50 protein-coding genes (2 of these 50 only partly in view) are annotated in these 56,401 nt (G+C 72.4%); 24 read left to right on the top strand and 26 right to left on the bottom strand.

What is annotated here, in order from left to right; translation table 11 throughout:
* A protein-coding gene (locus ACN27A_RS17305; RefSeq protein WP_421454665.1) for a PspC domain-containing protein crosses the window boundary here: on the bottom strand, nucleotides 1-398 show its beginning. It extends 1,255 nt beyond the left edge of the window; the window shows 398 of its 1,653 coding nt (coding positions 1-398); the start codon lies at nucleotides 396-398; its stop codon lies off the left edge, out of view.
* Between the two features lie 171 nt (nucleotides 399-569).
* Between ACN27A_RS17305 and ACN27A_RS17300 the strand changes: the two genes are divergently transcribed.
* From ACN27A_RS17300 to ACN27A_RS17290, 3 genes are all read left to right on the top strand, one after another.
* Nucleotides 570-1,835 (top strand): ATP-binding protein, encoded by a 1,266-nt coding sequence (locus ACN27A_RS17300; RefSeq protein WP_151455192.1) that lies wholly within the window; start codon nucleotides 570-572, stop codon nucleotides 1,833-1,835.
* Nucleotides 1,835-2,521, top strand: a complete 687-nt coding sequence (locus ACN27A_RS17295; protein ID WP_311410756.1) for a response regulator transcription factor — start codon at nucleotides 1,835-1,837, stop codon at nucleotides 2,519-2,521. The genes ACN27A_RS17300 and ACN27A_RS17295 overlap by 1 nt, the downstream gene beginning before the upstream one ends.
* 190 nt (nucleotides 2,522-2,711) lie before the next feature.
* A complete protein-coding gene (locus ACN27A_RS17290) occupies nucleotides 2,712-3,872 on the top strand; it encodes a Cys-Gln thioester bond-forming surface protein (RefSeq protein WP_421454662.1) in 1,161 nt (386 codons plus the stop codon).
* Here ACN27A_RS17290 and ACN27A_RS17285 read toward each other — a convergent pair.
* Nucleotides 3,862-4,194, bottom strand: a complete 333-nt coding sequence (locus ACN27A_RS17285) for a PIG-L deacetylase family protein (RefSeq protein ID WP_421454659.1) — start codon at nucleotides 4,192-4,194, stop codon at nucleotides 3,862-3,864. The two genes, ACN27A_RS17290 and ACN27A_RS17285, sit on opposite strands and share 11 nt — an antisense overlap.
* A 431-nt stretch (nucleotides 4,195-4,625) precedes the next feature.
* On the opposite strand from ACN27A_RS17285, the gene ACN27A_RS17280 reads away from it, so the two are divergent.
* The 5 genes from ACN27A_RS17280 (at nucleotide 4,626) to ACN27A_RS17260 (ending at nucleotide 10,449) form a co-directional block, all read left to right on the top strand.
* On the top strand, nucleotides 4,626-6,269 hold the full coding sequence (locus tag ACN27A_RS17280) for a peptide ABC transporter substrate-binding protein (RefSeq protein ID WP_421454656.1): 1,644 nt from the start codon (nucleotides 4,626-4,628) through the stop codon (nucleotides 6,267-6,269).
* Between the two features lie 148 nt (nucleotides 6,270-6,417).
* Nucleotides 6,418-7,344 (top strand): ABC transporter permease, encoded by a 927-nt coding sequence (locus ACN27A_RS17275; protein WP_132230980.1) that lies wholly within the window; start codon nucleotides 6,418-6,420, stop codon nucleotides 7,342-7,344.
* Between the two features lie 72 nt (nucleotides 7,345-7,416).
* Complete coding sequence (locus tag ACN27A_RS17270; protein WP_311410753.1) at nucleotides 7,417-8,394, top strand: ABC transporter permease; 978 nt, start codon at nucleotides 7,417-7,419, stop codon at nucleotides 8,392-8,394.
* Nucleotides 8,395-8,420: 26 nt separating this feature from the next.
* Nucleotides 8,421-9,443, top strand: a complete 1,023-nt coding sequence (locus ACN27A_RS17265; protein ID WP_132231341.1) for an ABC transporter ATP-binding protein — start codon at nucleotides 8,421-8,423, stop codon at nucleotides 9,441-9,443.
* Entirely contained in the window at nucleotides 9,436-10,449 is a 1,014-nt protein-coding gene (locus ACN27A_RS17260; protein WP_132230982.1) for an ABC transporter ATP-binding protein, read from the top strand. Before ACN27A_RS17265 ends, ACN27A_RS17260 begins: the two co-directional genes overlap by 8 nt.
* Before the next feature lie 134 nt (nucleotides 10,450-10,583).
* Here ACN27A_RS17260 and ACN27A_RS17255 read toward each other — a convergent pair whose 3' ends face one another.
* Together ACN27A_RS17255 and ACN27A_RS17250 are read right to left on the bottom strand one after the other, a co-directional pair.
* Nucleotides 10,584-10,976, bottom strand: a complete 393-nt coding sequence (locus ACN27A_RS17255; RefSeq protein ID WP_421454651.1) for a chorismate mutase — start codon at nucleotides 10,974-10,976, stop codon at nucleotides 10,584-10,586.
* A 269-nt stretch (nucleotides 10,977-11,245) separates the two neighbouring features.
* Nucleotides 11,246-13,096 carry a bifunctional metallophosphatase/5'-nucleotidase gene (locus ACN27A_RS17250; RefSeq protein ID WP_421454648.1) on the bottom strand — a complete coding sequence of 617 codons (1,851 nt, stop codon included), beginning with the start codon at nucleotides 13,094-13,096 and terminating at the stop codon, nucleotides 11,246-11,248.
* 224 nt (nucleotides 13,097-13,320) lie between these two features.
* On the opposite strand from ACN27A_RS17250, the gene pcrA reads away from it, so the two are divergent.
* The gene (gene pcrA / locus ACN27A_RS17245) at nucleotides 13,321-15,762 is read left to right on the top strand and encodes a DNA helicase PcrA (protein WP_421454645.1); all 2,442 of its coding nucleotides are present in this window, start codon (nucleotides 13,321-13,323) and stop codon (nucleotides 15,760-15,762) included.
* A gap of 58 nt (nucleotides 15,763-15,820) precedes the next feature.
* On the opposite strand, the gene ACN27A_RS17240 is transcribed toward pcrA, so the two are convergent.
* Both ACN27A_RS17240 and ACN27A_RS17235 read right to left on the bottom strand, forming a co-directional pair.
* The gene (locus ACN27A_RS17240; protein ID WP_421454643.1) at nucleotides 15,821-16,579 is read right to left on the bottom strand and encodes a M23 family metallopeptidase; all 759 of its coding nucleotides are present in this window, start codon (nucleotides 16,577-16,579) and stop codon (nucleotides 15,821-15,823) included.
* A gap of 274 nt (nucleotides 16,580-16,853) precedes the next feature.
* The gene (locus ACN27A_RS17235) at nucleotides 16,854-17,570 is read right to left on the bottom strand and encodes a M23 family metallopeptidase (RefSeq protein ID WP_421454640.1); all 717 of its coding nucleotides are present in this window, start codon (nucleotides 17,568-17,570) and stop codon (nucleotides 16,854-16,856) included.
* Between the two features lie 430 nt (nucleotides 17,571-18,000).
* Here ACN27A_RS17235 and ACN27A_RS17230 point away from each other — a divergent pair, with 430 nt between their 5' ends.
* From ACN27A_RS17230 to sucD, 3 genes are all read left to right on the top strand, one after another.
* Nucleotides 18,001-18,405, top strand: coding sequence for a cobalamin B12-binding domain-containing protein (locus ACN27A_RS17230; RefSeq protein ID WP_421454637.1), 405 nt, complete (start codon nucleotides 18,001-18,003; stop codon nucleotides 18,403-18,405).
* 436 nt (nucleotides 18,406-18,841) lie between these two features.
* Nucleotides 18,842-20,020: an ADP-forming succinate--CoA ligase subunit beta gene (gene sucC / locus ACN27A_RS17225; protein ID WP_421454635.1), complete on the top strand. Its 1,179-nt coding sequence runs from the start codon at nucleotides 18,842-18,844 to the stop codon at nucleotides 20,018-20,020.
* Nucleotides 20,021-20,022: 2 nt separating this feature from the next.
* Nucleotides 20,023-20,910, top strand: a complete 888-nt coding sequence (sucD, locus tag ACN27A_RS17220; RefSeq protein WP_132230990.1) for a succinate--CoA ligase subunit alpha — start codon at nucleotides 20,023-20,025, stop codon at nucleotides 20,908-20,910.
* A 93-nt stretch (nucleotides 20,911-21,003) separates the two neighbouring features.
* On the opposite strand, the gene ACN27A_RS17215 is transcribed toward sucD, so the two are convergent.
* Nucleotides 21,004-21,270 (bottom strand): DUF4190 domain-containing protein, encoded by a 267-nt coding sequence (locus ACN27A_RS17215; protein WP_421454632.1) that lies wholly within the window; start codon nucleotides 21,268-21,270, stop codon nucleotides 21,004-21,006.
* A gap of 159 nt (nucleotides 21,271-21,429) precedes the next feature.
* Here ACN27A_RS17215 and ACN27A_RS17210 point away from each other — a divergent pair, with 159 nt between their 5' ends.
* Entirely contained in the window at nucleotides 21,430-22,704 is a 1,275-nt protein-coding gene (locus ACN27A_RS17210; RefSeq protein WP_421454630.1) for a DUF6350 family protein, read from the top strand.
* A 62-nt stretch (nucleotides 22,705-22,766) separates the two neighbouring features.
* On the opposite strand, the gene ACN27A_RS17205 is transcribed toward ACN27A_RS17210, so the two are convergent.
* Complete coding sequence (locus ACN27A_RS17205) at nucleotides 22,767-23,408, bottom strand: DUF4190 domain-containing protein (RefSeq protein ID WP_421454627.1); 642 nt, start codon at nucleotides 23,406-23,408, stop codon at nucleotides 22,767-22,769.
* Nucleotides 23,409-23,428: 20 nt separating this feature from the next.
* Nucleotides 23,429-23,728 (bottom strand): CD225/dispanin family protein, encoded by a 300-nt coding sequence (locus ACN27A_RS17200; RefSeq protein ID WP_132230994.1) that lies wholly within the window; start codon nucleotides 23,726-23,728, stop codon nucleotides 23,429-23,431.
* A gap of 181 nt (nucleotides 23,729-23,909) precedes the next feature.
* On the opposite strand from ACN27A_RS17200, the gene purN reads away from it, so the two are divergent.
* Nucleotides 23,910-24,530 (top strand): phosphoribosylglycinamide formyltransferase, encoded by a 621-nt coding sequence (gene purN / locus ACN27A_RS17195; RefSeq protein WP_421454624.1) that lies wholly within the window; start codon nucleotides 23,910-23,912, stop codon nucleotides 24,528-24,530.
* The gene (purH, locus tag ACN27A_RS17190; protein WP_421454622.1) at nucleotides 24,527-26,098 is read left to right on the top strand and encodes a bifunctional phosphoribosylaminoimidazolecarboxamide formyltransferase/IMP cyclohydrolase; all 1,572 of its coding nucleotides are present in this window, start codon (nucleotides 24,527-24,529) and stop codon (nucleotides 26,096-26,098) included. The genes purN and purH overlap by 4 nt, the downstream gene beginning before the upstream one ends.
* 136 nt (nucleotides 26,099-26,234) lie before the next feature.
* Here purH and ACN27A_RS17185 read toward each other — a convergent pair whose 3' ends face one another.
* From ACN27A_RS17185 to ACN27A_RS17165, 5 genes are all read right to left on the bottom strand, one after another.
* Nucleotides 26,235-27,263, bottom strand: a complete 1,029-nt coding sequence (locus tag ACN27A_RS17185) for an ABC transporter ATP-binding protein (protein ID WP_421454619.1) — start codon at nucleotides 27,261-27,263, stop codon at nucleotides 26,235-26,237.
* Complete coding sequence (locus ACN27A_RS17180) at nucleotides 27,247-28,284, bottom strand: ABC transporter ATP-binding protein (protein WP_421454616.1); 1,038 nt, start codon at nucleotides 28,282-28,284, stop codon at nucleotides 27,247-27,249. Before ACN27A_RS17180 ends, ACN27A_RS17185 begins: the two co-directional genes overlap by 17 nt.
* Nucleotides 28,285-28,328: 44 nt before the next feature.
* Nucleotides 28,329-29,285, bottom strand: a complete 957-nt coding sequence (locus ACN27A_RS17175) for an ABC transporter permease (RefSeq protein ID WP_421454614.1) — start codon at nucleotides 29,283-29,285, stop codon at nucleotides 28,329-28,331.
* A gap of 63 nt (nucleotides 29,286-29,348) precedes the next feature.
* Nucleotides 29,349-30,287 (bottom strand): ABC transporter permease, encoded by a 939-nt coding sequence (locus ACN27A_RS17170; RefSeq protein ID WP_151456057.1) that lies wholly within the window; start codon nucleotides 30,285-30,287, stop codon nucleotides 29,349-29,351.
* Between the two features lie 85 nt (nucleotides 30,288-30,372).
* On the bottom strand, nucleotides 30,373-31,977 hold the full coding sequence (locus tag ACN27A_RS17165; protein WP_421454611.1) for a peptide ABC transporter substrate-binding protein: 1,605 nt from the start codon (nucleotides 31,975-31,977) through the stop codon (nucleotides 30,373-30,375).
* Nucleotides 31,978-32,408: 431 nt separating this feature from the next.
* Here ACN27A_RS17165 and ACN27A_RS17160 point away from each other — a divergent pair, with 431 nt between their 5' ends.
* Together ACN27A_RS17160 and mdh are read left to right on the top strand one after the other, a co-directional pair.
* Nucleotides 32,409-33,269, top strand: a complete 861-nt coding sequence (locus ACN27A_RS17160; RefSeq protein WP_421454609.1) for a bifunctional methylenetetrahydrofolate dehydrogenase/methenyltetrahydrofolate cyclohydrolase — start codon at nucleotides 32,409-32,411, stop codon at nucleotides 33,267-33,269.
* A gap of 147 nt (nucleotides 33,270-33,416) precedes the next feature.
* Nucleotides 33,417-34,367, top strand: coding sequence for a malate dehydrogenase (mdh, locus tag ACN27A_RS17155; protein WP_088998471.1), 951 nt, complete (start codon nucleotides 33,417-33,419; stop codon nucleotides 34,365-34,367).
* 58 nt (nucleotides 34,368-34,425) lie between these two features.
* Here mdh and ACN27A_RS17150 read toward each other — a convergent pair whose 3' ends face one another.
* Complete coding sequence (locus ACN27A_RS17150; RefSeq protein WP_421454606.1) at nucleotides 34,426-35,232, bottom strand: MBL fold metallo-hydrolase; 807 nt, start codon at nucleotides 35,230-35,232, stop codon at nucleotides 34,426-34,428.
* A gap of 138 nt (nucleotides 35,233-35,370) precedes the next feature.
* Between ACN27A_RS17150 and ACN27A_RS17145 the strand changes: the two genes are divergently transcribed.
* The gene (locus ACN27A_RS17145) at nucleotides 35,371-36,588 is read left to right on the top strand and encodes an NADP-dependent isocitrate dehydrogenase (RefSeq protein WP_132231004.1); all 1,218 of its coding nucleotides are present in this window, start codon (nucleotides 35,371-35,373) and stop codon (nucleotides 36,586-36,588) included.
* A gap of 586 nt (nucleotides 36,589-37,174) precedes the next feature.
* Here the strand turns inward: ACN27A_RS17145 and galT are convergent.
* The 4 genes from galT to ACN27A_RS17125 form a co-directional block, all read right to left on the bottom strand.
* Nucleotides 37,175-38,251 (bottom strand): galactose-1-phosphate uridylyltransferase, encoded by a 1,077-nt coding sequence (gene galT, locus ACN27A_RS17140; protein ID WP_421454603.1) that lies wholly within the window; start codon nucleotides 38,249-38,251, stop codon nucleotides 37,175-37,177.
* The gene (locus tag ACN27A_RS17135) at nucleotides 38,248-39,072 is read right to left on the bottom strand and encodes a DeoR/GlpR family DNA-binding transcription regulator (RefSeq protein ID WP_421454601.1); all 825 of its coding nucleotides are present in this window, start codon (nucleotides 39,070-39,072) and stop codon (nucleotides 38,248-38,250) included. The genes galT and ACN27A_RS17135 overlap by 4 nt, the downstream gene beginning before the upstream one ends.
* A gap of 106 nt (nucleotides 39,073-39,178) precedes the next feature.
* The gene (gene cysC / locus ACN27A_RS17130) at nucleotides 39,179-40,708 is read right to left on the bottom strand and encodes an adenylyl-sulfate kinase (protein WP_421454598.1); all 1,530 of its coding nucleotides are present in this window, start codon (nucleotides 40,706-40,708) and stop codon (nucleotides 39,179-39,181) included.
* A 109-nt stretch (nucleotides 40,709-40,817) separates the two neighbouring features.
* A complete protein-coding gene (locus ACN27A_RS17125; RefSeq protein ID WP_311410733.1) occupies nucleotides 40,818-41,369 on the bottom strand; it encodes a DM13 domain-containing protein in 552 nt (183 codons plus the stop codon).
* Nucleotides 41,370-41,559: 190 nt separating this feature from the next.
* Between ACN27A_RS17125 and ACN27A_RS17120 the strand changes: the two genes are divergently transcribed.
* The 5 genes from ACN27A_RS17120 (at nucleotide 41,560) to ACN27A_RS17100 (ending at nucleotide 45,795) form a co-directional block, all read left to right on the top strand.
* Nucleotides 41,560-42,474: an ABC transporter ATP-binding protein gene (locus tag ACN27A_RS17120; RefSeq protein ID WP_421454595.1), complete on the top strand. Its 915-nt coding sequence runs from the start codon at nucleotides 41,560-41,562 to the stop codon at nucleotides 42,472-42,474.
* The gene (locus tag ACN27A_RS17115) at nucleotides 42,467-43,348 is read left to right on the top strand and encodes an ABC transporter permease (protein WP_421454593.1); all 882 of its coding nucleotides are present in this window, start codon (nucleotides 42,467-42,469) and stop codon (nucleotides 43,346-43,348) included. The genes ACN27A_RS17120 and ACN27A_RS17115 overlap by 8 nt, the downstream gene beginning before the upstream one ends.
* Entirely contained in the window at nucleotides 43,345-44,304 is a 960-nt protein-coding gene (locus ACN27A_RS17110) for an ABC transporter ATP-binding protein (RefSeq protein WP_121399775.1), read from the top strand. The genes ACN27A_RS17115 and ACN27A_RS17110 overlap by 4 nt, the downstream gene beginning before the upstream one ends.
* A gap of 4 nt (nucleotides 44,305-44,308) precedes the next feature.
* Nucleotides 44,309-45,019, top strand: coding sequence for an ABC transporter permease subunit (locus ACN27A_RS17105; protein WP_421454589.1), 711 nt, complete (start codon nucleotides 44,309-44,311; stop codon nucleotides 45,017-45,019).
* 125 nt (nucleotides 45,020-45,144) lie between these two features.
* A complete protein-coding gene (locus ACN27A_RS17100; RefSeq protein WP_421454586.1) occupies nucleotides 45,145-45,795 on the top strand; it encodes a hypothetical protein in 651 nt (216 codons plus the stop codon).
* A gap of 69 nt (nucleotides 45,796-45,864) precedes the next feature.
* Here the strand turns inward: ACN27A_RS17100 and ACN27A_RS17095 are convergent, their stop codons facing one another.
* The gene (locus ACN27A_RS17095) at nucleotides 45,865-46,377 is read right to left on the bottom strand and encodes a DUF6640 family protein (RefSeq protein WP_421454584.1); all 513 of its coding nucleotides are present in this window, start codon (nucleotides 46,375-46,377) and stop codon (nucleotides 45,865-45,867) included.
* A 49-nt stretch (nucleotides 46,378-46,426) separates the two neighbouring features.
* The gene (locus ACN27A_RS17090; RefSeq protein ID WP_421454581.1) at nucleotides 46,427-47,179 is read right to left on the bottom strand and encodes a siderophore-interacting protein; all 753 of its coding nucleotides are present in this window, start codon (nucleotides 47,177-47,179) and stop codon (nucleotides 46,427-46,429) included.
* 83 nt (nucleotides 47,180-47,262) lie between these two features.
* Here ACN27A_RS17090 and ACN27A_RS17085 point away from each other — a divergent pair, with 83 nt between their 5' ends.
* Nucleotides 47,263-47,991 (top strand): TetR/AcrR family transcriptional regulator, encoded by a 729-nt coding sequence (locus ACN27A_RS17085; protein ID WP_421458508.1) that lies wholly within the window; start codon nucleotides 47,263-47,265, stop codon nucleotides 47,989-47,991.
* Between the two features lie 22 nt (nucleotides 47,992-48,013).
* Here the strand turns inward: ACN27A_RS17085 and valS are convergent, their stop codons facing one another.
* From valS to ACN27A_RS17060, 5 genes are all read right to left on the bottom strand, one after another.
* Nucleotides 48,014-50,629, bottom strand: coding sequence for a valine--tRNA ligase (gene valS, locus ACN27A_RS17080; RefSeq protein ID WP_421454578.1), 2,616 nt, complete (start codon nucleotides 50,627-50,629; stop codon nucleotides 48,014-48,016).
* A 71-nt stretch (nucleotides 50,630-50,700) separates the two neighbouring features.
* A complete protein-coding gene (locus tag ACN27A_RS17075; RefSeq protein WP_421454575.1) occupies nucleotides 50,701-52,572 on the bottom strand; it encodes an ABC transporter ATP-binding protein in 1,872 nt (623 codons plus the stop codon).
* The gene (locus ACN27A_RS17070) at nucleotides 52,569-54,383 is read right to left on the bottom strand and encodes an ABC transporter ATP-binding protein (RefSeq protein WP_421454572.1); all 1,815 of its coding nucleotides are present in this window, start codon (nucleotides 54,381-54,383) and stop codon (nucleotides 52,569-52,571) included. The genes ACN27A_RS17075 and ACN27A_RS17070 overlap by 4 nt, the downstream gene beginning before the upstream one ends.
* Before the next feature lie 48 nt (nucleotides 54,384-54,431).
* On the bottom strand, nucleotides 54,432-54,932 hold the full coding sequence (locus ACN27A_RS17065; RefSeq protein ID WP_421454570.1) for a methylated-DNA--[protein]-cysteine S-methyltransferase: 501 nt from the start codon (nucleotides 54,930-54,932) through the stop codon (nucleotides 54,432-54,434).
* On the bottom strand, nucleotides 54,929-56,401 hold the 3' portion of the coding sequence (locus ACN27A_RS17060) for a DNA-3-methyladenine glycosylase 2 family protein (RefSeq protein WP_421454569.1). Its footprint extends 90 nt past the window's final position; only the last 1,473 of its 1,563 coding nucleotides appear in the window; its start codon lies beyond the right edge, outside the window — the gene reads right to left on this strand; the stop codon is at nucleotides 54,929-54,931. Before ACN27A_RS17060 ends, ACN27A_RS17065 begins: the two co-directional genes overlap by 4 nt.

The raw sequence follows: 56,401 nt of genomic DNA, 5'->3' as shown, positions 1-56,401 counted from the left end.
GAGGCGCTGTCCCCCTCGCCCGGGATGATCAGCCACGCGGTGACGTAGACGAGGATGCCGATGCCGCCGAAGAAGCCGAGCACCGCAAGCAGCACCCGCCAGAGGACCGGGTCGGTGTTGGTGGCCCGGCCGATGGCGGCGCAGACGCCGGCCAGGTAGCGGCCGTCGCGGGGACGCACCAGGCCGTACCGCGAGGTGAAGCCGGCGCCGCCGAACGACGGCTGCGGTCCGGGACCCGGCCCGGCGCCCGGCGGCGGTGGCCCGCCCGCGTCCCCGGCGGGGGGCGGCGCGGCCACGGGGGGCGGCGCCGCGGAGCCGGTGGGCGGTGTCGCGGTCGGCGGTGGCCCGCCCGGCTGAGCGGCCCCGGGATCGGCGGGCTGGGCAGCTTCCTCGGTCATGCCTCGATCCTGCTGCCCCGACCCGCCGGGCGGCCTCAGGACCCGACCCTGACCCCACCCTGAGATCCCGGCGGCCCGAATGTCGGGGGCGTCCCCGTGGTCGGGGCCCGGTGCCGCGTGTGACGATCGATCCGACGCCGGAAACGGACCGTCGCCCGCTCCGTGCCCGCCGTGACCAGGGAGTCTCCGATCAGCGCCGTGACCCAGCCGCCCCGCCTCTACCGCGCCCCCGAGCACCGGATGGCCGCGGGGGTGGCCGCCGGCATCGCCGACCACCTCGGCATCTCGGTGCTGCGGGTACGGGTCGCCTTCATGGTGCTGCTGGGGCTGAGCGGGCTCGGCCTGCTGCTCTACGCGGCCTTCTGGGCGGTCGTGCCGCTGCGCCCGGGCGACACCGCCGTGCCGGCCCGCCGGGACGTCGCCCAGCTGCTGCCGTTCGTGGCGATCGGCCTCGGCGTGCTGCTGGTGCAGGTGATGGTCTTCGACTCGGTCGGGGCGGCGGGCACCGCCGGCTGGCTGGTCGCGATCATCGCGGTCGGCGCCGGGGTGATCTGGCACCAGTCGGCCCCGGAGCGGCGGCGGCAGTGGGGCGACTCCATGCCGGTGCCCTGGCTGGGCGCGGTGGTGGAGGAGAGCGACCGGCGGGCCTTCGTGCTCCGGTTCATCGGCGGCGGGGTGCTGGTCGCGGTGGGCATCATCGGCGTCGCCGCGGTCTACTCCCCGGCGCAGAACTTCGACGCCGTGCTCAACGGCGTGATCTTCGCCCTGGTCGGGCTCGCCGGGGTCGGCGTGGTGGCCGCGCCGGTGCTGTGGCGGACGTACAACCAGCTCCGGTCGGAGCGCGAGGGGCGCATCCGGGAGCAGGAACGGGCCGAGCTGGCCGCCATGGTGCACGACCAGGTGCTGCACACCCTGGCCCTGATCCAGCGCAACGCGAGCGACGTGAAGACCGTCCAGCGGCTCGCCCGGGGGCAGGAACGCTCGCTGCGCAACTGGCTCTACAAGCCCACCGGTTCGCCCACCGAGCGGTTCGCCGCCGCACTGGAGCAGGCCGCCGCCGAGGTCGAGGACACGTTCGCGATCACGGTGGAGGCGGTGGTGGTCGGCGACCGGGAGACCGACGAGCGGGTCGGCGCGCTGGTGGCGGCCGCCCGCGAGGCGCTGGTGAACGCCGCCCGGCACGCCGGGGTGCAGACCGTCTCGCTCTACGCCGAGGTCGAGCCGGATCAGGTCAGCGTCTTCGTCCGGGACCGGGGGAAGGGCTTCGACCCGGATACGGTGGAGGATCACCGGCACGGGGTCCGGGGCTCGATCATCGGGCGGATGAAGCGGCACGGCGGCCGGGCGGAGATCCGCTCCGAGCCGGGGGAAGGGACCGAGGTCCGGTTGATCCTGCCGATCACCCGCGACCCGGCAACGGCGGAGAGGGACAAGTGATGACCGAGCAGTCGATGGAACCGGTCGAGGGGGCGGCTGCCCGCGCCGAGCGGCTGCGGGTCTTCCTCGTCGACGACCACGCCATGTTCCGCGCGGGGGTCCGCGCCGAGCTGGGCGCGCACGTCGAAGTGGTGGGCGAGGCGAGCACCGTCGCCGAGGCGGTCACCCGGATCGCCGCCACGCTGCCCGACGTGGTGCTGCTCGACGTGCACATGCCCGACGGTGGTGGCCGGGCGGTGCTGGAGGCGATGCGGCGTACCCACCCGCAGGTCAAGTTCCTGGCGCTGAGCGTCTCGGACGCGGCGGAGGACGTGATCGGGCTGATCCGGGCCGGTGCGCGGGGCTACGTCACGAAGACGATCTCGCCGGAGGAGCTGGCCGCCGCGGTCCGCCGGGTGGCCGACGGCGACGCCGTGTTCAGCCCCCGGTTGGCGGGGTTCGTGCTGGACGCGTTCGCGGCCCGTCCCGACGCCCCGGTGGCCGACCCGGAGCTGGACCAGCTCACCAACCGCGAGCGCGAGGTGCTGCGGCTGCTCGCCCGGGGGTACGCCTACAAGGAGATCGCCAAGGAGCTCTACATCTCCATCAAGACGGTGGAGACGCACGTGTCCAACGTGCTTCGCAAGCTCCAGATGTCCAACAGGTACGAGTTGTCCCGCTGGGCGGCCGACCGCCGGCTGGTGTGATCCAATTCTTTTCCCCGTCATATGGGACGGAACCGACGAATGCGGCCCACAGGGGCTGACAAGCGATCAACTCCCGTCACATAATGCCCCGTCGCGTTCTCGCGTGCGGGTGGTGCACATCCCGCGGGAACGGCGGCTTCACGCAACCCGCCGTGCGCGGGTCACCCCTGGGGAGAGGTGCACGAATCTGATGTTCGGACAACGAGGACGGCGCTGGGCGCGGATCGCCCTGGCGACCGTCGCCGGCGGCGCGCTGGCACTCGGCGCGTCGGCGCCGGCCGCCGCCGCCGACAAGATCGGCGTCGCCAAGTCGGTCAAGGGCAGCAACGTCACGCTCATGCTCAACGGGCAGCCGAAGAGCACCGGTGCCCTGGCACTCAAGATCGACGGGAAGCTCGTCCCCGCCTTCTGCATCGACTACCACACCAACGTGGCGATCGACGGCAAGTACAAGGAGGGCACCTGGGACGAGTCCCAGGTGAAGGACCTCGGGAAGGTGCAGTGGGTGCTGACCCACGGCTACCCGAACGCCGACGCCGCCAAGCTGCTGGCCGCCGCCGGCGCGACCGTCCCGGCGAAGGCCGACGCCGACAAGCTGCTCTACTTCGGCACCCAGACCGCCATCTGGAACTTCAGCGACGGCGTCAAGCTGGGTGACTGGGTCGACAACCCCAAGCTGCTCGGCAAGAAGCAGTACGACGTGGTCAAGAAGGTCCACGACTACCTGGTCGCCAACGCCACCGACCAGCCCGAGCCGAAGGCCGAGCTGAGCGTCGACCCGGCCAGCGCCAAGGCCACCGTCGGCGAGAAGGCCGGCCCCTTCACCGTCAAGGGCCCGGCGGGCGAGATCACCGTCGCGGTCGACGGCGGCTCGGCGGTCGACGCCGAGGGCAAGCCGGTCACCAAGACCACCAACGGCGGCCAGTTCTGGCTGGCCGCGGACGGCGCCGGCGAGGTGAAGGTGACCGTTTCCGCCCAGGACTCGGTCTCCTTCGGCCGGGTGTTCCTCTTCACCGGCCAGCGCGCCGCGCAGAAGCTGATCCTCGGTGGCAGCACCGGCGCCACCGTGAGCGCCAAGGCCGAGGCCGCGTTCGCCGCCGCCCCGGCCGAGTCGCCGTCGCCGAGCGCGCCGGCGGAGACGCCGTCGCCCAGCGCCCCGGCGGAGTCCCCGTCGCCGAGCGCCCCGGTCGACAGCCCGGCCCCGTCGACCTCGCCCGCGAGTAGCGGCGGTGACCTGCCGCTGACCGGTTCCCCGATCGCCGCCGCGATCGCTGCCGGCGTGGCGCTGCTGGCCGCCGGCGCGGTCGCCGTGCTGCTGTTCCGCCGTCGCAAGCTGCGCTTCACGGCCTGATCGACGCCCGCTCCAACGGCCCCGGCCCCGGTACCGCCCCGCGCGGTGCCGGGGCCGGGGTCGTTCGCCCCCGGGCCGGCCGGTGCACGCCCCCGGGCGTGGGACGGGAGCCCGTCGCGACAGCCGACCTGCAACGGCGCGCGGGTGTGGCCGCACTCTCCGGAGTCGCCCGGTCGACGAGCAGGTACGAGGCGTCGACACCCTCGGCCGGCCAGGTGGCGATGGTGCCCGCACAGCCGAAGTCGGCATCGTCCGGATGGGCAAAAACGGCCAACGCTCGGCCGACCCCGGACAGCGCCGGAGGGGACGCGGGGAAGCTCACAGCCGCAGACCCCACGCCGGTGGGCGGACCCCCTCCGAACCGTGTCTTTCCTGCTCAGAGCGGTACGACCCGCGTACATCATGATCTTTTTTCGGGTATCGGCAACGTGGCGACCAACTAACGGCTTGATAACGGCACCTTCACGGAACGGGCCGGTGGGTGTCACAGTGGCAGCACCTCACCCCTCATGTGAGGCACTCCGTACGGCCTGACGACCATGGGATCCGCCTGTTGACGGTGCTCCGTGGTGGTCTCGTGTGCGCGGTGCCGAGCGCGACGGGCGAGGTGGCCCGGCGGATCGGTACATCATTCTTGTCCCGAATTCACTGCGGTGAAACCGGCTCCCGCACTGCGGGCGCCGGACGTGTCACCCCCCATACGTGCGTGAAACCCACGACGGATCCAGGTTCAGAAAGAGGAGGCCCCTCGGAATGAGAGTCTCGAAGCGGGCAAGTAGCGCGGTCGCGCTGGGCGCGGCGTTCGCGCTCGTCGCGTCCGGCTGCTCGAGCAGCGACAGCGACGGTGGCGACGCCGGCGCCAGCAGCGACGGCGCGATCACCATCGACGGCACTCAGCCGGAGGTCGGCCTGGTCCCGTCGAACACCACCGAGACCGGTGGTGGGGCGATCATCGACTGGATCTGGACCGGTCTGGTCGAGTACCCGAACGACGGCAGCGCGCCGCGCAACGCGGTCGCCGAGTCGATCGAGACGTCGGACTCCAAGGTCTACACGATCAAGATCAAGAAGGACACGAAGTTCCACGACGGCACCGTCGTCAAGGCCAAGAACTTCGTGGACGCCTGGAACTGGGGCGCCTACTCGCCCAACGGCGCGCAGAACGGCAGCTTCTTCGCCGACATCCAGGGCTTCGACCAGGTCCACACCGAGGACCCGGACGGCGCCGAGGGCCCGAAGAAGGCCCCCGAGCCCGCCGCCAAGGAGATGTCCGGCCTGAAGGTCGTCGACGACTGGACCTTCGAGGTCACCCTGGCCGCGCCGACCGCGGTGTTCCCGACCAAGCTCGGCTACAGCACCTTCATGCCGCTGCCGGACGCGTTCTTCACCCAGGGCGCCGAGGCGTTCGGCAAGAAGCCGATCGGCAACGGCCCGATCAAGTTCGTGTCGTGGGAAGACGACGTCCAGATCAAGCTGACGCGCTTCGATGACTACTCCTTGAACGACAAGATGAAGATCAAGGACGTCAACATCAAGCTGTACCAGGACGACACGGCGGCCTACAACGACCTGCTCGCCGGCAACCTGGACTTCCAGCAGCAGGTTCCGGTCTCCGCGATCGCGGGCGACAAGTGGAAGAACGACCTGGGCGAGCGGGCGATCTCCTCCACCACCCCGTCGACCGGCATCATCGCCTTCCCGATCTACGACAAGCGCTTCCAGAACCCGAAGCTGCGTCGCGCGATCTCGCTGTCGATCAACCGCCAGGAGATCAGCGACAAGATCTTCTTCGGTTCGCGCAAGCCGGCCGACAGCTGGGCCAACCCGCTGACCCCGGGCGCCAAGGCCGGCAACTGCACCGCCTGCCAGTTCAACGTCGACGAGGCCAAGAAGCTCCTCGCCGAGGCCGGTGGCTTCACCGGTGAGCTGGTCATGTTCTACAACGCCGACGCCAGCCACAAGGAGTGGATGGAGGCCGTCGCGCAGCAGGTCAAGACGAACCTCGGCATCAACGCTCGCGCCGAGGGCGTGCCGACCTTCGCGGTGTTCCGCCAGAACATCAACGCCGGCAAGATGACCGGCATGTACCGCGCCGGCTGGCAGCAGGACTACCCGGACGTGGAGAACTGGGTCGGCCCGCTCTACGTGACCGGCGGTTCCTCGAACGACGGCAAGTACAGCAACCCGCAGGTCGACGCGCTGGCCAAGGAAGCCGCCTCCGCGCCGAGCCTGGAGGCGTCGCACGCCAAGTACGCCGAGGCTGTCGCCCTCATCGACCAGGACGTCCCCTCGATCCCGGTCTACTTCGGTGGTCAGCAGTCCGGCCACTCGGAGAAGATCAAGAAGATCGAGCTCTCCAACGTCGGTGAACTCGACCTCACCTCGGTCGAGCTCTGATCCGAACGGTCTGACCCCGGGTCGGGCTCACCTACCGGTGAGCCCGACCCGGGCCGTTCCGTGAGGTGGTGTCACCACACCGCCTCGCCACGTCTGTCATCCCCGTGTCGGCCGTCCGACGCGCGCCCCCTGTCTGGAGGACCACCCCATGGGCCGTTATCTGTTGAGACGGCTGCTCCAACTCATCCCGGTCTTCATCGGGACGACGTTCCTGATCTACTGGCTCGTGTGGTCGGTGCCCGGTGACCCCTTCGCGGGCAAGTGTGGCGAGCGTCCCTGCCCCGACAGCTTCGTCAACATGATGACCGAGAAGTTCAAGCTCGACGAGCCGCTCATCGTGCAGTACGGCAACTACATGAAGAACCTCTTCCAGGGCGACTTCGGGCAGACGTTCGGTGGCCGGGAGATCGGTGACATCATCGCCACCGCGTACCCGAACACCCTGAAGCTGGCCCTGGTGGCGCTGGCCATCGAGGCGGTCATCGGCCTCACCGCGGGCGTGCTGACGGGCCTGCGCCGCAACGGCTTCCTGGACAACCTGGTCCTGGTCTCCAGCCTCTTCCTGATCGCGCTGCCGATCTTCGTCATCGGCTTCGTGGCCCAGTGGCTGCTCGGCGTGCAGTGGGGCATCGTGAAGCCGACGGTCTCCAGCGAGATGCGGCTCTCCGAGCTGATCGTGCCCGGCTTCGTGCTCGGTAGCGCCTCGATGGCGTACATCGCCCGGTTGGCCCGCACGAGCATCGCGGAGAACCGGCGGGCCGACTACGTGCGTACGGCGATCGCCAAGGGTCTGCCGATGCGCCGGGTGGTCGGGATCCACCTGCTGCGCAACTCGCTCATCCCGGTGGTGACGCTGCTCGGGACCGACCTCGGCGCCCTGATGGGCGGCGCGATCGTCACCGAGGGCATCTTCCAGATCAACGGGATCGGCCGACAGGTCTACCGCGCGATCATCACCAAGGAGAGCGCTACCGTTGTCTCCATCGTGGTGGTCCTGGTGCTCGTCTACCTGCTGATGAACCTGCTGGTCGACCTGCTCTACGCCGCCCTGGACCCGAGGATCCGCTATGAGTGAGCGCAGCGAACGAATCATCATTGCAGCGTGCGCGGGCACCGGTGTCCGCGCCGAGCGGAGTGGGGTACGGGCATGAGTGACCCGAGTGCCGCCTCGATCGTCAGCACCCCGCCGGCGCACGCCCCCGACGAGATCGGCGCGCCGAGCAACGCGGGCCTGCCGGAGAACGCCCGCAAGGAGAAGCCGCGCGGTCTGCTCGGCGACGCCTGGCGTGACCTGCGCCGCAAGCCGCTGTTCTGGATCTCCGCAGGATTCATCGTCCTCTTCATGCTGATGACCGCCTTCCCGTCGCTGTTCACCTCCGGCGACCCGGAGAACGGCAACCTGCAGAACAGCCTCGTCGGCCCGTCGTCGGACGCCTGGTTCGGCTACGACTTCCAGGGCCGGGACGTCTTCGCCCGGGTGATCTACGGCGCCCGCGCGTCGATCGTGGTCTCCCTGCTCTCCGTGCTCGGCGTGCTGCTCTTCGGCGGCGCGATGGGCATCGTGGCGGGCTACCGGGGTGGCTGGGTGGACGCACTGCTCTCCCGCATCGCCGACGTCTTCTTCGGGCTGCCGTTCGTGCTGGGTGCCATCGTCATCCTGACGACCTTCAACGGGTCGGGCACGAGCAACAGCAAGGCCGAGATCATGGCGCTGGTGAGCATCTCGCTGATCGTGCTGGGTTGGCCGGTCGTGATGCGGCTCATGCGCTCCTCGGTGCTGGCCACCAAGGAGGCGGACTACATCGTCGCCGCCCGCGCGCTGGGCGCCGGCACCGGCCGGATCATCCTCAAGCACCTGCTGCCGAACTGCCTCGCGCCGCTGCTGGTCTACGGGACGATCCTGGTCGGCTCGTACATCGGCGCCGAGGCGACGCTGTCCTTCCTGGGCGTCGGCCTGAAGAGCCCGGTGGTCTCCTGGGGCATCATGATCAACGAGGCGCAGAACCTCCTCCGCGTCGCGCCCTACCTGCTCTTCTTCCCCGCCGCGTTCCTCGTCGCCGCCGTACTGAGCTTCGTGATGCTCGGTGAGGCGGTCCGCGAGGCCCTCGATCCGAAACTCCGCTAGGGGAGATTCAGTTGTCCGACATTCTGGTGTCCGAGCAGTCCGCGGCCGGCGCGTCCGGTCGCCCCTCGGGCAGGTTGCTCGAGGTGGAAGACCTCCGGGTGGAGTTCCGCACCCGGGACGGCGTCGCCAAGGTCATCAACGGGGTCACGTACCACGTCGACGCGGGGGAGACCCTCGCCGTGCTCGGCGAGTCCGGCTCCGGTAAGAGCGTCACCGCGCAGACCATCATGGGCATCCTCGACACGCCGCCCGGTTTCGTCACCGGCGGTCAGGTCCGCTTCCAAGGCAAGGACATGCTCGGCATGTCCTTCGAGGAGCGGCGCCGCATCCGCGGCGAGGGCATCGCGATGATCTTCCAGGACGCGCTCTCCGCGCTGAACCCGGTCTTCACCGTCGGGTTCCAGATCGCCGAGCAGTTCCGGGTGCGGCGCGGGATGAGCCGCTCCGACGCCAAGAAGCGCGCGATCGAGATGCTCGACCAGGTCAAGATCCCGAACGCCAAGGGCCGGTTCAGCAGCTACCCGCACCAGTTCTCGGGCGGCATGCGGCAGCGCGCGATGATCGCGATGTCGCTCGCCCTGGACCCGGAGGTGCTGATCGCGGACGAGCCGACCACCGCGCTCGACGTGACGGTGCAGGCGCAGATCATGGACCTGCTCGCCGAACTCCAGCGCGAGCGGCAGATGGGCATGATCCTGATCACCCACGACCTCGGCGTGGTCGCCGACGTCGCGGACCGGATCGCGGTGATGTACGCGGGCCGGATCGTCGAGGAAGCCAACGTCTACGACCTGTACGCCAAGCCGGCGCACCCGTACACGATCGGCCTGATCAACTCGATCCCGCGGCTCGACGAGAAGGGGCAGGAGCTCCGGACGATCAAGGGTCTCCCGCCGAACCTCATGAACATCCCGCCGGGCTGCCCGTTCAACCCGCGCTGCCCCATGGCGCAGCCGGTCTGCCGGGAGAAGGTCCCGCCGCTGCTGCAGGTCGGCGCCGGCCGGGCCAGCGCCTGCCACTTCGCCGAGGAGCTGGTGAACCGTGACTGAGAACATCCTCGAGGTCCGTGACCTGGTCAAGCACTATCCCGTGACCCGGGGCGTGGTGTTCAAGAAGACCATCGGTCACGTCAAGGCGGTCGACGGGGTCTCCTTCGAGCTCAAGGCCGGCGAGACCCTGGGTGTGGTCGGCGAGTCGGGCTGCGGCAAGTCGACGCTGGCCCGGGTCCTGATGAACCTGGAGAAGCCGACGGGTGGCAGCGTCCACTACAAGGGCCAGGACATCTCGAAGTTCTCCGGCCCGGCGCTGCGCCGGCTGCGCCGGCAGATCCAGCTGGTGATGCAGGACCCGTACACCTCGCTGAACCCGCGCATGACGGTCGGCGACCTGATCGGCGAGCCGTTCGAGATCCACCCGGAGGTGGCGCCGAAGGGCAGCCGCCGGGAGAAGGTCCGGGAACTGCTCGACCTGGTCGGCCTCAACCCGGAGCACATCCACCGGTACCCGCACCAGTTCTCCGGCGGTCAGCGGCAGCGCATCGGCATCGCCCGGGCGCTCGCCCTGCGGCCCGAGATCATCGTCTGCGACGAGCCGGTCAGCGCCCTGGACGTGTCGATCCAGGCCCAGGTGATGAACCTGCTGGAGAAGCTCCAGGGCGAGCTCGGCCTGTCGTACATCTTCATCGCGCACGACCTGTCGGTGGTCCGGCACCTGTCGGACCGGGTCGCGGTGATGTACCTTGGCAAGATCGCCGAGATCGGCACCGAGGACGAGATCTACGAGCGGCCGACCCACCCGTACACCCAGGCGCTGCTCTCGGCCGTGCCGGTGCCGGACCCGACCGTGCGGGACAACAAGGCGATCATCCGCCTGACCGGAGACGTGCCGTCGCCGGTCAGCCCGCCGTCGGGCTGCCGGTTCCGGACCCGGTGCTGGAAGGCGCAGGACGTCTGCGCCGAGCAGGTCCCGCTGCTGGAGATCCGCTCGGGCTCGGACCACCCGAGCGCCTGCCACTTCGCGGAGAAGCGCGAGATCGTGCAGACGCACGAGGCGTGACCCCCACGGAACCGCCTGCCGACGTCATCGCGACGACGGCAGGCGGTTCCGTCGTTTCCGCCCCGCCCCGGCCCCCGCCCGCGCAGAGGGCCGGTGCCGGGCATGGACCGCGCGGGCCGTTGCCGGCGTACGCCTCACAGGGGGCCGCGGCCGGCGCGGAGCAGCAGCAGCGCGAGCTGCGTGCCGTCGGCGCCCAGGGCGGCCCGGAAGCGCTCCAGGATCGCCCGTTCCCGGGACAGCACCAGCCGGGTGCCGCCGGAGGCCATCCGGGTCACCCCGACCTCCTGGGAGAGCCGGGCCCGTTCCTGCCAGAGCTCGATCAGCGCCTGGTCGATCTCGTCGATCCGCTCCCGGATCTCGACGATCCGGGCGGCGGCGGCCGGCTCCGGGGTGCCGGTTCCCGCCGCCGGCTTGGCGTCGTCGGCGCCTCCCGGCGCGTCGACCGAGGGCCCGGAGGCACCGGGGCCGGGCCGGCCCGCCTCGGGTCGCGTCAGGCTGCCGTTGGACTCCACCACGTCTGTCATCATCGGGTACCCCTCGCCGTCAGGTGCCCGGTGCCCGGATCCCGGGACGGAAGAAAGCCCCGGGCTCCAGGAGCCCGGGGCTTTCTCGTAGGTCTGATCGATCAGGCGCGACCTACGGCTGCCGGACTCCCGGTGCCGTAGTAAAAGTAGAAGCGCTGCCCGAACATGTCGTCGAGTATGCCGACCTCGGACCGCCCGGCGCAAGGATTCGGCGCGACCCGTGCCCGGACGGGCGGTCCCGGTGCCGTCGTGACGCCGGGACCGCCCGCGCCTCAGCCGAGGCGGGTGATCCGGTTCGCGGGTCCGGGGGCGACGGGCTCGCCGGCGCCCAGGTAGGCGATGAGCGCGTCGACGTCGAAGCCGGGGGCGGTGGCCCGGTCCGTGCCGGCCCGCAGCTCGGTGAAGCCGTCCCCGCCGTTCGCCAGGAAGTCGTTCGTGGTGACCCGGTAGCTGGCGGCCGGGTCGACCGGGGCGCCGTCGAACGTCAGGGCGCTGACCCGGGAGCCTGCCGGCGCGGTGCTGTCGTACGAGTACGTCAGCCCGGCGGAGACTTGGAGGATGCGCTGGGTGGTCTGCCCGTTGAAGCCGACGAACTGCTGCTCGAGCACGTTGCGCAGCTGCGCGCCGGTGAGCGTCTGGGTGACCACCAGGTTGTTGAACGGCTGGACGGTGAACGCCTCGCCGTAGGTGATCTCGCCAGGGTCCTCGTCGCCGGGGGAGGCCGCGTACGACAGGGACGCCCGGACGCCGCCCGGGTTCATCAGCGCGATCTGTGCCCCGCTGGAGCGGGTGTACGCGAGCTGCGCGTCTGCGATCACGTCACCGAGCGGGCTCTCCCCGTTCGGCCGGACGTCGCGGACGATGTCGGCCGAGATTCGGCCCACCACCCGGTTGGCGATGGGTGCGACGGCCGCCCGGTACTTGTCGGCCAGTGCCTTCGCGCCCGGGTCCACCAGGTCGGGGTTGCGCACGTACGTGCCCGGCGCGCTCTCCCGCCAGGTGCCGTCCGGGTTGCGTACGCCGTTCTCGACCACGACGTTGCGGGCGGAGATACCGGTGAACCGGCCGGTGCGCCGGTCCAGCGAGTAGTCCACGTCCGTGATCAGCTGGCCGTTGTTGCCGGCGCTGGTGACCACGCTGTGGGCACCCGAGGAGTTCGGCAGGGAGCAGGAGTAGAAGCGGTGGGTGTGGCCGGAGACGACCAGCCCGAACTCCGGCCGCAGGCCCTTGACGATGTCCACGATCGGGCCGGAGAAGTTGGCGCAGTCCGAGACGCCCGGGGTGGCCGGCGGCGGCGACTGGGCCCCGCCCTCGTGCACGAGCAGCACCATCGCCTTGACGCCGAAGAGCTTGAGCACGCCGGCCCACTTGTTGGCGGTCTGCACCTCGTCGGTGAACCGCACGGAGGTGATGCCGGCCGGGTTGACGATGCCCGGGGTGCCCTCCAGGGTCACGCCGACGAAGCCGACGGGCACCCCGCCGACGAACTTCACGTCGACCGGGGGCAGGATCGGCAGGCCGGTCTTCCGGCTGACCGTGTTGGCGGCGAGGTAGGTGAACTTCGCGCCAGCGAAGCCGTCCCCGTCCTGGCAACCGTCGACGGGGTGGCAGCCGCCCTTGTTGATCCGGATCAGCTCGTCGACGCCCTCGTCGAACTCGTGGTTGCCGACGGAGCTGACGTCCAGGCCGATCTCGTCCATCAGCTCGATGGTCGGCTCGTCGTGGAAGGCGGCGCTGACGAGCGGGGTGGCGCCGATCAGGTCGCCGGCCCCGACGGTGGTCGTGGCGCGCCCCTCGGCCTTGGCCTCGGCGCGCAGCTTCTTCAGCCAGGTGGCGAGGTACTCCACGCCGCCGGCGGGCGTGCCGTTGACCGCCGCGCCGCTGCCGCCGGGCGGGTCGATGGCGCCGTGGAAGTCGTTGTAGCTCAGGAAGTTGCCCTTGACCTCCCCGCCGCCCGGGGCGGCGTAGGAGACCGAGACGGGGGTCAGGCCGGCCTGCTGGTCGTCGGCGGGAGCCGGCGCGGGCCGGGAAGCGGTGGTCAGCGTGGCGACGACGGCCAACGCGAGGGTGGGCGCGGCGAGGTGGCGCAGCGCCGCCCGACCGCGCGAACGCGGCTGAGTCATGGTCGTTTCTCCCAGTCATGTACGGGGGAGGAGCCGGACTTGCACCGTCATCGTTCTGCACGGGGGACGGCGGCACCAGACACGACAGGGTGACATCTTTGTCTCGACCTGGATGTTAGGAAGGGGCCCCTTCCTAACTCATAGCGTTAGGAAGGGGCCCTTCCTGACATCTCGACGGTGCGCGGCGGGGAAGTGTCCGCCCGGCGGCATAGACTCGCCGTGCGATGCATCCTCTCTTCGACATCCCCGCGTCCCCGCCCGCGCCGGCGCCCGCCCCGACCTCGCCGCACCGGCCCAGGCCGGCGGCCGTCCATCTCGATCCGCAGGCCCTGGTCGAGGGCCTGAACGGGCCGCAGCGCGACGCCGTCACGCACGCCGGCTCGCCGCTGCTGATCGTGGCCGGTGCAGGCTCGGGCAAGACCCGGGTGCTCACCCACCGGATCGCCTACCTGCTGGCCGCCCGGGACGTGCACCCCGGCGAGATCATCGCGATCACCTTCACCAACAAGGCCGCCGGCGAGATGAAGGAGCGGGTGGCCCACCTGGTGGGTCCCCGGGCCCGCCTGATGTGGGTGTCGACGTTCCACTCCGCGTGCGTACGCATCCTGCGCGCCGAGCACGAGCACGCCGGGCTGAAGTCGACCTTCTCGATCTACGACGCGGACGACTCCCGCCGGCTGATGCAGATGGTCGCCAGGGAGCTGGACCTCGACCCGAAGCGCTACCCGGCGCGCGGGCTGGCCGCCCAGGTCTCCAACCTGAAGAACGAGCTGGTCGACCCCGAGGCGTTCGCGGGCCGCGCCAAGGGCCCCAACGAGCGGGCGCTGGCGGAGGCCTACACGCTCTACCAGCGGCGGCTGCGCGAGGCGCACGCGCTGGACTTCGACGACCTGATCATGACGACGGTGCACCTGCTCCAGTCCCACCCGCACGTCGCGGAGAGCTACCGCCGGCGGTTCCGGCACGTGCTGGTCGACGAATACCAGGACACCAACCACGCCCAGTACACGCTGATCAAGGAGCTGGTCTCCGGCACGGAGGGGATCGAGCCGGCGGAGCTCTGCGTGGTCGGTGACGCCGACCAGTCGATCTACGCGTTCCGGGGCGCCACGATCCGCAACATCCTGGAGTTCGAGCGCGACTTCAGCGACGCCCGGACGATCCTGCTGGAGCAGAACTACCGCTCCACCCAGACCATCCTCAACGCCGCCAACGCGGTGATCGACCGGAACACGTCGCGCAAGCCGAAGCGGCTGTGGAGCGAGGCGGGCGCCGGTGAGCCGATCGTCGGCTACGTGGCCGACACCGAGCACGCCGAGGCCGACTGGGTGGCCCGCGAGATCGACCGGCTTGTCGACGCCGGCGAGACCCGCCCCGGCGACGTGGCCGTCTTCTACCGCACCAACGCCCAGTCCCGGGTCTTCGAGGAGGTGTTCATCCGGGTCGGCCTGCCCTACAAGGTGGTCGGCGGGGTGCGCTTCTACGAGCGCAAGGAGGTCCGCGACGCGCTGGCCTACCTGCGCGCGGTGGTCAACGACGACGACACGGTCAGCCTGCGCCGCGTCCTCAACACGCCGCGCCGGGGCATCGGCGACCGGGCCGAGGCGTGCGTGGAGGCGCTGTCCAGCCGGGACCGGATCTCCTTCGGGGCGGCGCTGCGGCGGGCGAAGGACGCCCCGGGCATCTCCAGCCGGGCGGCCAACGGCATCGCCGACTTCGTGGCCCTGCTCGACGGCGCCCGCGAGCTGGCCGAGACGGGCACCCCGGAGGAGGTGCTGGAGGCGCTGCTGACCCGCTCGGGCTACCTCACCGAGCTGGAGGAGAGCCTCGACCCGCAGGACGCGGGGCGCGTCGACAACCTCCAGGAGCTGGTCAGCGTCGCCCGGGAGTACACCGAGCGGATCGAGGCGGTCGGCGAGGAGGGCGAGCGGGCCACCCTCGCCGGCTTCCTGGAGCAGGTCGCGCTGGTCGCCGACGCCGACCAGGTGCCCACGCCACCCGGCTCGTCGCCTGACGGCGCCGAGGCGGACGACGCCGCGCCTCAACAGGGCGTGGTCACCCTGATGACGCTGCACACCGCGAAGGGCCTGGAGTTCCCGGTGGTCTTCCTGACCGGCCTGGAGGACGGCGTCTTCCCGCACCTGCGCTCGCTGGGCGACACCCGGGAGCTGGAGGAGGAGCGCCGGCTGGCGTACGTGGGCATCACCCGGGCCCGCCAGCGCCTCCACCTCTCCCGGGCGGTGACCCGCTCGGCGTGGGGGCAGCCGGCCTACAACCCGCCGTCGCGGTTCCTGGAGGAGCTGCCGCCGGAGCTGGTCCGCTGGGAGCGCACCGAGGGGTCGTACACCTCGTGGGCCGGCGGGGGCGGCGGCGTGGGTGGCCGCGCGGACCGGATGTCCGGCGGGCGTGGGGGCTTCAACGGCGGCACCCCCAAGGCGGCGCAGTTGGCGAAGCGGCTGGGCGTCGACGCCAGTCGCCTGACCACGGCGAGCGAGCTGCCGCAGGGGCCGAAGGTGTCCGCGGGCGACCGGGTCAACCACCAGCGCTACGGCCTGGGCCGGGTGCTCGCCGTCGAGGGGCACGGCCCGGGAGCGCGGGCGCAGATCGACTTCGGCGACCAGACGATGTGGCTGGTGCTCCGGCACGCCCCGATCGACAAGCTCTGAGCGACGGCGCGGCCCGGCCCGGCAGCACGCCGGACCGGGCCGTGCCGGTCGGTGCGGGTCAGCAGGCCACGTCGATGCCCCGGGCGCGCAGGAACGGCGCGGGGTCGATCTGGTTCCACATCTGACCCTGGTGCACCTCGAAGTGCAGGTGCGGGCCGGTGGAGTCGCCGGTGGACCCCTCCAGGCCGATGGTCTGCCCGGCGGCGACCTTGTCGCCCACGCCCACCTTGGTGGTGCTCAGGTGGGCGTAGTGGGTCAGGTAGCCGTTGCCGTGGTCGACGAAGACGGAGATGCCGTACCCGTCGCCGACGTCGCCGGCCTTGGTGACGGTGCCGCCGAAGGCCGCGCGGACCGGGGTGCCGGCGGGCAGCGCGAAGTCGATGCCGGCGTGCTGGGTGCCCCAGCGCGGGCCGTAGCAGGAGGTGATCGCCGCGCCCTTCATCGGGATGACCCAACTGGGCTTCGGCTTGCTGGTCTTCTTCGGCTTCGGCTTGACGGTGGTCGCCTTCGGGCTGGGCTTCGCCGACGGGCTGGCCTTCGTCGGGCTGGGCGTCGGGCGCGCCGAGGGGGTGGCCGGGGCGGTCGTCTCGCGGTCGGAGCGGTCGGCGCGGTCGGCGGCCTCCGCGCGGGCCTGCGTGTCCACGGCGGCGGCCGGGACGGAGGGCTCGTCGTTCCCGGTGGCCGCGAAGGCGGCGCCGCCGAGGCCGAGGCCGGTCAGGGCCGCCGCGGCGATGATCAGGCGCGTACGGCCGCCGATCCGCCTCCGGGGCCGGACGGGGGCGTCGGGGGTGTTCTCGTTCCGAATGTCTTCCTGCACGGCGGACCTTCACTGATCGAGGGGGCACTTGACCTCGAAATACTGGTGTCGACACGCGGCGTGACGGGTAGTGGGACAGGGTGCGGGCGGACCGGTGACGGACGCATCCGCCCGGTACGTCCCCTTTCGGGGTTGTTCGACCGTAAAAGTGATCATGTGTGGCGATGGCGCCGGTCACAGTCTTCGGCGTGACCCGGCTCACTTTCGACTCCGGTGGCACACGAAAAACCGCCCGGATCGGCAGATCCGGGCGGTAGACGGGCGATGCGCAGCGTCAGGACGCGGCTACCTCGCTGTAGTACACCTCGACTTGTAGCTTGATGTCCACTCCGCGCTCCTTGAGCCACGGCACCGGGTCGAGCGGCTCGCCCTTGACATGCACCTCCAGGTGCAGGTGGGAGCCGTAGGAGTGACCGGTGTTGCCCACGAGGCCGAGCTGGTCGCCCGCCTTCACCCGCTGGCCCTCCTTGACGCTCAGCGCCGAGGAGTGCCCGTAGATCGCCTCGCTGCCGTCGGCGTGCTTGACGATCACGGTGTGGCCGTAGCCGCCGAACCAGCCGGCCTTGGTGACGGTGCCCTCGTGGATGGCGACGTAGGGGGTGCCCTCGGGGGCGACCAGGTCCACGCCGGTGTGCAGCTTGCCCCAGCGCATGCCGTAGGGCGAGTTGAACTCGTAGCCCTGGAGGGGGAGCAGCCAGACCTCGGGCTCGGCGGACTCGGCGCCTCCGGCGCGGTCGCTGTCGCGGCTGGCGCGGTCGGCGTTGTCGCCACGGGCCGCGGCGTCCTGGTTGACGGCCGAGGCGGCCTTGAGCTCGTCGAGGACCGACGGGTTGACGCTCTTGGCGTCCGGCAGGGCGCCGGCGCCGATCGCGACGATGCCGGCGCCGACGAACGCGGTGGTGACCACCGCTGCGTAGCGGCTACGCGGGGGGGTGGGTACGCGGCGGCGACCGCGATATCGATCGGGCTCAGACGACAGGCGCTGGCGCACGCACACCCTCCGTTGTCGGGGATCCGAAGCGGCTTCCCCGACGCCCGTGAAGCTCGGGTGAACGCCGGCTGGCCGCGTCGTCACCCGTCCGTGGACCTGATGACAACCGTGGACACGTTAGCCAACCACCAGTCCCGTCACAAGCCGAAGCGCCGAATTGCTACCGCGTTCTGTCCCTTTCCGTCCGTGATTGTCATGGGTCGTACCCCTCGAACGGTGCCCCCTTAACTGCCCGTTCGTCGCGCAGGGTGACCGAACGGCGGAGTCGTCCGGCTTGACGCCGGGGGTCGGCGCGGTCCGCCGTACCGGCACCCACGGGAGTCCGGCCAGGTTCGCGCGCGTGAGGTTCGCCGCCCGGATTTCCCGGGCAGGGTCGGGCGGGTTACCGTTCGTTCAGTGAAGCCGCGGAGCCGGTGAAAGGGATGCGCTGATGAGCTCTCGTGTACGGGTCGTCGTCGCCAAGCCGGGCCTGGACGGCCACGACCGTGGCGCAAAGGTCGTCGCGCGTGCCCTGCGGGATGCCGGCATGGAGGTCATCTACACCGGCCTGCACCAGACTCCGGAACAGATCGTGGAGACCGCGATCCAGGAGGACGCCGACGCGGTCGGGCTCTCCGTGCTGTCCGGGGCGCACATGACGCTGTTCCGGCGGGTGATGGAGCTGCTCGGTGAGCGCGACGCCCGCGACATCGTCGTGTTCGGCGGCGGCATCATCCCCGACGCCGACATCCCGGAGCTCCAGCGGCTCGGGGTCGCCAAGATCTTCACGCCGGGCGCGACGACCCAGTCGATCGTCGAGTGGGTCCGGCAGAACGTCGCCCAGCCGGTCGCCTGACGGCGGTCGCGGGCCCGGGGCCGCTCGGCGGCCGAACCCGGACAGGGGGAGGGGCCGGACGCACCCCTCACACGTCCGGCCCCTCTATGCACGATGCCCCGCCGCCACCCCTCGACCGACAGGGCATCGGCCGCTCCCGTCGCCGCGCTGCATCAGCGCTCCGACACCTGACTCAACGACGCCCCCACGGACGGGTTACGCGCCTCCGGCAACATCGCCCGGACGGCTGACATCGGTCCGGAGTCGCGGAAAGGCCACGCGAGGCCGCCGATTGTGCATTACCACACAACGCGCACCCGCTCGGTTGCCGGCGGTGTCCACCTCGCTAGGCTGCGCCCAATGGCCTGTTTCGAGTGATGACAGGCGTCAAACTGTTTTCCATAACGCTGGTGGCGGCGCGACGGCGCGCCGCGGAGACGGGACGGGACGCGCAAACGTGGACCTGTACGAGTACCAGGGGCGGGACCTGTTCGAACGGCACGGCTTGCCCGTGCTCGCCGGCGGCGTCGCCACGACCCCGGAGGAGGCCCGCGCGATCGCCGAACGCCTCGGCGGTCGGGTGGTCGTCAAGGCGCAGGTGAAGGTCGGTGGCCGAGGCAAGGCCGGCGGCGTGAAGCTGGCCGAGGGCGCCGAGGAGACGGTGGCCCGCGCCACCGACATCCTGGGCATGGACATCAAGGGCCACACCGTCCACAAGGTCATGATCACGGTGACCGCGGACGTGGCCGAGGAGTACTACTTCTCCTACCTGCTCGACCGGGCGAACCGCACCTTCCTCTGCATCGCCAGCGTCGCCGGCGGCATGGACATCGAGCAGGTCGCCGCCGAGACCCCGGAGAAGGTCGTCAAGGCCCCGATCGACGCCAACACCGGCGTCGACGAGGCGAAGGCGCGCGAGATCGTCACCGCCGCCAACTTCCCGGCCGAGGTCGCCGACCAGGTCGTCGAGGCCGCCGTGGGGCTGTGGAAGGCCTTCGTCGCCGAGGACGCCACGCTGGTCGAGGTGAACCCGCTGGCCAAGACCGGCGAGGGCAAGCTGCTGCTGCTCGACGCCAAGGTCACCCTGGACGAGAACGCCGCGTTCCGGCACCCGGACCACGAGGCGCTCGTCGACCAGGCCGCGGTGGACCCGCTGGAGCAGGCCGCCAAGGAGAAGGACCTCAACTACGTCAAGCTCGACGGCGAGGTCGGGATCATCGGCAACGGCGCCGGCCTGGTCATGTCGACCCTCGACGTGGTCGCGTACGCCGGTGAGCGGCACGGCGGCGTCAAGCCGGCCAACTTCCTCGACATCGGCGGTGGCGCGAGCGCCGCGGTGATGGCGAACGGACTGGAGATCGTCCTGTCCGACCCGTCGGTGAAGAGCGTCTTCGTCAACGTCTTCGGCGGCATCACCGCCTGCGACGAGGTCGCCAACGGCATCGTGCAGGCGCTGGCCCTGCTCGAGCAGCGCGGCGAGAAGGTCACCAAGCCGCTGGTCGTCCGCCTCGACGGCAACAACGCCGAGGCCGGCCGGGCGATCCTCGACGGCGCGAACAACCCGCTGGTCCAGCGGGTCGACACGATGGATGGCGCGGCCGAGCGGGCCGCCGAGCTGGCGGCTGCGGGGGTCTGACAATGGCTATCTGGCTGACCAAGGACTCGAAGGTCATCGTCCAGGGGATGACCGGTTCCGAGGGTTCCAAGCACACCCGGCGGATGCTCGCCGCGGGCACCAACGTCGTCGGCGGCGTCAACCCGCGCAAGGCGGGCCAGACGGTCGACTTCGACGGCACCGAACTGCCGGTCTTCGCCAGCGTCGCGGACGCGATGGCGCAGACCGGTGCGGACGTGACCGTGATCTTCGTGCCGCCGCAGTTCACCAAGGGTGCGGTCGTCGAGGCGATCGACGCCGGCATCGACCTGGCCGTGGTGATCACCGAGGGCGTGCCGGTGCACGACACCGCCGCGTTCTGGGCGTACAACGTCGCCAAGGGGGAGCGGACCCGGATCATCGGTCCGAACTGCCCGGGCATCGCCTCGCCAGGCGCGTCCAACGCCGGCATCATCCCGGCCGACATCACCGGCACCGGCCGCATCGGCCTGGTCAGCAAGAGCGGCACGCTGACCTACCAGATGATGTACGAGCTGCGCGACATCGGCTTCTCGACCTGCGTCGGCATCGGCGGTGACCCGATCATCGGCACCACCCACATCGACGCGCTCGCCGCGTTCGAGGCCGACCCGGAGACCGACGCGATCGTCATGATCGGTGAGATCGGTGGCGACGCCGAGGAGCGGGCCGCCGAGTTCATCAAGGCGAACGTGACCAAGCCGGTGGTCGGCTACATCGCCGGCTTCACCGCGCCGCCCGGCAAGACCATGGGCCACGCCGGTGCGATCATCTCCGGCTCGGCGGGCACCGCCGAGGCCAAGAAGGACGCGCTGGAGGCGGTCGGCGTCAAGGTCGGCAAGACCCCGACCGAGACCGCCAAGCTCATGCGGGAGATCATGTCCGCGGGCTGAGCCCGAGCGACGTACGACCGGAGGGCCGACCGTTCGCGGTCGGCCCTCCGCCGTCGTGGCGCGGCGGCCCCGGTCGCCGTGGCGCGGGCGGCCTCAGTCGTTGTAGAGCGGGTAGTTGCCGCCGGCCCAGAGGACGCCGCTGCCGATGATGTTGAGCACGCCGAACGCGATCGCCAGGTAGCCGAGCACGGGCGACTGGCCGAAGCGCTTGGCGTCCCGGATCGACAGGTAACCGAAGACGATCCCCAGGATGCCGCAGCAGAGCAGGCCGAGGACGATGCCGAGCACGCCCCACAGCGTCGTGCGGTCGCGACCGGCCGCGGACGGCGCCGGCGGGGGCGGCGGATACGGAGTGTTCACGGCTCTCCTCCGGACGTCGGTGCCGCGACCCTGCGATCGCGTCCCTGCGCCCGAGGCTAGACCGGATCGGGGGCCCGAGATGGTGGATCACGGAACTCGTCGCCGCTGCGGGGCGGTATCGGACTGCCACCGCCGGCCCGGCATGCCAGAGTAGACGCGATGTCCTCCGTCACCCCTGATCAGCCCAGCCGTCCCGGCGCCGACGCCGGCCCCGGCGCCCGGCCGGCCGCGCCCGTCGGGCGGAGCCGGCGGGTGCCCGCGCCGCGCGCCGGCGAGCCGCGCCGCAGCCGCGCCCCGCTCGCCGTCGCCGCCGGGGTCGCCGCCGGGTGGGCGGCGCTCACCTCCTGGCTGCCGGTCGTGGTCGTGCTCTGGCTGTTCCAGCTCAGCGAGGGTGCCGCCTCCGTGCCGGGCGCGCTGCGCGCCGGGCTGGCCGGCTGGCTGCTCGGGCACGGCGTGCCGCTGGACACCGCCGCCGGCCCGCTCGGGCTGGCCCCGCTGGCGCTGACCGCACTGGTCGTCTGGCGGCTGACCCGGGCGGGCGTGCACGCCAGCCGGGCCATCGGCGCGCGCGGCGGCCGGTCACCCCGGCAGGCGCTCCTCGCCGCCGGCGCGGTCGGCGCCGCGTACGCGCTGCTCGGGGTGCTCGGCGCGGTGCTGGCCGGCGCGTCACCGGTGCGCGCCGGGCTGACCCTCCTGGTGCTCGGCACGCTCGGGGCCCTGGTGGGCTCGGCCCGGACCACGCGCGTGGCCGGCCTGCTCGCCGCGCGGTCCCCGGAGGCGCTGCGCGACGGGATCCGCACCGGGCTCGTCGCCGGGCTGCTGCTGTTCGGCGCGGGGGCCGGCGCGGCGGGGCTCGCCGTGGCCACCGGGGGCGGGGACGCCGCCGACCTGATCGGGGCCTACCGCACCGGGGTCGCCGGCCAGGCCGGGATCACGCTGGTCAGCCTCGCCTACGCGCCCAACGCCACCATCTGGTCGGTCAGCTACCTGCTCGGCCCGGGTTTCGCCGTCGGCACCGACACGGCGGTACGCACCAGCGAGGTCTCCGTGGGGGCGCTGCCGGCCGTACCGCTGCTGGCCGGGCTGCCGCGCGGGCCGGTCGACGGGCTCGGCGCCGGGCTGCTCGCGGTGCCGGTCCTCGCCGGGATGGCCGCGGGCTGGCTGCTGGCCCGCCGGCTGCTCCGGCTCGCCGCCGACGACCGGGCACCGCTGCGCTGGGGGCCGCTGCTCGGGGCGGCGGCGCTCGCCGGCCCGGTGGCCGGCCTGCTGCTGGGCGCCGCCGCGGCCGCCTCCGCCGGTTCGCTCGGCGGCGGCCGGCTGGTCCAGGTGGGGCCCGTCGCCTGGCAGGTGGCGGCGGTGGCGACCGCAGTCGTCACGGTCGGGGCGCTGATCGGCGCCGCCGCGACTAGGGTGCTGTCCCGCGCGCACCGCTGAGGGCCTCCAAGACGCCGAAGGGGCGCCCCGGACAGGCCGGGACGCCCCTGTCGCATGACGGGTCAGGGCTGGTTGGGCAGCGTCAGACTGAAGCCCAGGAAGATGATCTGGAGCAGGCCGAGCACGACGCCGATGGCGCCGCAGATCAGACCGGCGAGGGCCTGACCGTTGTTGTCGGCCAGCCCCTGGGCGGCCTTCTGCTTGCCCATCCACCCGGTCACCAGCGCACCGATGCCCAGCGGGATGCCGAGGTAGCAGCAGACCATCGGGATCGAGGCGATACCGAGGATCATGGACACCAGACCGAGGGTGTTCTGCTGCTGCCCAGGCCCCTTCGCGGCGAATCCCGCGTTGGGGTACATGGGCGGCTGCGAGTACGCCTGCTGGCCGTACGGGTCCTGGTACGGCTGCTGCCCGTACGGCTGACCCGGCGCCGGCTGCCCGTACGGCTGGCCCGAGGTGGGCGGCTGCCCGTAGGGCTGGCCCGAGGTCGGCGGCTGGCCGTAGGGGTCCTGCTGGCCGTACGGGTTCTGCTGGCCATACGGATCCTGCGGCGCGGCGTACGGGTCGTTCGGCTGCCCGGAGACGGGCGGCTGCCCGTACGGCGCCGCCGGCGGCGGGGCGTACGGGTCGTGGTGCGGCGCGTACGGATCCTGGTGCGGCTGCTGGCCGTACGGATCCTGTCCGGGGTAACCGGGCTGCATGCGACTCCTCGTCCGATCTGTCAGTAGCTGCTGGTGGAGGTGTCGCCGCCCACCACACCGGCGAGCCCACCGAGCAGGCAGCACACCAGCACGATCACGTACCAGCTGATGCCGACGATGAGGGCCCACTTGGACCACTTCTTCGACTCGGCGGCGGCGGCCTGGGCCCCGGCGTAGTCGCCCTGCTGGAGCAGCGGGTTCACCTTGGAGGCGTTGATGATCGCCGGGATGGCCAGCGGCCAGAAGAGGAAGATGGCGACGATCGACATCGTCATGTTGTTGTTGATCTGCGGCTGCTGCGGCTGGTATCCGGGCTGCATTTCGGCGTACTCCTCATTCCACTCGACACCCCCGCGGGGCGCCGGATCACTGACGGGTGCGGGCCGACGCGCGCCGGGCCCGAGCGACCGGCAGCGTACCTGGTCCGGACCATTCGCGTCGTCGGTGAATGTCGCAATGCCCAGCGGATGGAAGCGGCGGCAGGCCCGATAGGGTGGCCCGGTGACCGAGCCCGCGCCCGTCGCCCGCATCGTCGTCCTCGTCTCCGGCTCCGGGAGCAACCTCCAGGCCCTGCTCGATGCGAGCGCCGATCCGGCGTACGGGGCCCGGGTGGTGGCCGTCGGCGCCGACCGCGACGGCATCGCGGGCCTGGACCGGGCCGCCGCGGCCGGTGTGCCGACCTTCGTCGAGCGGGTCGCCGACCATCCCAGCCGCGAGGACTGGGACGCCGCGCTGACCGACCGCGTCGCCGAGCACCGGCCCGACCTGGTCGTCTCCGCCGGCTTCCTCAAGCTGGTCGGCCCGCGCTTCCTGGCCGCCTTCGGCGACCGCTACCTGAACACGCACAACACGCTGCTGCCGGCGTTCCCCGGCATCCACGGCCCGCGCGACGCCCTCGCCTACGGCGTCAAGGTCACCGGGGCCACGCTCTTCTTCGTCGACGCCGGCATGGACACCGGCCCGATCGTCGCGCAGGTCGCCGTGCCGGTGCACGACGACGACGACGTCGAGACGCTCACCGAGCGCATCAAGGAAGCCGAGCGGCACCAGCTCGTCGAGCAGGTGGGCCGCCTGGTCCGCGAAGGTTGGACGATCACCGGAAGAAAGGTCACGGTCCCGTGAGTTCCACTCAGGACGAACGCCGCCCGATCAGGCGGGCGCTGGTCAGCGTCTACGACAAGACCGGCCTGGTCGAGCTGGCCCGGGCGCTGCACGCGGCCGGGGTGGAGCTCGTCTCGACCGGCAGCACTGCCTCGGCCATCGCCGGCGCGGGGGTGCCGGTGACCCCGGTCGAGACGGTGACGGGCTTCCCGGAGATCCTCGACGGGCGGGTCAAGACGCTGCACCCGAAGGTGCACGGCGGGCTCCTCGCCGACCTGCGCAAGGACTCCCACGTCGCCCAGCTCGACGAGCACGGCATCGCCGGGATCGACCTGCTGGTGTCCAACCTCTACCCGTTCCAGGCCACCGTCGCCTCCGGCGCGGGCGTCGAGGAGTGCGTCGAGCAGATCGACATCGGCGGTCCGGCGATGGTCCGGGCGGCCGCCAAGAACCACGCCTCGGTCGCCGTGGTGACCGACCCGGCCGCGTACCCGGCCCTGCTCGCCGCGCTCGGCGAGGGCGGCTTTACGCTGGCCCAGCGGCGCGTCCTGGCCGCGCGGGCGTTCGCCGTCATCGCCGAGTACGACGTGGCGGTGGCCGAGTGGTGCGCCACCACGCTGGCGCCCGAGGCGGACGGCTGGCCGGACTTCGCCGGGCTGTCGCTGCGCCGGCAGGCGGTGCTGCGCTACGGCGAGAACCCGCACCAGCCGGCGGCGCTCTACGTCGACCCGTCCAGCCCGGCCGGGCTCGCCCAGGCCGAGCAGCTGCACGGCAAGGAGATGTCCTACAACAACTACGTCGACGCGGACGCGGCGTGGCGGGCGGCCAACGACTTCGCCGACCAGCCGGCGGTGGCGATCATCAAGCACGCCAACCCGTGCGGGATCGCGGTCGGCGCCGACGTGGCCGAGGCGCACCGCAAGGCGCACGCCTGCGACCCGGTGTCCGCGTACGGCGGGGTGATCGCGGTCAACCGGCCGGTCTCGGTCGAGCTGGCCCGGCAGGTGTCGGAGATCTTCACCGAGGTGCTGGTGGCGCCCGGCTTCGACGAGGGTGCGGTGGAGGTCCTCCAGGCGAAGAAGAACATCCGGCTGCTGCACGCGCCGGCCTACGCCCCGCTGCCGGCCGAGTGGCGGCAGGTCACCGGCGGCGTACTGGTGCAGATGGCCGACCGGATCGACGCCGAGGGCGACGACCCGGCCAACTGGCGACTGGCCACCGGCGAGCCGGCGGACGAGGCGACCCTGCGCGACCTGGCCTTCGCCTGGCGGGCGGTACGCGCGGTGAAGAGCAACGCGATCCTGCTGGCCTCCGACGGCGCGACGGTCGGCGTCGGGATGGGCCAGGTCAACCGGGTCGACTCGGCGCAGCTCGCGGTCGCCCGGGCAGGCGCGGACCGGGCCCGTGGTGCGGTGTGCGCCTCGGACGCCTTCTTCCCCTTCGCCGACGGCCCGCAGATCCTCATCGACGCCGGCGTCCGCGCGATCGTGCAGCCGGGCGGCTCGATCCGCGACGAGGAGGTAATCGCCGCCGCCAAACAGGCCGGCGTAACCATGTACCTGACCTCCACCCGCCACTTCTTCCACTAACCCCCCCCCCGCCCCGCCCCCGCCCCCCCTGTCCGGGCCGATCATGCAGTTGTGGTGCCCCGCGAAAGGGGCGAAGGCGGGCGATCCGCCCACCACAACTGCATGATCGACGCGAAAGGGCGGCGGAAGGCGGGGGTCAGGGGGTGGGGCGGAGGGCGGCGAAGTGGCAGGCCGAGGGGTGGGGGTCCGCCGCGCGGAGGACCGTGTGGGGCTCCTGGGTGGCGCAGACCTCCTGGGCCTTCCAGCAGCGGGTGCGGAAGTGGCAGCCGCTCGGCGGGTCGGCCGGGCTCGGCACGTCGCCGGTGAGGCGGATCATGGTGCGCTGATCGCGGGCCTCCGGGTCGGGCACCGGCACGGCCGAGAGCAGCGCCTGGGTGTACGGGTGGGTCGCGCGCTCGTAGATCTCGTCCTCGGTGCCGATCTCCACGATCTTGCCGAGGTACATGACCGCGACGCGGTCCGAGATGTGGCGGACCACCGACAGGTCGTGCGCGATGAAGATGTACGACAGGCCGAACTCGTCCTGGAGCTTCTCCAGCAGGTTGATCACCTGGGCCTGGATCGACACGTCCAGGGCGCTGACCGGCTCGTCGCAGACGATGATCTCGGGCCGCAGGGCGAGCGCGCGGGCGATGCCGATGCGCTGCCGTTGGCCGCCGGAGAACTGGTGCGGGTAGCGGTTGATGTGCTCGGGGTTCAGGCCGACCACGTCGAGCAGTTCCCGCACCCGGCCCCGCCGGCTGCCCTTCGGCGCGGCGTCCGGGTGGATCTCGAACGGCTCGCCGATGATGTCGCCGACCGTCATGCGCGGGTTCAGCGAGGTGTACGGGTCCTGCATCACCATCTGCATGTTGCGCCGCAGCCGGCGCAGCTCGGCACCGGAGGCGGAGAACAGGTCCCGGCCCTCCAGGGTGGCCCGGCCGGCGGTCGGCGTCTCCAGCCGCATCAGCAGCCGGGCCAGCGTCGACTTGCCGCAGCCCGACTCGCCGACCACCCCGAGGGTCTCGCCCCGGCGCAGCTCGAAGCTGACCCCGTCGACGGCCTTGACGGCGCCGACCTGACGCTGGAAGAGCACGCCCCGGCGGATCGGGAAGTGCTTGACCACGTTGTCGACGGCGAGGATCGTCTCGCCGCGCACCTTGGTCGGGCTAGCGGGCGCTGTCATCACGGACCTCCTGGGCGAAGTGGCACGCGCTGGTCCGGCCGTCGCCCAGGACCAGGTCGTGCGGCACCACGTCGACGCAGACCTGCTGCACGTACGGGCACCGGGGGTGGAACGGGCAGCCGGACGGGATCCGCATCAGGTTGGGCGGCAGCCCCCTGATCGTGGAGAGCTGCTGACCCCGGACGTCCATCCGCGGGATCGACTCCAGCAACCCCTTCGTGTACGGGTGGGCCGGAACCCGGTACAGCGAGCGGACGTCGGCGTGCTCGACGATCCGGCCGGCGTACATGACGGCGATCCGGTCCGCGACGCCGGCGACCACGCCCAGGTCGTGCGTGATCAGGATCATCGCCGTGCCGAGATCGCGGCGCAGGTCGGCCAGCAGGTCCATGATCTGGGCCTGCACGGTGACGTCCAGGGCCGTGGTCGGCTCGTCGGCGATCAGCACCTTCGGGTTCATGGCCAGCGCCATCGCGATCATGACGCGTTGCCGCATGCCGCCGGAGAACTGGTGCGGGTAGTCGCCGAGCCGGCTGGCGGCGGCGGGGATCCGTACCAGGTCCATCAGCTCGACGACCCGGGCACGGGCGTCCGCCTTCGACATGCCCTCGCGCTGGCGCAGCGTCTCGCCGATCTGCCAGCCCACCGGAAAGACGGGGTTCAGCGCGGAGAGGGCGTCCTGGAAGATGATCGCGATCTCCTTGCCGCGTACCTGCCGGCGCTGCTCCTCCGGCAGCTTCAGCAGGTCGCGCCCCTGATAGAGGATCTCGCCGGAGCGGATCACGGCCGGGGGAGTGTCGAGGATGCCCATGATCGCCTGGGCGGTGACCGACTTGCCGGAGCCCGACTCGCCGAGCACGGCGAGCGTCTCGCCGGGATCGAGGTGGTACGAGACCCCGTTGATCACCTTGGCCACGCCCTCGCCGGTGCGGAACTCGACGTGCAGGTCCCGTACGTCCAGCAGGTGCCCGCCCTCGGGCGTCGGGGAGGCCGGCGTCGGTTGAATGGCGGACTGGCTCACGGTTCACGCCTTTCGCTCGCGACTGGAAGGCTCGCTCGCACGGGTCATCGCAGCTTCGGGTCGAAGGCGTCGCGGATCGCGTCGCCGAGCATGATGAACGCCAGCACGGTCAGCGCCAGGAACGTCGAGGGGACCAGCAGCGGGGTGACCGACTCCCGCATGTGCACCCGGCCGGCGTCGATGTCGATGCCCCAGGAGATGGTCGGCGCCCGGAGCCCGATGCCGAGGAAGCTCAGCGTCGCCTCGGCGGCGATGAACGAGCCGAGGGCGATCGTCAGTACCACGATCGCCGGGGCGAGCGCGTTCGGCAGGATGTGCCGCAGCATGATCCGGCCGTCGCCGGCGCCGAGCATCCGGGCCGCCGCGACGTAGTCCTGCTCCTTGGCGGTGATCACCGAGGAGCGGACGACGCGGGCGGCGGTGGTCCAGCCGAGGATCGCCAGCACGAAGATGACCGCGCCGATCCGGACCGCCGAGCTGTCGCTGTTGACCCGCTTGAGCAGCACGATCGCGGCGAGCAGGAGCGGGATGCCGAGGACGACGTCGATCACCCGGGAGAGCACCGCGTCGACCCAGCGGCCGAAGTAGCCGGCCAGCATCCCCACGGCGAGCGCGATCAGGCCGGTGAGCAGCGCGGAGAGCGCGCCGACCAGCAGCGACGCCCGGGCGCCGTAGACCGCCCTGGCGTACGTGTCGCAGCCCTGGAAGTCGTACCCGAAGATCGCCCCGCCGGACGGCCCGGCGTGCTGACGGGCCAGCACGCAGTCGCGGGGGTCGTTCGCGGTGAACAGCCCCGGCACGGCGGCCATGGCGGCGACCAGCACCACCAGGGCGAGGCTGATCCAGAAGATCGGCTTGCGGCGCAGGTCGCGCCAGGCGTCGCCGGCCAGGCTGCGGGGCTTCTGCGGTACGCCGACCTGGTTCGGCGCGCCGGGCTCGCCCGACGGCCCCCGCCGCGCGGCCTGGTTCTCGCTCGCCGCGACGGTCTCGAAGTCACTCATGCCCGCACCTCGCTGCGCTCGGCGCCGGCACGAAACACTGCGCTGCCGATTCGTTCGCTGCGCTCACTCATAGCGGATCCTCGGGTCGAGTACGGCGTACAGGACGTCCACCACCAGGTTGGAGACGAGGTAGACCACGACGAGCACGCTGACGATGCCCACCACCAGCGGGCCGTCCTCGGTGCGGATGCCGCGGAAGAGGTTGAAGCCGACGCCGGGGATGTTGAACACGCCCTCGGTGATGATCGCGCCGCTCATCAGGTTGCCCAGCTCGACGCCGAGGAACGTGACCACCGGGATGAGCGAGTTGCGCAGCACGTGGACGCTGACGATCCGCCGCCGCACGAGCCCCTTCGACCGGGCGGTGCGGACGTAGTCGGCGCGCAGGTTCTCGGCCACGGACGTCCGGGTCAGCCGCAGCGCGGTGGCCAGCGAGAGCGAGCCGAGCACGATGCCCGGCAGCAGGAGCGCGTACAGGTCCGGGTCGGCGCCGGCGGTGGCCGGGAAGAGCTGCCACCTGACGCCGAGGAGGTACTGCGCCAGCGGCGCGAGCACGATCGTCGGGATGCCGAGGACCAGCAGGGTCAGCAGCAGGGTCGAGTTGTCGAAGATGCTGGCCCGTCGGATGCCGGCGAGCACGCCCGCGGTGACCCCGAAGAGGATGGTGACCGCCATGGCGATCAGCGCCAGCTTGACCGTGACGGGCCAGGCGGCGGCCAGGATGTCGCCGATCGAGCGTCCGGTGAGGGACTGCCCGAGGTCACCCTGGAGCAGGTTCTTGAGGTAGTCGAAGTAGCGGTAGAAGAAGCCGCCGACCCCGGTCCGGTCGAGGTGGAACTTCTCCGTCAGGTATGCCCGCTGGGCCGCCGTGACCGGGCGCTCACCGGCGAGCGCCTGGATGGGATCGCCCTGGCCGGCGAACATCAGCGCGTAGACGATCAGCGTGGTCCCGAAGAACGCGAGGACCATCTGGAGCAGACGCCGCAGGATGAAGCGGAACATACTTGGCAGTCTGGCGGAAAAAGTGCGAAGAGGAAGGCGGGTCGGGCCACCGTCCGCCGATGGCCCGACCCGTCCTGCCGTGGTGTTACTTGACGGCCTCGATCTTCACGAGGTCGATCCGGTCGAAGAGATCCATCTCCACGTTCGTCACCTTGGTGGAGTGGCCGAAGTTGTTCTGGCCGTACCGCAGCGGGATCACCGGCAGGTCCTCCGCCAGCAGGTCCTCGGCCGCCTGGTACTTCTTGATGGCCTCGTCCTCGTTCGCGGCGCTGGCGCCCTCGGCGAGCAGCTTGTCGAACTCGGGGTTGCTGTAGCCGTAGTAGTTCGACGAGCCGTTGCTGCTGTACAGCGGGCCCAGGTAGTTCTCCATGGACGGGTAGTCCATGACCCAGCCCATCCGGAACAGGCCGACCGGCTGCTTGGCCTTCACCTTGGTCAGCAGGTCCGCGAACTTCGGCTCGGCGGTGCCCACGCAGTCCACGCCCAGGTTGGTCTTGAGCTGGTTGCAGGTCGCGTCGATCCAGTCCTTGTGGCCGCCGTCGCCGTTGTAGGACAGCTCGATCCTCGCCGGGCCGCCCGCGGCCTGGTACAGGCTCTTGGCCTTGGCCGGGTCGAACTCGCCGGCCTCGCCGATGGTGCCGTCGCGGTAGCCCGCGACGACCGGCGAGACGAACGAGCGGGCCGGCTGCTGCGAGTCCTTGAAGATCGACTTGGTGATCTCGTCCCGGTCGATCGCCATCGAGATGGCCTTGCGCACGTCCGGGTTGCTGAACTCCTCCTGGAACGTCGGGAAGGCCAGCACCTGGAGCGACGAGGCGGAGCTCTGCTTGAACCGGTCACCGAGGTCGGTGCCGGCCGTCGAGAGGTTCTCGGTCGGGATGGTCTTGATGACGTCCAGGTTGTCCGAGAGCACGTCCGCGTACGCGGCGGTCGGCTGCTGGTAGATCCGGAACTCGACGCCGGCCACCTTCGGCTTCTCGCCGGGGAAGGCGTCGTACTTCTCGACCTCGACCTTGGCGTCGTGCTGCCAGGTGCCCTTCATCTTGAACGGGCCCTGACCGACCGGCGCCTGCTCGTAGCCCTCGGCCAGCACGCCGGGCGCGGAGAACGCGGCCTTCGGCATCGGGTAGAAGGCGGTGTAGCCGAGCACGGACTTGAACTCGCTGTACGGCTCCGACAGCGTGACGGTGAAGGTCAGGTCGTCGACCTTCTTCAGCCCGCTGAGCGTCTTGGCCTTCGGGGTCTCGCCCTGCATGTCCTCGTAGCCGGCGATCTTCTCGAAGAAGTAGCTGGAGTTCTGGCCGTTCGGGGCGTAGGCGCCGTAGTTCCAGGCGTCGACGTAGTTGTCGGCGGTGACCTTCTCGCCGTTGTGGAAGGTGTAGCCGTCCTTCAGCTTGACCGTCCAGGTCGTGTTGTCCTCGGACGTCACCGACTCGGCCGCCACCTCGTGGGGCTTGTTGGCCTCGTCGTAGTCGACCAGCGGGCTGAACAGGGCGGCGAGCACCTGCGAGCCGCTCGTCTCGTTGGTGTTGGTCGGCACCAGGTGCTGCGGCTCGGCGATCTCGATCCGCACGGCCGCGTCGGGGTTGCTCTCGCCGGATCCACCGTCGCCGCCCGAGCCGCAGGCCACCAGGCCCAGGGTCACCGCGAGCGGGAGGGCGGTCCAGGCAGCGAGCCTACGAACACGCATGTAGCCTCCTCATCTCCTCACGCTGCGCAGTCAGGCCCGGCGCTGGGTTTACGCTGCGCAACGTTGGGCAACGGTAGGCGGCCGACCGGCGATCGACAACGACCGGGTTGCGAACCGATAACTGAGTCAGCGTCGGGGCCTTGTCGTGGCGGGCCGGATCTGCTAACGCCGTGCCGCTGTGAAAAGGGGTTCTGGGCAGCGAGGACTCTCGACGCGGTCGGCACCCGTCACGCCCGGTCCGCCCGATCGCGCCGTTCCGGCCCGGCCATACCCTCCGTCGCCCCGATCGCCCGGAGGTCCGGTTCCAGTCGGAGCCTCGCTGGCCCGTGCGTCACTCAGAGTGATTAACCGCACGTCACTCTTAGTGGTCGCATTGCGGGCTTGGCGCGGGTCGTCGGATCGCCGGCCGCCGACCGTGAGACGATCTGGGCGTGACGGCGACGCTTCTGGACGGCAAGGCGACCGCGGCCGAGATCAAGGACGAGCTGCGGGCACGGGTCAAGGCACTGGCGGAACGCGGCATCACCCCCGGGCTCGGCACCGTCCTGGTGGGTGCGGACCCCGGCTCCCAGGCGTACGTCAACGGCAAGCACCGCGACTGCGCCGAGGTGGGGGTCGCCTCGATCCGCCGCGAGCTGCCGGCCGACGCGACCCAGGCGCAGGTCGACGCCGTGCTCGCCGAGCTGAACGCCGACCCGGCCTGCCACGGCTACATCGTCCAGCTGCCGCTGCCGGGCCACCTCGACACCCAGCGGGTGCTGGAGCTGATCGACCCCGACAAGGACGCCGACGGCCTGCACCCGGTCAACCTCGGCCGGCTCGTCCTGGGCTACGACGCCCCGCTGCCCTGCACCCCGCGCGGCATCGTCGAGCTGCTCCGCCGGCACGACGTGCCGCTGCGCGGCGCCAAGGTCGCCGTGGTCGGCCGCGGCAACACCGTCGGCCGTCCGCTCGGCCTGCTGCTCACCCGCCGCAGCGAGAACGCCACCGTGACCCTCTGCCACACCGGCACCCTCGACCTGGCCTCGCACACCCGCGCCGCCGACATCGTCATCGTGGCCGCCGGCGTGCCGGGCCTGCTGACCGCCGACATGCTCACGCCGGGCGCGGTCGTGGTCGACGTCGGCATCACCCGGGTCATCGGCCAGGACGGCAAGGGCCGCTACACCGGCGACGTCGCGGCTGACGCGGCGGAGGTGGCCGGCAAGCTGGTGCCCATGCCGGGCGGCGTCGGCCCGATGACCCGCGCGATGCTGCTGACCAACGTCGTGGAGCGGGCCGAGCGCGACTGAGGCGTCAGGAAGGGCACCTTCCTCACGCCTGGGGGACGGCCGTGACGTTCGCCCCATCCCGGCGATGGTCGCCTCCCCTGACCTGATCGGTGCCAGGATGGCTGATACGGTCCGGAAAACCGACTGGTAGCAGGGAGTGGGACGACCATGGGTAAGAAGGTCACTGTCGTCGGGGCTGGGTTCTACGGCTCCACCACCGCACAGCGCCTGGCCGAGTACGACGTCTTCGACACCGTCGTGATCACCGACATCGTGGAGGGCAAGCCCGCAGGTCTCGCCCTGGACCTCAACCAGTCGCGCGCCATCGAGGGCTTCGAGACCAAGGTGGTCGGCGCGACCACCGGCCCGAACGGCGAGGGCTACGAGGCGATCGAGGGCTCGGACGTCGTGGTGATCACCGCCGGCCTGCCGCGCAAGCCGGGCATGAGCCGCATGGACCTGCTCGAGACGAACGCGAAGATCGTCCGCCAGGTCTCCGAGAACGTCGCCAAGTACGCCCCGAACGCCGTCGTCATCGTCGTGTCCAACCCGCTCGACGAGATGACCGCGCTGGCCCAGCTCGCCACCCAGTTCCCGAAGAACCGGGTGCTCGGCCAGGCCGGCATGCTGGACACCGCCCGGTTCACCAACTTCGTGGCCGAGGCGCTGGGCGTACCGGTGAAGTCGGTGAAGACGCTGACCCTCGGCTCGCACGGCGACACGATGGTGCCGGTGCCGTCGCAGAGCACGGTCGACGGCAAGCCGCTGCGTGAGGCCATGCCGGCCGAGCAGATCGAGGAGCTGGTCGTCAAGACCCGCAACGGCGGCGCCGAGGTGGTCGCGCTGCTCAAGACCGGTTCGGCGTACTACGCGCCGTCGGCCGCCGCCGCCCGGATGGCGAAGGCCGTCGCCGAGGACTCGGGCGAGGTCATGCCGGTCTGCGCCTGGGTCGACGGCGAGTACGGCATCTCCGGCGTCTACCTGGGCGTCGAGGCGGCGATCGGCGCCGAGGGCGTCAAGCGGGTCGTCGAGACCGACCTGGACGCCGACGAGCTGGCCAGCCTGAAGGAGGCCGCCGAGGCCGTCCGCGCCAAGCAGGGCGACGTCGCCTCCATGTGATCCACCACCCGTCGAGGGGGCACGCCGGTCCGCCGGCGTGCCCCCTCGTCGTTGCGCCCTACAGCGTCACGAACGCCTCGCCCAGGTGCGGGGTGGCGAGCACCGCGGGCCCGCGCGCGGCCAGGTCGCGCAGCAGCCCCACCCGCGAGGAACGCGCCGCGGCGGCGTCCTCCTCGTGGGCGTACGCCAGCTCGGGGTCGACCAGTTGCACGGCGTGCACCAGCAGGTCGCCGGTGAGCAGCACCCGCTCGTCGCCCACCTCCAGCAGCACCGACTGGTGACCGGGCGTGTGCCCCGGCGTCGGCAGCAGCCGTACCGTCGGATCGAGCCTCTCCTCGCCTTCGACCACGCGGAGCTGGCCGGCGGCGCGCAACGGCGCGACCAGGCCGGCCGACAGCCCCGGGTCGAGCTGCCCGACGGCGGCCAGCTCGGCCCGCTGGAGCACGTAGTCGGCGTTCGGGAAGTACGGCGTCCCCGGCGAGCCGGTGACCGCCCAGCCGACGTGGTCGCTGTGCAGGTGGGTGAGCACCACCGTGCGTACGTCGGCCGGGTCGATGCCGGCGGCGGCGAGCTCGGCCGGCAGCCGGCCGGGCACCGGCGCCCAGCTCGCGGCGGGGGAGCCGGCCGGGCCGATCCCCGCGTCGACCAGGGTCACCGGCCCGTCCCCGACGCGGATGGCGAAGCTGCGGAACGGCAGCCACCACCGCCCGTCGGCGGTCACCGCGCCCGGGTCCCGCCGGTCGGCCGCGCGCCAGTGCTCCGGCGTGGCGGCCGGGAACGCCTCCGTGCGGGGCTGGAAGAACGGCCCCTCGCCGTCGGTGAGCGCGGTGACCGTGATAGACCCGAGGATGCGGCTCAGCGGCATCCGGCGATCATGTCAGCGGTTCCGTGCGCCGTGCACGTCGTTTGTTCCGGCCCGACCGAGGCCGGCTGGGGACTGCCGATCAGTTTCCAGTACGCTCGTACTGCTTGAGCACGAGTCCCCCGAGAGGAGCGCCGGCCGATGGCGAAGATCAAGGTAAACAACCCGGTCGTTGAGCTCGACGGCGACGAGATGACCCGGATCATCTGGAAGCAGATCCGGGAGCAGCTGATCCTGCCCTACCTCGACGTCGACCTGCACTACTACGACCTGTCGATCCAGCACCGCGACGAGACCGACGACCAGGTCACCGTCGACGCCGCCAACGCCATCAAGGAGCACGGCGTCGGCGTCAAGTGCGCGACCATCACCCCGGACGAGGCCCGGGTGGAGGAGTTCGGCCTGAAGAAGATGTGGCGGTCGCCGAACGGCACGATCCGCAACATCCTCGGCGGCGTCGTCTTCCGCGAGCCGATCATCATGTCCAACGTGCCGCGGCTGGTCCCCGGCTGGACCAAGCCGATCATCATCGGCCGGCACGCCCACGGTGACCAGTACAAGGCCACCGACTTCGTCGTCCCCGGCCCGGGCACGGTGACCATCACCTACACCCCGGCCGACGGCGGCGAGCCGATGGAGATGGAGGTCGCCAACTTCCCCGGCGGCGGCATCGCCATGGGCATGTACAACTACGACGAGTCGATCCGGGACTTCGCCCGCGCCTCGTTCCGCTACGGCCTGGACCGCAACTACCCGGTCTACATGTCGACCAAGAACACCATCCTCAAGGCGTACGACGGCCGGTTCAAGGACATCTTCGCCGAGGTGTTCGAGGCCGAGTTCAAGGCCGAGTTCGACGCCGCCGGTCTCACCTACGAGCACCGGCTCATCGACGACATGGTCGCCGCCGCGCTCAAGTGGGAGGGCGGCTACGTCTGGGCCTGCAAGAACTACGACGGTGACGTGCAGTCCGACACCGTCGCGCAGGGCTTCGGCTCGCTGGGCCTGATGACCTCGGTGCTGCTCTCCCCGGACGGCCGTACGGTCGAGGCCGAGGCCGCGCACGGCACGGTCACCCGGCACTACCGGCAGTGGCAGAAGGGCGAGAAGACCTCGACCAACCCGATCGCGTCGATCTACGCCTGGACCCGGGGCCTGGCCCACCGGGGCAAGCTGGACGGCACCCCGGCGGTCACCGAGTTCGCCAACACCCTGGAGCAGGTCATCGTCGACACCGTCGAGGGCGGCCAGATGACCAAGGACCTCTCGCTGCTCATCTCGCGGGACGCCCCGTGGCTGACCACCGACGAGTTCATGAACGCGCTCGACGAGAACCTGGCGCGCAAGCTCTCCGCCTGATCCTCTCCGCGCCTTGCGGCGGCACCTGACGGTGCTGCCGCCGCATCACCAGGAGCCCGCCGGCACCCGCCGGCGGGCTCCCGCCGTCCCCGCCTCCCGTTCGCGTCGGGCGCACGGGATCTTGGTAGCAGACAGCCCCTCCAGGGGCCGTCTCCTACCAAGATCTGTCCGGATCACCCGGGGTCGGCGACGTCCGTCGCCATCGGGGGTGTGGGCGGGGAGGGGAGGGCCGGGCGGGTGCACGAGTGTGCGACAGGGTGGCAGTTTCTTGGCGGCGTGTCGGCGGGGACGCGCCGTCCCGCGTCACCTGGGTCGGCGCGCCTCGTTGACCTGGGTGGACGAGATGCCAGTCGCGTCCAGGAAGGTTGACCGCGGTCGCCTCGCGGCAAGCGTGCCGATCAGCCAGCCTTCCCGGCTGTCGCGCACAGCCAGCCGTCCCTTCCCTGCGGGGGGCCCTGTCCCGGGCCCCCCGCGCCCTGTCCCGGGCCCCCTAGCCAGCGTCGATCATGCAGTTGTGGCGCCCCGCATAAGGCTCGAATCCGGACAAGACTCCCACCAGAACTGCATGATCGACCTGTGCGGGGGTTCAGGCGGCGCGGAGGAGTTCGGCTGCGCGTTCCGGGGCGATGTCGTTGATGAAGACGCCCATCGCGGACTCCGAGCCCGCCAGGTACTTCAGCTTGTCCTTCGCGCGCCGGATGCTGAACAGCTGCAGGTGCAGGTGGCCCAGCTCGCGGTCGACGCGTACCGGCGCCTGGTGCCAGGCGGCGATGTAGGGCATCGGCACGTCGAACAGCCCGTCGAAGCGGCGCAGCAGGTCCAGGTAGAGCGGCCCGAAGGCGTCCCGCTCGGCGTCGTCGAGCGCGGGGATGTCCGGCACCGGCCGGTGCGGGGCCACGTGCACCTCGAACGGCCAGCGGGCCGCCGCCGGGACGTACGCCGTCCAGTGCTCGTTCTCGGCGACCACCCGCGTGCCCGCGGCCCGCTCGGCGGCGAGCACGTCGGCGTAGAGGTTGCGCCCGCCGGTGCGTTCCGCGTGCCGGCGGGCGGCGGCCAGCAGCGCCCGGGTCCGTGGGGTCACGAAGGGGTACGCGTAGATCTGGCCGTGCGGGTGGTGCAGGGTCACGCCGATCTCCACGCCCCGGTTCTCGAAGCAGAACACCTGCTCCACGCCGGGCAGCTCCGCGAGCGCCGACGTGCGGTCGGCGAGCGCGTCGAGGACGGTGCGCACCCGGCGTGGCGGGAGGGACGCGAAGGACGCGTTGTGGTCGTCGGTGAAGCAGACCACCTCGCAGCGGCCCCGACCCGGGCGGACCGGGGTGAACGGGGTGATCTCGGCGGGCTCCTCGGCCACCCGGCCGCTGAGGGAAGGGAACCGGTTCTCGAAGACGGCGACGTCGTAGTCGGGTGCCGGGATCTCGCTCTGCCGGCCGTCGGTGCTGGGGCAGAGCGGGCACTGGTCGGCCGGCGGGAGGAAGGTGCGCGTCTGCCGGTGCACGGCGACGGCCACCCACTCGTCGGTGAGCGGATCCAGGCGCAGCTGCGACGCGGGCGGTGGCGGGGGCAGCTCGCGCCGGTCCGGCTGGTCGCGTACGGCGTCGTCCCGTTCGTCGAAGTAGATCAGCTCCCGGCCGTCGGCCAGCGCGATCGCGGTGCGCTTCACCGCGCCACCCCCTCATCTGTCGTCGTGGCCGTCCGCCCCGCGCCCGTGCCGGGGGACACGACCACCAGCTCGCCCACCCGGTCGTCGAGCACCCGCTGCGCGTCGGGGGGCAGCCGGTCGTCGGTGACCAGCACGTGGGCGGCGGAAAGCTCAACGATCGAGGAGATGCCGACGGTGCCCCACTTGGTGTGGTCGGCGAGCACGACCAGCCGGTCGGCGGCGGCCACCAGCGCGCGGTCGGTCTCCGCCTCCATCAGGTTCGGCGTGGTGAACCCGGCCCGCTCCGTGATCCCGTGCACGCCGAGGAAGAGCAGGTCCAGGTGCAACGACCGGATGGCGGCGACGGCCAGCGGCCCGACCAGCGCGTCCGACGGCGTACGCACCCCGCCGGTGAGCACCACTGTCTGGTCGGACCGGCCGCCGGCGTGCAGGATCTCGGCCACCGGCAGCGAGTTGGTGACGACGGTCAGGCCGGGCACGTCGACCAGTCGACGGGCCAGCTCGGCGGTGGTGGTGCCGGCGGAGAGGGCGACCGCCGCCCCGGGACGGACCAGCTCGGCGGCGCGGCCGGCGATGGCCGCCTTCTCCGCCAGTTGCCGCACCGACTTGGCCCGGAAGCCCGGTTCGTCGGTCGAGCCGGGGCCGGCCACCGTGGCACCGCCGTGCACCTTGGCCAGCAGGCCGCGCTCGTGCAGCGCCTCCAGGTCGCGGCGGATGGTCATGTCCGAGACGCCGTACTCGGCGGCCAGCTCGGTGACCCGCACGCCGCCGGTGGCGCGGACCCGGTCCAGGATGGCCGCCTGCCGTTGCTGAGCGAGCATCCGCCGTACCTCCGTGTCAGCCGCGCGCCCTCACGCGGTCGAACGTGATCGAACAAAGATGAACACTAGCGCGAAGGAGGGGACCACCGGTAGGCGGAGGGCGCGATCAGATGGACTGGAGCCGGGGTTCGACCCAACCCGTCTCGTTCAGGTGGTGCAGGACGGCCTCGACCGCCTCGTCGATCGTCATGTCGCTGGTGTCGACCACCAGGTCCGCGTCGGCCGGCTCCTCGTAGGGGTCGTCGATGCCGGTCATCCCGGTGAGCAGGCCGGCCCGCGCCCGGGCGTAGAGGCCCTTGCGGTCGCGCTGCTCGCAGACCTCCAGCGGGGTCGCCACGTGCACCAGCACGAAGCCCGCACCGGCGGCCAGCGCCATCTCCCGGGCGGTCGCGCGGGCCTGGGCGTACGGGGCGATCGGGCAGCAGATGCCGACGCCGTGGTGCCGGGCGATCTCCGCCGCCACCCAGCCGATCCGGCGCACGTTGAGGTCCCGGTCGGCCTTGCTGAAGCCCAGCCCGGCGGAGAGCTCGCGGCGCACCACGTCGCCGTCGAGCAGCGTGATGCTCCGGTCGCCCTGCTCGCGCAGCACGTCGGCCAGGCCCCGGGCGATCGTCGACTTGCCGGAGCCCGAGAGCCCGGTCAGGAAGACCACCAGGCCCCGGTACCGCCGCGGCGGCCGGGCCCGGGCCAGCTCCTTCGCCACCGCGGGCGGGGTGTGCCACTCGGGGAGCGGGAAACCCCGGTCCAGCAGGTCGTCGATCTCCGGCTGGGTCAGCGCCAGGCGCCGGTTGCGGGGCGGGATGTCCTCCCGCCAGCGCCACTGCCCGTCGCGGTTGTCGTAGGCCAGCTCGCGCGGCACCAGCACGCGCAGACCGGCCCCGGAGAGCATCTCGCCGGTGGAGAGCAGGTGCGTGACGCCGTACGCCGCCGACACCCGGGCCCGCAGCAGCGCGTCGCTGATCTCGTCGCGCCGGCGGGACAACGGGACGGCGACGAGCGTGGCCGGCGGCATCCGGTCGCGGGCGGCGAAGACGCTGCGTACGAGCGACTCCGGCGGCAACCCACCGAGGCCGTCCTCGCCGACCGGGATCATCACCAGCAGGTGGGCGCCGAGCGTGCGGACCGCGTGGGCGATCTGGGCGAGCTGCGGCCGGTGCAGCGGGCGATCGGCGATCACCCCGAGCACCCGACCGGACGGCAGCAGCGGGCGTACCTCCTCGGGGGTGCGGCGCAGCCGCTGGAAGGGGCCGTGACCCCCGTCGCCGAGCCGGCGGACCGTGCCCCCGACGCCGGCCACCCCGTCGCGGACCTGCCACGCGTCGGCGACGTCCAGCGCCGCGACCGGCGCGCCCTCCCCGTCGGTGAGCACCAGGGTGCGGCGTGCCTCGTCGCGCGGGTCGAGACCCTGCGCGAGCGCCGTCGGCACCTGGAGGGTCACCGGCACCGGCCACGGTGAACCGTCGGCGAGCCGACCCCGCCGACTCACCGACACCAGGTCGGCGCGGGTCATGAAGCCGGCCAGCGGGGCGTACGCCCCGATCAGCAGCAGCTCCAGGTCAGCCAGCTCGCCGGGGCGCGGCGTGTACGACGGCGCGTCCCGGAGCACCTCGTCGGGCAGCACCCAGCTGTTGCTCATCCATCCCCCAAACGACACTGACCGGCACACAGTTTCTCAGCCGCCCGGCGATCGGTCGAGAGCGCCACTCCACTGGCGGCTCAGCCGGCGGGCGACGGCGGCCGGCGGGTCAGCGGGGCGGGGCCAGGGACGCGGCCCCGAAGGAGACGGCGAACCGCTTGCACCAGATGGAGACGCTGGTCAGGCCCGTCAGGTCGACGTCGGCCGGGATGTCGTAGCCCTGGTCGCCCCGGTTGCCCTTGAGCCGGCCCAGCTCGACCCACCGGCCGTCGTCGAAGACCCGCCACCCGGCGGTGCCGCTGCGCACCGGCTGGTCGGTGAGCCAGACCCGCAGGTCGGGACCGTTGGAGGTGGCCAGGCCGACGAGTTCCAGCCGGTGCCGCCCGTCGGGGGCGCGGACGATGCGCGCGCTGCCCGACGTGTCGTGCTCGTGGGTCACGAAGTCGCCCTGCCCGACGAGGACCGGCCCGGCGGGGGCGGGCGCCGCGCCCGTGGCGGAACCCGTCGGCGCCGGCGTGGCCGCGACGCTCGACAGTGCCTCGTCGACCTCGGCGTCGGTGACCAGCTTCCAGGGCTGGAACCAGTAGAGGCCGAACGCCGAGCCGGCGGCGAGGACGGCGACCACCACCCACGTCAGCGGCGCGCGGAACAGTCGGGTCATGCCCACAGTGTGTCGGCCCGGGCCGCGTCCTGTCTGCCCCGTGCGGTGTGGCGGAGGCCGATGCGTGCCGGCACGCCCGCCACCGCCGGGGACCGCGCCGCACCCTAGGGGACGCGGGCCGCCAGGATCAGGGGAGCGCCCGGGGGCGAGCCGCTGCCCACAGGGGTCCTCGCCTCCTACGCTGTACGACGTGACACTCATCGCGACCGACTCGCTGACCAAGACGTACGGGGGTGGGGTCACCGCGCTGGCCGACCTGACCGTCGCGGTCGAGCCGGGGATCATCGGGTTGGTCGGCGCGAACGGCGCCGGCAAGTCCACCCTGATCAAGATCCTGCTCGGCCTCCTCGCCCCGACCAGCGGCCGGGTCCGGGTCCTCGGCCTCGACCCGACCACCGACTCCGCCCAGGTCCGCGCCCGGGTCGGCTACATGCCCGAGCACGACGCCCTGCCGCCGGACCTCTCCGCCGCCGAGCTGGTCACCCACCTCGGCCGGATCAGCGGCCTGCCGCGAACGGTCGCCCGGGAACGGGCCTCCGAGGCGCTGCGGCACGTCGGGCTCTACGAGGAGCGCTACCGCCCGGTCGGCGGCTACTCCACCGGCATGAAGCAGCGGGTCAAGCTCGCCCAGGCCCTGGTGCACGACCCCGACCTGCTGCTGCTCGACGAGCCGACCAACGGGCTCGACCCGGCCGGCCGTGACGCCATGCTGGCGCTGGTGCACCGCATCGGCACCGAGTTCGGCATCTCCGTGCTGGTCTGCTCGCACCTGCTCGGCGAGGTCGAGCGGATCTGCGACACCCTGGTCGCCATCGACGGCGGGCGGCTGCTGCGCGCCGACCACATCTCCGCCATGACCTCGGCCACCGACGTGCTCGCCGTCGAGGTCAGCGAGGGCACCGACGAACTGGCCGCCCGGCTGGCCGCGCTCGACCTGCCGGTACGCCGGGACGGCCGGCTGCTGCTCGTCGAGCTCGCCGACGACGCCACCTACGACCTGATCCTCGGCGCGGTCGCCGAGCTGGACCTGCCGCTGCACCGGCTGGACCAGCGCCGGCACCGGGTGGCCGAACTCTTCGCCACGAGGGAGCCCAGCCATGCCTGAGCCGACCGGCGTCATCCACGACATCGGCTACCAGCGCTACACCGGCCCCCGGCTGGGCCGCCGGGCCGTCTTCGGCGCGCTCTACCTGCACGGTCTGCGTACGGCGTTCGGGCTGGGCCGCAGCGCGAAGGCCAAGATCTTCCCCTGGCTCGTGGTCGCCATCGTCACCGTCGTGGCCGCCGGGCTCGCCGCCGTACGCAGCCAGGTCGGCGAGTCGGTGATGACGTACGCCCAGTTCGCCGACAACATGAGCTGGCTGGTCATCTTCTTCGTCGCGGCGGTCGCCCCCGAGCTGGTCTCGCGGGACCTGCGCAGCGGGGTGCTGCCGCTCTACTTCTCCCGGCCGCTGCCGAGGTCGGACTACCCGCTGGCCAAGCTGCTGGCGCTGGCCACCGCGCTCTGGCTGCTGCTCGGCGGGCCGCAGCTGGTGATGTTCCTGGGCGCCGCGTTCACCACCGGTGACGGCATGCGCGGGGTCTGGAACGAGCTGCTCGACCTGCTGCCCAGCCTGCTCTACGCCGGGCTCTGGGCGGCGGTCTTCGCCTCGGTCGGGCTGCTGGTCGCCTCGTCCACCGGCAAGCGGGCGTTCGCGGCCGGCGGGATCGTGGCCGTGTTCCTGATGACCACCCCGATCGTCGGCACCCTGTCGATCATGCCCTCCCAGGCGGTCAACGAGCTGGCCTTCCTCGCCTCGCCCTCGACGTTGGTGGGCGGAGTGGGCACCTGGGCGCTCGGCGACCTGCTGCTGTCCGGGGGAGAGGGCGGAGTGCCGATCGGCGACTTCGGCCCGGTCTACGCGGTCGCCGCCGTGCTGCTCGTGACCGGCTGCGTCGCCCTGCTGATGCTGCGATACCGGAAGGTGGCCGCCCGATGACCACGATCAGCGTCGACCAGGCGGCGGGGACGCCGACCGCCGCCGCCAGCACCCTCGACCTCGCCGGCGTCTCCCGCTGGTACGGCAACGTGGTGGCCGTCAACGACGTCAGCATGAGCCTCGGCCCCGGCGTCACCGGGCTGCTCGGCCCGAACGGCGCGGGCAAGACCACCCTGCTGCACATGATGGCGGGCTTCCTGGCCCCGTCGCGCGGGGCGGTGAGCCTGGACGGCCGGCCCACCTGGCGCAACCCCGAGGTCTACCGCCGGCTCGGGCTGGTCAGCGAGCGCGAGGCGGTGCACACCTTCCTCACCGCGTACGAGTTCGTGCTGGCCAGCGCGAAGTTGCACCGGCTGCCGGACCCGGCGGAGGCGGCCCGCCGGGCGATCGCCCTGGTGGAGATGGAGGGCGCGCAGGACCGCCGGATCGGCACGTACTCGAAGGGCATGCGGCAGCGTGCCCGGGTGGCCGCGGCGCTGGTGCACGAGCCGCAGGTGCTGCTGCTCGACGAGCCGTTCAACGGGATGGACCCGCGCCAGCGGTTGCACATGATGGAGCTGCTGCACCGCCTCGGCGACGCCGGCCGCACCATCCTGTTCAGCTCGCACATCCTGGAGGAGGTCGAGCAGGTCTCCGGCACCGTCCAGGTGATGGTCGCCGGCCGGCTGGCCGCCTCCGGCGACTTCCGCACCATCCGCCGGCTGATGACCAACCGGCCGCACGTCTTCGCCGTGCACTCCACCGACGACCGGGCGCTCGCCGTGGCGCTGATGGCCGAGGCGTCGGTGACGGGGGTCGAGCTGGGCCGCGCGGGGCTCACCGTGCGGGCCGGCGACTACGGCGCGTTCACCCGCGTCCTGCCGAAGATCGCCCTGGCGGAGGGCATCCGGGTGCGGCAGTTGGTGCCCGAGGACGAATCCCTGGAGAGCGTCTTCTCCTACCTCGTGGAGGCCTGAACCCATGTCTACCGTTTCCTGGATCACCGTGCGGGGGCTGTTCGGGCGTCGCCGGTTCCTCCTGCTGCTGCCGCTGCCCGTGGTGCTGGTGCTGCTCGCCGTGCTCTCCCGTGCGCTCGGGGTGGACCCGGGCGAGTGGGGCCCGCCGGTGCTGGTCGGCCTCGGCCTGGCCGTGGTGCTCCCGGTGGTCGCCCTGATCGTCGGCACCGGCGTGCTGGGGGCCGAGATCGACGACGGCACCGTCGTGCACATCCTGACCAAGCCGTTGCCGCGCTGGCAGATCGTGCTGCCCAAGCTGGCCGTGGCCGCCGGCGTCACCGCGGTCACCGTCGCCGTGCCGATCTACGTGGCGGGCGTGCTGGCCCACTCCGTACGCCTCGGCCTGGCGCTCGCCGCCGCGTCGGCGGTCGGCGCGCTGGCGTACTCGGCGTTGTTCGTGGCGCTCAGCCTCGTCACCCGGCGGCCGGTGCTGCTCGGCCTGGTCTACGTGCTGATCTGGGAGGGGCTGCTCGGCAACGTCGTCAGCGGCACCAAGGTGCTCTCCATCCAGCAGTACGTGATCACCCTCGCCGACCGGATGGCCCCCACCGGGCTGCTGGAGGCCGGCGTCTCGGTGCCGGTGGCGGCGGTCATGGCCGCGTTGATCAGCGCGGGCTTCACGGCGCTCGCCATCGACCGGCTCCGCTCCTTCAGCGTGGCCGGCGAGACGAGCTGACCCCGACGGGCCGGGCCGCCCCGCCGGATTCCGGGACGCGACCTGACGGCCTCCGGGCAGCCCGACCCCGCGATGGTAGGGCTGCCCGGATGGACCGGGCCGGGCGGCTGGGCGAGGCTGACGGCGTGAGCGCGGAGACGGGGCTGGTGATGTCGCGGGAGGCCTATCCGGGTGCCGGCCGGCACTGGATGGTGAGCCTGGCGGTGGCCGGGCTGGCGGCGGCGGCGACCACCACGGCCGCGCAGGCCACCGGGCACTTCCACTGGTGGGCGGGGTTCGTGTTGATCCCCGGCGCGCTGATCGCCGCCACCGGCGGGCCGCTGCTGGCCAGGGGTGGCGGGCGGGCCTTCGCCGGCTACGTGGTCGCCTGCCTCGGCGCGCTGGTGTTCGCGGTCGGAGCGCTGCTGATGTTCGGCGTGTTCGGGCGGGGCTGGCCCCTGATGGTCATCCTGCCGTGCCTGGCGGTCGCCGGCACCTACCGCTGGCGGCTGGTCCATCCGTTGGCCCGGGGGCTGCACCGGGCGGTCTCCCTGCTGGCGCTGGCCGGCGCCGTGCTGCTCGGCGGTACGCTGCAACTGACCCGCGTCGACCTGGTCGGCGTCGATGCCGCGCCGATGTGGGGCGCGTTCCTGATGCTGGCGGGCGTGATCGTGCTGGGCAACGCGGTGGAGCTGACCCGGCACCGGATGCCGTACCGCCTCCAGGCGATCACCCTGCTGGTCGGCCCCGCCGTCGTCGCCTTCCTGCTGGGTCTGCGGCTGCTGCGCGGCTGGTGACCCGGGCAGGGCGGGCCCGGGTCAGCCGGCGGTGTCGGCGAACGGCCGCCGCGTGATGTCGCAGACGACTCAGTTCGACAGCGTCGTACGGCCACGTGTCCCGGACCCGGAGCAGGCACAGTGGTCCGCTTGAGGCATCGGCTCGACGGGGCGGCGGACGGGCGTGCGCAGGGCCCCCGCCACCGAGCCGACCAGGGCCAGCAGCAGGACGACGGCCATGAAGATCTGCCCGTGCATGCCGAGGACGAAGACGGTCCGGTCGGCGAACTCCGGGTCGTAGGCGGCCGTCCCGGGGAACAGCAGCGCGCCGAGCATGCCGAGCCACGGGGTGGCCACGACCGCGTCGGCGCAGAGCAGCCGCGCGCGCAGGGTCGGTCCCGGCCGGGCCGCGAGCGCCAGACCGAGGAGGCCGAGGAGAACTGTCATCACCACGTACTGGGCGTCGTGGAACTTGGCGTGCGGCGGCCAACCCGGGTTGTGGACGTGCTGTGCCGCCAGGTCGGGGACGACGAGGTCGGCGAGGAGGGCGCCGATCGTCGTCACCGTCGCGACGAGGATGGTCAGGGTTCGTGGCAGGGTCATGGCGGTGTCACCTCTCGGCGGTCGGTCTCGTGGGGGCGTCGGCGCCGGCTCAGTGCAGGCCCCGCTTGCCGGGGGCCCAGAACGGCTTGACCTTGACGGAGGTACGCGGCCAGCCGCGTTCGCGGACCAGGAGGTCGCGCACCAGCTGGCAGGTCCTGGCCTCGCCGGCCACGTAGGCGGCCCCGGCGTCGTCGGGCAGGTCGAGGTCGGCCACGGCCGCGAGCAGCACCTGGGATGAGGCCGCCGGCCGTCCGTGCCGGTGGACGCGACGCAGCGGCCGGTCTCCGGGCATGGGCAGGTCGTGCTCCGGGCTGTCGCTCTCCAGGACCCCGTACACCTCGGCCGAGGCGTCCAGCGCCCGGATCATCGGCCCGAACGCGGCGCTGGCGGTCTCCTCCCCGACGAACACGTGGTAGGGCGCCGGGCCGGTGAAGAAGTGGCCCTGCGCCCACCAGAAGGTCACCCGATCGCCGGTCCGGGCCGCGCGGGCCCACCGCAATCCGATGCCGTCGCCCGGATACAGGTGGACGCGGAGTTCGATGGCCCGCCGGTCGGGACCGAGCTCCCAGATCGTGTAGGTGCGCAGTGTCTCGGCGGGACGCAGGATGCCCGCCACCGACAGGGGGTCCGTCAGCTGGATCCGGATGTGCTGACCCGGGGTGCAGGGGAAGGTGACGGGCTGGTCGGCCTCCAGCCGGAGGCGTCGCATCGTGGGCGTGACCTGCTCGGTGACGGTGATGGTCGCCTCGTGGGCGTACCTGCCGAAGACGGCGGTCAGGGGGTTGCGCGTCGTACGGGCCACGACTCTCCTTAGAGGCTCTAGATTGTTTAGAGGTCATAAGGAAACATAGGTGCCCTAGGATGTCAACCGGCGGGGTGAGCGACATGGGAGGCGTGGCGATGCCGGCACCGGTCAGCAGGCGGGAGAGACTGCGCCAGGTGACCCTGGAGGAGATCCACGCGGCCGCGCGCGAGCTGCTCGTCGAGCAGGGATCGGCCGCGGTGACCATCAACGCGGTGGCCCGCCGGGTGGGCATGAGCGGGCCGGCCCTCTACCACTACTTCGCGGGCCACGACGAGCTGGTCGGAGCGGTGACCGCCCGCTTCTTCCGCGAGATGGCCGCCGCGATGGAACAGGCCCGCGACGCCCGTGCCGACGCCCCGGTGGGCGACCGCATCCTCGCGGCCTGCCGGGCCATGCGAGCCTGGGCCGTCGCCCATCCGGCCGAGTTCGGCTGGATCTTCGCCAGCCCGATCGCCGCGCCCAACCGCCGGCCGGACTCGGCACGACACCAGGCGGCCGTACGATTCGAGCAGATCCTGCTCGACCTGACCGCCGAGTCGTGGCGGACGCGGCCGTTCCCGGTGCCGGACCTGGCCGACCTGCCCCCGTCCCTGCGCGAGCAGTTGGTCGCCTACTCCGCAGCCATCGACGGGCAGTTGCCGCCCGAGGCCGCGCACGTCTTCCTCGACTGCTGGATCCGCCTGTACGGGCTGCTGTGCATGGAGGTTCTGCACCAACTGGACTTCGTCTACACCGACGTGGAGCCCGTCTTCGAGGCGAGTCTGCGCGACCTCTCCGCCCGCCTCGCCCTGGACCCCGCCGCGCCGTAGGGGGCGCGGCGGGGCGCCACGGTCAGAACGCGCAGGCGATGACGAGTTCCGGGGTGCGGTCGGGGAGCAGGTCCAGCTTGGCGATGCGGCCGGCGGCCCGGACGTCGTCGGCGATCAGGGTCAGCTGTTCCAGCAGGGCCGCCGGGCCGAGCGCCTCGGCCAGCGGCACCTCCGCCTTCATCGACAGTTTCCGCTCCGACTTGGCCCGGCGCACCTGGCCGAGCGCGTCGGCGGCCAGCCGCAGCAGCTCCGGCTGGCCGGTGCCCTCGATGGCCCGGTCCACCTCGTACGTGGTGGGCCAGGTCGCGCGGTGCACCGAGCCGTAGCGCCACCACGACCACACCTCCTCGGTCACGTACGGCAGCACCGGGGCGAACAGCCGCAGCTGCACCGAGAGCGCGGTGGCCAACGCCGCCCGGGCGGAGTCCGCCCCCGGCCCGGCGCCGTAGGCGCGCTCCTTCACCAGCTCGATGTAGTCGTCGCAGAACCGCCAGAAGAAACCCTCGGCGACCTGCAACGCCGCCGTGTGGTCGTACGCCTCCAGCGCCGACGTCGCGGCGGCGACCACGCCGGAGAGTTCGGCGAGCACGGCACGGTCCAGCGGCTCGGTGGCCGCGGCCCGCAGCGCGTCGGCGGCGCCCAGCCCGAGGGCGAACTTCGACGCGTTCAGCAGCTTGGTCGCCAGCCGCCGCCCGACCTTGATCTGGGCCGGGTCGAAGGCGAGGTCCATGCCCGGCTTGCCGTTCGCCGCCCAGTACCGCACCGCGTCGGAGCCGTGCTGCTCCAGCAGCGCCATCGGGGTGACCACGTTCCCCTTGGACTTGGACATCTTCTTCCGGTCGGGGTCGAGGATCCAGCCGGAGAGCACCGTGTCCCACCAGGGCAGCACCCCGTGCTCCAGGTGGGCGCGGACCACTGTGGAGAACAGCCAGGTGCGGATGATCTCCTGCCCCTGCGGGCGCAGGTCCATCGGGAAGACCCGGGCGAACAGGTCCGGGTCGGTCTCCCACCCGCCGGCGATCTGCGGGGTCAGCGACGAGGTGGCCCAGGTGTCGAGCACGTCCGGGTCGCCGACGAAGCCGCCCGGGCGGCCCCGCTGCGACTCCTCGAACCCCGGCGGGGCGTCGATGGACGGGTCGATCGGCAGCGCGGATTCCGCCGGCGTGAGAGGCTGGGACCAGTCCGGCTCGCCAGCGTCGTCGAGCCGGTACCACACCGGCACCGGCACGCCGAAGAAGCGTTGCCGGCTGACCAGCCAGTCGCCGGTCAGGCCGCCCACCCAGTGCGCGTAGCGGTGCCGCATGTGCTCCGGCACCCAGCGCAGCTCCCCGCCCCGGGCCAGCAGCTCGTCGCGCAGGCCCGCGTCGCGTCCGCCGTTGCGCAGGTACCACTGCCGGGTCGAGACGATCTCCAGCGGCCGGTCGCCGCGCTCGTAGAACTTGACCGGGTGGGTGACGGGTCGCGGCTCCCCGACCAGGTCGCCGGCATCGGCCAGCAGCTCCACCAGCGTCCGCCGGGCGCCGTTGACGGTCTGCCCGGCCAGCGCCGCGTACGGCTGCCCCGGCACGCCGGCCGGCGGCTCGGGCAGCAGCCGGCCGTCCCGGCCGATCACCACGCGGGTGTCCAGCCGCAGCTCCCGCCACCAGGTCACGTCGGTCAGGTCGCCGAAGGTGCAGACCATCGCGATGCCCGTGCCCTTGGCCGGGTCCGCCAGCGGGTGCGCCCGCACCGGCACGTCCACCCCGAAGACCGGCGTACGCGCGGTGCCGCCGACCAGGTCGGCGTACCGCTCGTCGTCGGGGTGGCAGACCAGCGCCACGCAGGCCGGCAGCAGCTCCGGTCGGGTGGTGTCGATGAGCACCTCCCGCCCGCCCGGCCCGGCGAACCGCAGCCGGTGGTACGCCCCGGGCCGCTCCCGGTCCTCCAACTCCGCCTGGGCGACGGCGGTGGCGAAGCCGACGTCCCAGAGCGTCGGCGCCTCCGCCTGGTACGCCTCGCCCCGGGCCAGGTTGCGCAGGAACGCCCGCTGCGAGGCTGCCCGGGCCGCCGAGCCGATCGTCGTGTACGTCAACGACCAGTCCACGGAGAGCCCGAGCCGCCGCCAGAGCGCCTCGAAGACCTGCTCGTCGGCGACGGTCAGCCGCTCGCACAGCTCGATGAAGTTCCGCCGGGAGACCGGGGTCGGGTCCTTGCGGGCGGCCTCGCTCACCGGGGCCTCGGGGACCTGCCGGTCCGGCTCGTACGGCAGCGCCGGGTCGCAGCGCACGCCGTACACGTTCTGCACCCGGCGCTCGGTGGGCAGGCCGTTGTCGTCCCAGCCCATCGGGTAGAAGACCGTGCGCCCGCGCATCCGCTGGAACCGGGCCACCACGTCGGTGTGCGTGTACGAGAAGACGTGTCCCATGTGCAGCTCGCCCGATACGGTCGGCGGCGGGGTGTCGATCGCGTACACGTCGGCGCTGCGACCGTTCGGGCTCGGCGCGTCTGACGCCGCGCTGCGCCCCCGAACGGTCGCCTTCGCACGGTCGAACGCGTACGTGCCGTCCTCCTGCCAGCGGCGCGCCCAGGTCTCCTCGATGCCGTCCAGGCTCGGACGTTCGGGGACGCCGGCGCGGGCCGTCCGCTCCGTGTCGGTCATCCGTCGATGGTAGGCAGCGGCCCGGGGCCGGACCACGTGGTTTCGCCCCGTGCCCCGACGCGTCCCGCCGCTCAGAGCAGGGAGTCGCGCCACTGCCGGTGCAGGGCGGCGTACCGACCACCGGCGACGGCGAGCCGGCCGGGCGGGCCGTCCTCGACGATCCGCCCGTCGTCGAGCACCAGCACCCGGTCGGCCGTCTCCACGGTGGAGAGCCGGTGCGCGATCACCAGCGCGGTGCGGTCGGCCAGGATGGTGCCGAGGGCGTGCTGCACCAGCCGCTCGGTGGGCACGTCCAGCGACGAGGTGGCCTCGTCCAGGATCAGCACCGTCGGGTCGGCCAGGAACGCCCGGGCGAACGCGACGAGTTGCCGCTGCCCGGCGGAGAGCCGGCCGCCGCGCCGCTGCACGTCGGTGGCGTACCCGTCGGGGAGGGCGGCGATGAAGTCGTGTGCGCCGATCTCCCGCGCGGCGGCCTCCACGGTGGCATCGTCCGCGCCGGGACGGCCGAACCGGATGTTCTCCGCGATCGTGCCGCCGAACAGGTGGGTCTCCTGGGTCACCAGCACCACGGCCCGCCGCAGCTCCGCGTCAGCGACCTCGCGCAGGTCGACCCCGTCGAGGGTGACCGCGCCCGAGAACGGGTCGTGGAAGCGGGCGAGCAGCTTGGCGACCGTCGACTTGCCGGCGCCGGTCGCCCCGACCAGCGCCACGGTCTGGCCGGCCGGGACGGCGAGGTCCAGCCCGGCGACGATGGGCGCGTCCGGCCGGTAGCCGAAGGTGACCGCCCGGAAGGCGACCGCCCCGCGCCCCGGCCCGGCGGGCAGCGGCACGGGCCGCGCGGGCTCGGCCACCGACGGCCGTTCGTCGAGCACTCCGGCGAGCTTCTCCAGCGCCGCCGTGGCCGACTGGAGCGAGTTGTAGAACTGGCTCAGTTCCTGCATCGGCTCGAAGAACCGCCGCAGGTAGAGCAGGAACGCCGCCAGCACGCCGATCCCGGTCGCCCCGCCCAGCACCCGCCAGCCGCCGTAGCAGAGCACCACCGCCACGGTGACGTTGCCGATCACCTTGATCCCCGGCGAGTACGTCGCGATCAGCCGGAACGCGTCCCGGCTGGCCCGCCGGTAGTCGTCGCTGACGGCCCCGAAGATCTGCTGGTTGCGCGGCTCCCGCCGGAACGCCTGCACCGCCCGGATGCCGCGCATCGACTCGACGAAGTGGACGATGACCAGCGCCACCGTCTCCCGGGTGCGCCGCCACGCGTCCGCCGACGCCCGCGCGAACCAGCGGCTCAGCAGGATCAGGAACGGGAACGCGAGCAGCGTCACCGCAGCCAGCGGCACGTCCAGCCAGAGCAGGATGCCGGCGACCGACAGGATCGACAGCACGGCCAGCACCAGGCCGTCGATGCCGCCGCCGACCAGTTCGCCGATCGAGTCCAGGTCGCTGGTGAGCCGGGACACCATCCGGCCGGAGGTGTACCGCTCGTGGAACGCCACCGACAGGCGCAGGAAGTGCGCGTACACCCGCTGGCGGAGGTCGAGCAGGACGGCCTGGCCGATCCGCGCGGAGAGGGTGAGGAAGCCCCGGCGGGCGGTGTACTCGACGGCGGTGGCGACGGCGAACCCGGCGGCGACGACCAGCAGCGGGCCGGGATCGCCGGCCCGCAGCGGCGCGATCGCCCGGTCGATGCCGAGCATCACCAGGTACGGCCCGGCCATCGCGGCGGCGTTCTGGCCGAGCAGCAGCGCGACGGCCAGCGCGAGGCGGCGCCGGTGCGGGCGCAGCAGGTCGCGCAGCAGCACCCGGCTGCGGGCCCGCAGCCGGGCCACCGCCTCGGGGTCGGTGTCCTCGGCGCGGCTGCGGTCCGCGTCCGGGTCGGTGGCGACGCCGCGCCAGCGGGCGAGGCCCGCCCCGCCCGCGGGACCGGCGGTGTCGCCGGTCACGAACGCACCAGGCCACGGTCGCCGGGCGGTGCGGGGGTGGGCTCGGCGGAGAGCACCGCGCGGTACGCCGGCACGGCGGCGAGCAGTTCCGAGTGCCGCCCGACGGCCGTGATCCGGCCCTGCTCCAGCAGCGCCACCCGGTCGGCGAGGGCGATCGTCGAGGGCCGGTGCACGACCAGCAGGGCGGTGGTGGTGCGGAGCACCCGCTTCAGCGCGGTCTCGACCAGCGCCTCGGTGTGCACGTCCAGGGCCGACAGCGGGTCGTCCAGCACGAGCAGCGCGGGTCGGCCGAGCACCGCCCGGGCCAGCGCCAGCCGCTGCCGCTGCCCGCCGGAGAGCGACAGCCCCTGCTCGCCGACCCGGGTGGCCAACCCCCACGGCAGCTCGTACGCGAAGTCGGCCTGGGCGAGGGCGAGCGCGGCCCGGACCTCGTCCTCGCCGGCCTCCGGTCGGCCGAGCGTGAGGTTCTCCCACACCGACATGGAGAACAGCGTCGGCTCCTCGAAGGCGACCCCGACCAGTCGGCGCAGGGCGGACAGCCGCAGCTCGCGCAGGTCGTGCCCGTCCAGCGTGATCCGCCCGCCGGTGACCTCGTGCAGCCGGGGCACCAGGGAGAGCAGGGTGCTCTTGCCGCAGCCGGTCGCCCCGACCAGGGCCACGGTCTCGCCCGGCTCGACGGTCAGGTCGATCTCCCGCAGCACCGGCGCGGCGGTGCCCGGGTAACGGAACGAGACCCGCTCGAAGCGGAGCCGCCCGCGTACGTCGGCGCGGCGCAGGGCGAGCGCGTGCGGGGCGTCCACGATGGCCGGCGGGGTGTCCAGCACCTCGCGCACCCGGTCGGCGGCGGTGGCGGCCTCCTGCCCGTTGGCGATGATCCAGCCCAGCGACTGCACCGGCCAGATCAGCATCAGCTGGAGGCTGACGAAGGCGACCAGTTCGCCGATGGTCAGCACCCCGCCCGCGGCGGCCGCCGCGCCGGCGACCAGCACCACGCCAAGGGTCAGGTTGGGCACCAGGTCGAGCAGGGCGGAGGTGCGGGCCAGCAGCCGGCCCTTGCCGACCCCCGTGTCGTGCAGCGCCCGCGCGCCGGTCGCGAAGCGGGCGGCGAGTTCCGGCCCCCGCCCGTACGCCTTCATCGTGCGCAGCCCCTGCGCGGTCTCCTCGACCAGCGTGGCCAGGTCGCCCTGCTGGTCCTGCATCCGCCGCGAGGCCGCGTGGTAGTGCCGCGCGAAGCGGCGGCTGATCAGGAACAGCGGCACCGCGCTCGCCGCCACCAGCAGCCCCAGCGCGGGGTGCAGCCGGATCAGCAGCGTCACCACGGCGAGGTAGGTCACCAGGTTGAGGATCAGGAAGAAGAGGCCGAAGCTGAGGAACCGGCGCAGCACCGACAGGTCGCTGGTGACCCGGGAGAGCAGTTGGCCGGACTGCCAGCGGTCGTGGAAGCTGGTCGGCAGCCGTTGCAGGTGGGCGTAGACGTCCTCGCGGATGGCCGCCTCGATCCGCATCGAGGACGAGGACTGCACCCAGCGCCGGATGAAGATCAGCAGCGCCTCGACGAGGCCGAGCAGCAGCGCCAGCCCGGCCAGCCGGAACAGCCCGGCCGGGTCCTGCCGGGCCACCGGGCCGTCCACCACCCGCTGCGCGACCAGCGGTACGGCGATGCCGGCCCCGGTGGCGGCGAGGCCGGCGAGCAGCAGCCAGCCGAACTCGGCCGCGTGCGGGCGCAGGTAGTGGCGCAGCCGCCAGAGGCTGTGCAGCGGGTGCCGGCCGGCCTCGACCCGGGAGGCCGGGTTGCCGTCACCGTCAGGCACTACCCGACGGTAGCCTCAAACGGGGTCCGTGCAGGTGTCGGCTTCCCGTCATCGCCGCTCGTGCCCGAGAAGCCACTTCTTCACGTCCAGCCCCCAGCGGTAGCCCCCGAGCGTCCCGTCGGTACGCAGCACCCGGTGGCAGGGGACGAACAGGGCGGCGGCGTTACGGGCGCAGGCCGCCGCGGCGGCCCGTACGGCGGCGGGGCGGCCGGCCAGTCCGGCGAAACCGGTGTAGGTCACCGGGTCGCCCGGTTTCACCTCGCGCAGCACCTGCCAGGCGTGCGCCATGAACGCGCCCCCCGTGTGCTGCTGAACCGGCACGGCGTCGATCGCGGCCAGCTCGCCGTCCAGGTAGGACGCCACGGCGGCGCTGACCGGGCCGAGGTCGGCCCGGTGCCGCAGCGGCGCCCGCAGGGCCGGGTGCACCAGGGGGAGCAGGCTCTCCGGGTCGCCGGTGAAGCCCGCCGCCCGGACCGCGCCGTCCGGACCGGCCACGATGCTGAGCGGCCCGGCGGGGGTGTCGATGACGGTGCTGTCGTTCATGCTCATGCTGCTCTCCAGAGTCGGATCACCGCGTACGAGCGCCAGGGGCGCCAGCGGTCGGCGTACGTGTCGAGGGTCGTGGGGGCGTCGGGGAGGCCGAGGGCGGCGGCACCCCGGCGTACGGCGAGGTCGGTGGGGAGCAGGACGTCCGGGTCGCCGAGGGCGCGCATCGCCACGTAGCCCGCCGTCCAGGGCCCGATCCCCGGCAGCGCCAGCAGCCGTCGGACGGTCTCCTCGCGGTCCCCGCCCGGCGCCAGGTCCAGCGACCCGTCGGCGACGGCGCGGGCCAGCCCGCGGATCGTCTCCCGCCTCCCGACCGGCATCCCGAACACCTCGTCCGGCACCCCGAGCACCTCCTCGGCGCTCGGAAACCCCCGCAGCCAGCCCGCCCGCCCGGCCCCCTCGCCACTCCGGCCCCCCTCGCCGCTCGCGGCGTCCTCGGCTCGTTGATCAAGAGGTTCGGGCGCCGGGTGAGCGCTCTCGGAAGCCCAAACCTCTTGATCGACGCCAGCGGGGGTGGGGGTGGGCGGGGACAGGTGGGCCAGGAGGCGGGTGAGGGTGGTGCGGGCCGAGCGGACGGAGACCTGTTGGCCGACGATCGCCCGCACGGCCATCTCGAAGCCGTCGACCGAGCGGGGGAGCCGGATGCCCGGCTCGGCGGCGACCACCCCGGCCAGCGCCGGGTCGGCGGCCAGCGTGCCGTCGACGGCGGTCGGGTCGGCGTCGAGGTCGAGCAGGCGACGGCAGCGGGCCACGGCGGGGGCGAGGTCGCGCATGTCGGTCAGCCGCAGCGTCGCCGCCACGTGCCCGTCCGCCGGGGCCAGGGCCGCCTCACCCGCGCCGTGCGGCAGCCGCAGACCCCGCCGGTACGTCCCGTCGCGTACCTCCTCGACGCCGGGCAGCGCGCGCAGCGCGAGGAAGTCCAGCAGCGCTTCCGCGTGCAGCGGCGGGCGGTACGCGAGCCGCAGCGTGATCGTGCCCGCCCCACCCGGCGCGGGGCACCGGCGGCCGGCGGTGCGCAGCTCGGACGGGGCCGCCCCGAACACCTCCCGGACCGTGTCGTTGAACTGCCGCACGCTGCCGAACCCGGCGGCGAACGCGACCTCCGCCATGCCCAGGCCGGTGGTCTCGATCAGGGTGCGGGCGGTCTGCGCGCGTTGCGCCCGGGCCAGGGCCAGGGGACCGGCGCCCATCTCGGCCCGCAGCATCCGGTGCAGGTGCCGTTCGGTGTACCCGAGCCGGGCGGCCAGCCCCGGGATGCCGTCGCGGTCCACCACCCCGTCGGCGATCAGCCGCATGGCCCGACCGACGACGTCGGCCCGCACGTCCCACTGCGGGGAGCCCGGCGCGGCGTCCGGCCGGCAGCGCCGGCAGGCGCGCAGCCCCGCCGTCTGGGCGGCGGCGGCCGAGGGGAAGAACCGGACGTTCTGCCGCTTCGGCGTCGTCGCCGGGCAGGACGGCCGGCAGTAGATCCC

The organism is Micromonospora sp. WMMD737, assembly GCF_049179055.1.
Classification (GTDB): domain Bacteria; phylum Actinomycetota; class Actinomycetes; order Mycobacteriales; family Micromonosporaceae; genus Micromonospora; species Micromonospora reichwaldensis.
This window is presented reverse-complemented; position numbering and strand designations above follow the sequence as displayed.

What these genes read in the sequence shown, in the direction of transcription:
- ACN27A_RS17110 (WP_121399775.1), top strand. Translation starts at nt 43,345, where the DNA reads ATGACCACGATCAGCGTCGACCAGGCGGCGGGGACGCCGACCGCCGCC.
- ACN27A_RS17230 (WP_421454637.1), top strand. Translation starts at nt 18,001, where the DNA reads ATGAGCTCTCGTGTACGGGTCGTCGTCGCCAAGCCGGGCCTGGACGGC.
- ACN27A_RS17185 (WP_421454619.1), bottom strand. Translation starts at nt 27,263, where the DNA reads ATGACAGCGCCCGCTAGCCCGACCAAGGTGCGCGGCGAGACGATCCTC.
- ACN27A_RS17175 (WP_421454614.1), bottom strand. Translation starts at nt 29,285, where the DNA reads ATGAGTGACTTCGAGACCGTCGCGGCGAGCGAGAACCAGGCCGCGCGG.
- ACN27A_RS17270 (WP_311410753.1), top strand. Translation starts at nt 7,417, where the DNA reads ATGAGTGACCCGAGTGCCGCCTCGATCGTCAGCACCCCGCCGGCGCAC.
- sucD (WP_132230990.1), top strand. Translation starts at nt 20,023, where the DNA reads ATGGCTATCTGGCTGACCAAGGACTCGAAGGTCATCGTCCAGGGGATG.
- ACN27A_RS17125 (WP_311410733.1), bottom strand. Translation starts at nt 41,369, where the DNA reads ATGACCCGACTGTTCCGCGCGCCGCTGACGTGGGTGGTGGTCGCCGTC.
- ACN27A_RS17115 (WP_421454593.1), top strand. Translation starts at nt 42,467, where the DNA reads ATGCCTGAGCCGACCGGCGTCATCCACGACATCGGCTACCAGCGCTAC.
- ACN27A_RS17095 (WP_421454584.1), bottom strand. Translation starts at nt 46,377, where the DNA reads ATGACCCTGCCACGAACCCTGACCATCCTCGTCGCGACGGTGACGACG.
- ACN27A_RS17205 (WP_421454627.1), bottom strand. Translation starts at nt 23,408, where the DNA reads ATGCAGCCCGGTTACCCCGGACAGGATCCGTACGGCCAGCAGCCGCAC.
- ACN27A_RS17290 (WP_421454662.1), top strand. Translation starts at nt 2,712, where the DNA reads ATGTTCGGACAACGAGGACGGCGCTGGGCGCGGATCGCCCTGGCGACC.
- ACN27A_RS17150 (WP_421454606.1), bottom strand. Translation starts at nt 35,232, where the DNA reads ATGCCGCTGAGCCGCATCCTCGGGTCTATCACGGTCACCGCGCTCACC.
- ACN27A_RS17275 (WP_132230980.1), top strand. Translation starts at nt 6,418, where the DNA reads ATGGGCCGTTATCTGTTGAGACGGCTGCTCCAACTCATCCCGGTCTTC.
- ACN27A_RS17105 (WP_421454589.1), top strand. Translation starts at nt 44,309, where the DNA reads ATGTCTACCGTTTCCTGGATCACCGTGCGGGGGCTGTTCGGGCGTCGC.
- ACN27A_RS17295 (WP_311410756.1), top strand. Translation starts at nt 1,835, where the DNA reads ATGACCGAGCAGTCGATGGAACCGGTCGAGGGGGCGGCTGCCCGCGCC.
- ACN27A_RS17280 (WP_421454656.1), top strand. Translation starts at nt 4,626, where the DNA reads ATGAGAGTCTCGAAGCGGGCAAGTAGCGCGGTCGCGCTGGGCGCGGCG.
- ACN27A_RS17255 (WP_421454651.1), bottom strand. Translation starts at nt 10,976, where the DNA reads ATGATGACAGACGTGGTGGAGTCCAACGGCAGCCTGACGCGACCCGAG.
- ACN27A_RS17145 (WP_132231004.1), top strand. Translation starts at nt 35,371, where the DNA reads ATGGCGAAGATCAAGGTAAACAACCCGGTCGTTGAGCTCGACGGCGAC.
- cysC (WP_421454598.1), bottom strand. Translation starts at nt 40,708, where the DNA reads ATGAGCAACAGCTGGGTGCTGCCCGACGAGGTGCTCCGGGACGCGCCG.
- ACN27A_RS17065 (WP_421454570.1), bottom strand. Translation starts at nt 54,932, where the DNA reads ATGAGCATGAACGACAGCACCGTCATCGACACCCCCGCCGGGCCGCTC.
- ACN27A_RS17165 (WP_421454611.1), bottom strand. Translation starts at nt 31,977, where the DNA reads ATGCGTGTTCGTAGGCTCGCTGCCTGGACCGCCCTCCCGCTCGCGGTG.
- ACN27A_RS17085 (WP_421458508.1), top strand. Translation starts at nt 47,263, where the DNA reads ATGGGAGGCGTGGCGATGCCGGCACCGGTCAGCAGGCGGGAGAGACTG.
- ACN27A_RS17170 (WP_151456057.1), bottom strand. Translation starts at nt 30,287, where the DNA reads ATGTTCCGCTTCATCCTGCGGCGTCTGCTCCAGATGGTCCTCGCGTTC.
- ACN27A_RS17200 (WP_132230994.1), bottom strand. Translation starts at nt 23,728, where the DNA reads ATGCAGCCCGGATACCAGCCGCAGCAGCCGCAGATCAACAACAACATG.
- valS (WP_421454578.1), bottom strand. Translation starts at nt 50,629, where the DNA reads ATGACCGACACGGAGCGGACGGCCCGCGCCGGCGTCCCCGAACGTCCG.
- ACN27A_RS17250 (WP_421454648.1), bottom strand. Translation starts at nt 13,096, where the DNA reads ATGACTCAGCCGCGTTCGCGCGGTCGGGCGGCGCTGCGCCACCTCGCC.
- mdh (WP_088998471.1), top strand. Translation starts at nt 33,417, where the DNA reads ATGGGTAAGAAGGTCACTGTCGTCGGGGCTGGGTTCTACGGCTCCACC.
- ACN27A_RS17210 (WP_421454630.1), top strand. Translation starts at nt 21,430, where the DNA reads ATGTCCTCCGTCACCCCTGATCAGCCCAGCCGTCCCGGCGCCGACGCC.
- ACN27A_RS17135 (WP_421454601.1), bottom strand. Translation starts at nt 39,072, where the DNA reads ATGCTCGCTCAGCAACGGCAGGCGGCCATCCTGGACCGGGTCCGCGCC.
- pcrA (WP_421454645.1), top strand. Translation starts at nt 13,321, where the DNA reads ATGCATCCTCTCTTCGACATCCCCGCGTCCCCGCCCGCGCCGGCGCCC.